Origin of the sequence: Bradyrhizobium sp. 87, assembly GCF_023073015.1 — a bacterium.
GTDB lineage: Bacteria > Pseudomonadota > Alphaproteobacteria > Rhizobiales > Xanthobacteraceae > Bradyrhizobium > Bradyrhizobium canariense_D.
The window spans coordinates 1-56,935 of record NZ_JADPIQ010000038.1; the positions used below are offsets into that span (position 1 = coordinate 1).

Genomic DNA, 56,935 nt, shown 5'->3' on the forward strand with positions numbered 1-56,935 from the left:
CTGCCTCGATGGATTGGTCTGGCTGGTGCGCGATGATGGCTGAGCAGAGCGCGGACAGCGGACAAAAACGGACAATGTCCGGTCTTGTCTGCTTGTCCGTTTCCGGACGGACACGGACACACCCCTATAGGGGTGTCCGTCTGTCCGGAGGACGTGGGGTCGGAAGAAGGAGAAGTTGACGGCCCGTGCCCCGCCATTGGGCGCCGCACATAGCGACGTCTCGGCATTGATTATCGCGCCGAAACTAATTTCAGGAGGGAAGCCAAATGCAAGAGTCTACCTGCACGAATGACGTGCGTCTCATCAGCCCCCGGAGCAGCGTATTATTGATCGCCTGATCGAGGCTTGTGTGACTGGTGAAGACTGCCGCACGTCTGACTACGGCCGCCGCCGTTGGATTGCAATCAGCCCTCGCGGTCTGGGCCTGCTTACGTGGCACGGACTTTGGCAGTACGCGGCACAATGCATCGCGCAATTGGATGCAGTGCATCCAGACGCGCAGGCTCGATTTCTCAATGTCTGGATGCGAGTGGGCTGGCGGGTCCGCAGCTTAATCGATGACGACCCCTTGTGCTTTGCGCTGTTGCGCAAGTTGCTCCCGCCTTATGACGGCGGGCAAGTGACCCTTTATCGTGGCCAGATCACGGCCGCGAGGCTTGAACCGTCGTGGACCCGCTCGCCGCACATAGCACTCAAGTTTGCGCTTTGGGGCGTCGAAAATGTTGATCCCATCAGGTTAGCGACGAAAGGGTTGCCCGTGGGCGGCCATAACGATGCTGTTGTGCTGAAGGCCACCGTACCTGCAAGCAGTGTTATTTGCGCGCCATGCCTGCTTGGGCAACCCGAAGGCGAATACGTCATCGATCCGCGATGGATCGAGTTCGAGACGGAGCCTGCGCGCGATGCAGCCATATGGATCAGGAAAGATTTGGAACGGCTCTTCCTCCGCACCTCATTGGTCCGGATTGGTCCCTCAGACATCCAGAGTGCACTAGGTTCTTCCTGACCACCCGCCAATGCGGGTCGGGCAGCAGCGCCCGGGTTGGCTAGGATGATTTTTTCTAGGGGAACCACAACAACAAGGCGTCGGAGACCAAAGGACCCGTGAAGAACCTGTTCTCGATCAACAAGGGCCGCCGATCTGCTCGAATGCGACCGGGCGACGCTGGTCCGCACCTTGCGCCAGGTGACGCCATGGCGGGCGGCGCTCGACGGCTGTGCATCTCAGGTGGCGGAGAAAATGGAATGTCAGAGTCCGCTTGGCAACCGCCGTTTCGGCCGCTTGGTGCGGCTCGTTGTCTCGACATCTGTCTCATTTGGGACAGATGTCGAGGCGCGAGCGCGGCGCAGCGGATCGAAAGCCGGTGACACCGGGGGGTGGACTCGAAACCGGCCTGCAAAGCCCCGAGAACCGCACCGGCTGGTCCTTATGCGATGGGACCAGATTCCCAAACGGGGGTTGCCCATCTTGACGCCATTTAGCCCGGGAGGTCCAAAAATGAGAGCCAACCTTTCATCCACGGCCGCCGCTCAGCGCATGCGCCGGTACCGCGACCGCCTTAAGCGCGGCAAGTGCATTGTGCCGGTTGAAGCCGACAAGGGCCAAGTTGCCGACCAACTCGTAGATTTAGGAGCCCTTGAGGAGTGGGATGCCGAAAGCTTGACCGCGATCGGAAACGCCATTTTGCAGCTCGCAGCGAGGAGGCAGTTCCGAGCGTGACGTTTGGGGCGTGACACGTAACGCCGTCGGCGAAACAGATCTGCTAATTTCTGGGTTGGTTTTGTGCGTTCTCACATTGAAAGGCACCGAATGGCAAAACATGGAGTTGTTTTCGCGGGGCCAACAGATGCCGATCTCTGGAGTTGTGAGATTAGCCTGGGCAGGGCGCTTGCCGTCGGACACACGAGCAACGTTGATTTTTATCGAGACAAGATCAACGCATTGAAAGCGGCAGGTCCGCGCCGGTCTGGCACGGGACGGAAATTCACCCGCGTTGAACTTATTGAGATGAAGATCGCGCAGGCGTTCATGGCATCGCACGGCGACAACACCCGATATCTCATCGGCGAGCGCGCGCACCAAATCGCCCTTGAATTGCGATCAGGAGGCTGAAGTTAGCCATGCACCCGCGACTTCCACCTTCCTTGATTTCTGACGACCATCGTCAAGGATACAAGGCGTTCTGCGAGGGGCAACTCCACGCCGTGCCCCACGAAGACCAGCGACGCATGTACGATCTCGACGTTCAGTTTCGCCGCGCGGCCATTGGGTACGTCGACTCCGTGATGCGCGAATTCTCGGACGGTTTGGCCGAAACGACGGATATCCCGCTCGCGTACACGTTTGGCCAGCACCTCCGATCGATGGGTATGTTTGCCGCGCTTTGGACGGAGATGCGAACGGCGATCGCCTTCAGTCGCGAAGAGCGGTTAAAGCTTGAGAAGCGCATCGCGGAATTGGAGCAGGCACCGCAGATTTCCTACAACGGGATATTCGCGCCGGACAAGCAGTACAAGCCAGGGGACCTCACGACATTTGGAGGCTCGCTCTGGCACTGCAACGTCGCCACAACAGGCGTGACACCGGGTGATGGCCGTGTTTGGACTTTGATCGTGAAGCGGGGGCGGAATGCAAGGAACTCAACATGACAACAATTGAAGCAGCCCTGGAGTTTGCACGCAGGGAATTCGATCGAGCAATTCGCAACGAGCAAGAGAAGTTTCGGAATTTTCAGACGATGTCGGGGACTGATCCCGCGCGCATCGAGATGATCCTCAAGGAGCATCTGGTGGAATGCGAAGCCCATCGCGAAAAGTCGCTTGTCGAAATCGAGCGAAGCATTCGTGTTGCTGTGCAGACACTGCACTGACGGGATGCGCTGGAGGCGCGGAGTGAACTGGACTGCGAAACTCCAGTGCGTCCGCTTCCGGGGGACTGAGAGACATTCGCCGGCCGTGGCGCTAGGGCAGCTTTTGACCCAAAGCGGACGGATGGACCGTGATCACTTCGAGTACGTCACCTCGATTTCTGTTCGCAAGGGAGCCAATGCCGACACGTCGTTCAACGGTGTGACGTTGATGGTGTAGAGCTCCTCTTTCAACGGAGGTAGCAGTGCGAGTTCGCGCCCAAGATAGTTCATCCCAACTGCCATGTGGGCATCCGAGCTGCGGGTTTGATCAAAGACAACTCGCTCTTCTCGATCTGTGACGGTCACGCGAACCGTCGTCCGTAACTTGCCCGGCGGCAGTGCTTCGTTGCGTGGTAGCGCGATTGGACCTCCGACGAGGTCTTCGACGACGGTCCGCTCTGCTTTGCCGCCGAAGTAAACCAGCAAGTTTAGTCTGTGACCGTATTTGCGGACAACTCGGGCTTGGAAGCTAACAGGCGTTCCCTCCACCAGTCTGACCGGCACGGTAAATCGTGGGATGTCGTTATGTACTAACCTCATGAACTGGATTTGTGGCGGCTCGCCATACATCCAGCCCCAACAGACTTTCAAAACGACGGCTGCCAGAAAAAGGGTGGCCACTGACAAGGCCGTCTGGACCCATGATAGCTTCCGCATCTCGCGGTTGTGCCATTTCAACTCCTAACCTGGGGTAAAAAGGATAGGCTCTTCCGCTTCTGGCCATCTCTGACCTTCGCGCCGTCCCCGCGTTGGGCTGCTCTCGGCCGCATACCGGACATATGGCTAACGGGATAAGAAGCACCAAGCAGCTCACCGCGACAGCCGGTCTGCTCTGGATGACCTCCGGCAGGCCCGCGAACTGGCTCTGCTGTTCTGCAAGAGCTAGGAGGCCATCGAGACATTCATCGCGCATTGCGACATCGCCGCGTGCGACCTGCTGATGCCGTACGGCGACGTCGTCATGGTGCTGTCCACCGTGCTGCGGATCAAGCGCACGCTGGACGGCGCTGAGATCGACAAGTCCTCTGGGACCTTGAGAACCGCAAGGCGTGGCAGCCGAGCATCGGCGGCGTGCTGAGCGGCGCAAGGCCGAGGTGGCTGCCAGCCGCTTTCGGGCTGAATGTGATCACACCAATGTCTGAGACGCTGACGGCGCTAGCTAGAGCAAAGCGCATGATGCTGGCGCCGTAGGCCGATGCCTGCGGCTGCACACAATACGTTTTACCACCTTTCTCACTTTCGCGTCTTTTTGTATAAGCTGCCGGTGTTGAATTCCAGCAGGCGGCGCGCAATGTTTAAAGTTAATAAGAGCAAGAATTCTATCGAGCCTCTTAGGTCCGAGACATTCGCCGAGTTGGGGTTTCGAGAAAGGCAACACTTACAAGAATGGATCGCAAAGGAGCCTTCGTGCCTAGGCGAAGAGTTGCTGATCATTCAGAAAGAGTTCGGCGGGTTTACCGATACTAACGAGCGTCTGGACCTTCTCGCCATTGATAAGCAGGGCTCGCTCGTTCTGATCGAGAACAAGTTGGACGACACGGGCCGCGATGTAACGTGGCAAGCGCTTAAATATGCCTCCTACTGCTCAAGCCTCTCTAAAGAGAATATTAGATCAGTCTTCCAAGCGTATCTCGACCGGAGCAGTCCTGGAGAGGATGCGAAAGAGGTCCTGACCGAGTTTCTTGATGCTGATGAATACGATGAGATTACGGTCAACAAAGGATCTACCCAGCGCATCATTCTCATAGCAGCAAATTTCCGCAAGGAGGTCACATCGACAATTCTGTGGCTGCTGAACTTCAAGATGCGCCTCCAGTGTTTCCGAGTTACACCATGGCAATCAGGTGAAGACATATTCTTGGACGTCGATCAGATCATTCCGACCAAGGATGCCGAAGAGTACATGATCGGCCTTGCCGGTAAGTCACTGGATGAGGTCGAGGCTACTGTCGGTGTCAAAGAGCGCAACAAAGCTAGGCGGCAATTTTGGACAGAATTGCTTAAGACTGCCGGATTAACGATACCGCGTTTTGTGAACATCTCGCCTAATGATGCCCACTACGTATCCGCCGGCTCCGGATTGGGTGGGGTGCCGTACAACTTCGTGATCGCTAGGTCGTTTGGGCGGGTAGAGCTTTATATTGATCACGGTGACAGAGAGCAGAACAAGGCGATATTTGACGAGCTTCACGCGCAAAAAGCCGCGATCGACAGTGCTTTCGGCGGGACCCTCGTATGGGAAAGACTAGATAAAAAGCGCGCATCGAGGATCAAGTGGGAAACCCCAGGCGATCCGTTCGATGCGGCGCAACGTCCTGCACTCATGTCTTTGATGATCGATGCGATGGGCCGCTTGGAGAGTGCTCTCGGACAGCCGCTCGCGCGAATTCAAGCGCGGCTCCGTGTTAAATCGGTATGAGACGAGTAGTTCAGCCGCCGACCGTGGTGCGGGCTGTCGAGTCAAAATAGGTCGCACCGCTCCATCGCCGGGTGACTACGGTTCTTCACCTTGACCCAGTACTTGCTCCGTCCGGCCTGGTAGGGCCGGTCGCGGCGTTTCGACACCAGTCCCTCAAGCCCAAGTTTGCAGGCAGCGCGAAACAGATCAGGCCCAAGCTCGCCGCCTTCGAAGGGATTGACGAAGACACCTTCAGGACGCCGTGCCAACAGGCGCTCCAAGCTCGCCTTCCGCATGGATAACGGGAGCATGCAGACATCGTCGCCGCCATCAGCGAGAATATCAAAAGCGCAGAATTGCACTTCGTGATCATGTTTGCGCGAGTGAAGCGCGTTGAAGTCGGAGACGCCATCGACGCCGAGCACGACCGCTTCGCCGTCCAGCACGAAGCTCTTCTGACGGACCTTGCGCGCGGCCTCGACTATCCACGGATAACGGCTGGCCCAATTGTAGCCGCCGCGCGTGATCAGGCGCACGCGGTCGCCCTCACGCTTGCACAAACTCTTTTTACAGACGGCCGGCCGTGGGAAGACTGGCCAACGGCATCCCATTTCCCGAAATGCACGGCAGCGGGCTTTGGGTTCCGCCAAGCCATTCCAAACGTTGGCTAATTGGGCGCGTTTCACCGAAACTGTTGCAGGCGGGTTACAGCATTACCCCGCGATCACATTATCATGACCAAAGACGGCAGACGTTTTTCGTCGTTATCGAACTTCGGGGAGATAGACATGAAGAAGGTTCTTTTGGCTGCAGCGAGTATTACGGTGCTGAGCCTATCGGTTCCAGCAAGTGCGGCGGATATGGCGGCCCGTCCTTACACGAAGGCACCAGTGGCGCCCGTCGTTGCCGTCTACAATTGGTCGGGCTTCTATGTCGGCGGTCACATCGGTTGGGGCTGGGGCGAGATCGACAACACTTCCGCCGCTCCAGGCACCGTGGCCTTTCCCACGGGCACCCCTTTCAACCGGACTAACTCTGACGGATTTCTTGGGGGTGTCCAGGGTGGCTTCAACTGGCAATACAACAGCCTAGTTCTCGGTATTGAGGGTGAGTACACCTGGAGCGACATCAGGGGCACTTCGACGACCACCAGCATCGTCGCTCCGGCCGTCGTCACCACGTCCACCGCACATACAGACGATATTGCGATGGTTACCGGTCGGGTCGGCTGGGCCGCGAACGAATGGCTGTTCTACGGAAAGGGCGGCTGGGCTTGGGGTCATGGCCATTCGAACGGGCTCGTAACGGTCGCCGGTGCTCCGTTCTCTAACACATCCACTTCGAACAATCGCGACGGTTGGGTTGTCGGCGCTGGCGTGGAATGGGGCTTTGCTCCCAATTGGTCTGCCAAGGTCGAGTACAATCATATCGACTTTGGTTCTGACATCATCACCGTCAACCAGACGGTTGGAGCAGCGACCTTCGTGGACTCTTCTACGAAAATCGATTTGGTCAAAGCAGGCGTGAATTATCGCTTCAATTGGGGCGGGCCGGGCGTCACCCGGTACTGAAATATCTGTTAGTCAACCCAGTCAACTATGGCCCGGCCGTAATGCGGTCGGGCCTTTTGTTTGCCAAAGTCGAAATGCCGAAGCGGCATATATCCGAGCCGCGACCGACAGGGTTACTTGCGCTGTGCGCAGTGACGGGAAAGTCCGGCACCATAATTCATCACCTAATCGCTTTCTCCGGGCGAAATCATACCGTCGTTGACAATTATGTAGAAACCTTCGACGAAGAGCCTTTACCGCTCGCGGTCGCCGACCAGCCTATCAGCGTCTAGTGAACGAGCACTCAGAGGTTCAGAGTCCGTTTGTGGCCCATCTGCGACCTCGGAGGCCATCCGGGCTTCGGCCGATGTTGGCGGTCAACCGGACATCGACGGCTACTTCTTCAACAGTATTCCCATCGTTCGCGCCATTCGCCTCACTGATCCTGCGTGACGGCCCAGCTCGGCTGCAATCTTCGATACGCCAGCGCCAGTCCGTGCCAGCTTCGACAATTGCTGGACCTCGCGGTCGGTCCATTGTTTGGGCTTCGGTGTTTTCATGGTGCTGTGCTCACCCGCACCAGTTAACCAACGAACCTAGTTGCCAACACTTAGGAAATTTACGGGTGGGCCTGCGCGCAGTCGGATCAAGCGGAGCCGGCAAGCGGTGAAGAGCGCGGATAGACGGGGACGTTCGCTTCGGGCTACACCGCTGAGCTGTCCCCAACCGTAGTTTGTAATCGTGGGGTGCCACTACACAGGGGGAGAGATTGCCAGGCAAGAAGAGGTCCAGCACCAAGTCACCGCGCGAACGCGCGATGGAAGAACTTGACCGAAGGGAGGAGCAGCTTTACCGCGCCATCGGCTACTTTATCTACTGGTTTTCCCAACTTGAGTTCACGATCAAGGCACGCCTCGCCAATGCTCTCAAGCTCGACGAGGAAAGCATGTTCGACATCATCATTGGTCCGTACGATTTTGCGATGCTCTGCACCGTGACGAAGCAGACCCTCATGAGAACCGCTCCCGAACCGACCAAAGGTAAGATAAAATCATTCTTCAACGCCTGCCATGCGCTCAATCAAAAAGCGCGCCTCGTCGTTGCTCACGGCACTTGGACATATGCAGGCGCGAGGCACGTGAGCCGCAGCACCCTCGCGGCCACGACCCATTTTGCCAAGGTCGAGGATCTTGAAGCCTTTGGGCAGGAGGCTCGGCGATTGATGATGCTTATGTACATCATCGAGGATGAAGAGAAGTGACTGCTGCCTGATGTGCAATCTGTATTCCATTACGACCAATCAAGCCGCCATCCTTGCGCTCTTCCGCGTCGTCAATCGCTATGTCGGCAACCTCGCAGCTATGCCGGGCGTGTTTCCCGAATACCCGGCGCCGGTGATCCGCAACACCGACACGGGCCGCGAGCTGACCATGATGCGCTGGGGCATGCCACCACCGCCACGCACGGGCGGCCCGCCCCGTCACCAACATCCGCAATACATCATCGCCGCATTGGCGCGGCTGGCTGAAGCCCGAGAACCGCTGTCTTGTGCCGTTCAACAGCTTCGCCGAATACGCACCCGAGCCGAACCCGGAGACGAAGAAAAAGGACGTGGTTTGGTTCGCAGTCAACGATGAGAGGCCGCTGTTCGCCTTCGCTGGCATCTGGACGACGTTCAACGGTGATCGCGGCACGAAGTCTAAGCCGGTGCCGGGACCGCATCAGGTGTATGGGTTTCTCACGACATCGCCCAATACGGTGGTTGAGCCTATCCATCCGAAGGCGATGCCCGTGATCCTGACGACTGATGAAGAGGGCGATGTCTGGATGCGTGCGCCTTGGGATGAGGCCAAGGCATTACAGCGCCCTCTGCCGGATGATGCACTCAAGATCGTCATGCGAGGGGCGGACAACGAGGACCGGATCGCGGCCCGGTCCCTGTCTCCGTGATCCGTTTCCCTGGGTAATCCAATCGAAGGGGTTGACCCGCGCTCCTCCTTTGCCGTTGATGCAACTGTTACGATATACTCCTAACGGGGCATGGGGAGCGCGGAATTGACGCCTGATGAGTTCGTCCGAAAATGGAAACACGTCGAACTAAAAGAAAGGGCGGCGGCTCACTCTCATTTCATTGACCTGTGTCGAATGCTCGACGAGCCAGCTCCTACGGATGTTGATCCGAAAGGCGATTGGTACGCCTTCGAGCGAGGTGCCACCAAGACGACCGGCGGCGAGGGTTGGGCCGATGTCTGGAAGCGCGATCATTTCGGTTGGGAGTACAAGGGCAAGCGAAAAGACCTAAGGGCCGCGTTCGCACAACTACAACAGTACGCCTTAGCTCTGGAAAATCCGCCGCTGCTGGTGGTTTGCGATATGGATCGCTTCGAAATCCATACGAACTGGACGAATAGCGTTTCAGCGGTTCACGAATTCGGCCTCGACGAGCTACGCGACGCCAATGTTCGGGACAAGCTCAAGTCGGTCTTTTCTGATCCTGAACGCCTCCGGCCCGGCAAGACCCGCCAGGCACTCACAGAAGAAGCGGCTGCCGAATTCGCCAAACTCGCCCAACGCCTACGTGACAGAGGCAATGCCGCTGAAACGGTGGCTCATTTCATAAATCGGCTGGTCTTCTGTATGTTTGCGGAGGACGTGGATTTGCTGCCAAACAAGATGTTCAAGCGGATGCTAGAACATGCAGCCTCCCGACCAGAAGAATTTCATGCACTTGCGAGCGACCTCTTTAAGGCGATGCAGTCCGGAGGACGGGTCGGCTTTGAGCATGTCGCATGGTTCAACGGCGGGCTGTTCAACGACGATACCGCGCTGCCACTGGACAAGGACGACATAGCACTAGCGCTCGCCGCGGCACACTTGGATTGGGCTGAAATTGATCCGTCCATTCTTGGCACGTTGTTTGAGCGCGGCCTTGATCCGGACAAGCGATCGCAATTGGGCGCTCATTATACTGATCGGGAAAAGATCATGATGATCGTCGATCCCGTTATCGTACGTCCTTGGCTCACCAAATGGGAATTGACGAAAGCCGAGATCGCTATTTCGCTCGAAAAATCGCACGCCACAAAAAACGCCAGCGTCCGTACCAAGGCCAGCGATCAGGCTGTGGCAACCTATCGAGCCTTCCTGAACGGCCTGCGCGCATTTCGGACACTGGACCCGGCGTGCGGGTCTGGTAATTTCCTATATTTGGCGCTGCTGGCGTTGAAGGACATCGAACATCGCATCAGCATCGAGGCTGAAGCGATGGGCCTTCAACGTGAATTCCCACAGGTCGGCCCTGCATCGGTAAAAGGAATTGAAATCAATCAATACGCGGCCGAACTAGCGCGCGTATCTGTCTGGATAGGCGAAATCCAATGGATGCGGCGCAACGGCTTCGGAGTTTCAGACCGTCCAATTCTGAAGCCGCTCGACAATATTGAATGTCGCGACGCCATTCTAAACAATGATGGCACGGAAGCCGTTTGGCCGGAGGCCGACGTAGTGATCGGCAATCCTCCATTTCTAGGAGGGAAACTTCTGCGGGCGCTGTTAGGCGATAAATATGTTGACCAGCTTTTCGCTGCATATGACGGTCGTGTACCGGCTGAAGCTGACTTGGTAACTTATTGGGTTGCCAAAGCGTGGGAGACCATCCTTTCCCGCAGGCTGAACCGCGCGGGCTTGGTTACAACAAATTCAATACGCGGCGGCGCAAATCGCAAGGTTCTGGAGCCAATTGCAGCGAAAGGCTTCATTTTCGATGCATGGGACGACGAAGCGTGGGTCGTGGACGGCGCTGCCGTCCGCGTTTCCGTGATCTGCTTTGTACTGGCTGGTGGTGCTGAGACTGCGCGCCTAAACGGCATTGCTGTGCCTCAAATTAACGCCGATCTGACCGGCACGGTCCTGGATTTAACGAAGGCAGTCCGACTTTCTGAAAACCGGAATGTGGCGTTCATGGGTGACACGAAAGGGGGCTCCTTCGATGTCGAAGGCGATCTTGCGCGGGAATGGTTAGCGTTGCCGTTAAATCCAAACGGTCGATTGAACGCCGAAGTGCTTCGACCTTGGATGAACGGGATGGACGTAACGCGCAGAGCCGCCGGAAAGTGGATCATCGATTTTGGTTGGAGCATGTCGGAGAGTGAAGCCGCATTGTTTGAGGCTCCTTTCGCGCACGTGTTCGCGAAAGTGAAGCCTGAACGTGACAAGAATAACCGTGAAGCCTACCGGCGAAACTGGTGGCGTCATGTAGAACCGCGACCAGGAATGTGGAAGGCGCTTCGTGACCTCAAGCGCTTCATCGTTACGCCAGAGGTTGCCAAGCATCGTATTTTTGCATGGATGCAGAAGCCCATCGTTCCCGATCACAAGCTGCAAGTAATCGCGCGCGATGATGATGTGACCTTCGGCATCCTTCAAAGCCGTTTCCATCAAACGTGGTCTATCGCAGTCGGTTCTTGGCATGGTGTGGGCAACGATCCTAGATATACAATCGGCACCTGCTTTGAGACTTTTCCGTTTCCAGACGGACTTACACCGACAGAGATCGCTGGCGCTGTTGGCGATGTGCGCGCCGATGCGATCGCGGCGGCGGCAAAGGGGCTAAACGAACTGCGCGAAAATTGGCTGAACCCTTTGGACCTCGTCCGGCGTGAACCGGAGATAGTTCCCGGTTTTCCCGATCGCCTTATTCCGATCAATAGCGCTGCATTGGCGCTTCTGAAGAAGCGTACTCTAACTAATCTGTATAACGAGCGTCCTACGTGGCTTGCCAATGCGCACGCCGATCTGGATGCCGCTGTAGCCTATGCGTACGGGTGGCCGGCGGATATTTCGGAAGAAGAAGCGCTTGCGCGGCTATTTGCGCTCAATCAGGAGCGAGCAGCACGAGGGGCTCTGATCTAACAGCCACGCTGCTGCGCCTATTGCGCCACCCGCTGTCCGATGTCTCTGAGCCAGCCAATAACCTCATCTGCCGGGTCACATTGAGCGAGACGGGCGCGAGACATCTTGGCAACCGCCGTTGTGTTGAGCAGCGTCTTTGCTCGGCTCGTTTTCTTCGCGCATTTGTCAGGGTTGTGGACCGGCCATGGCGTGCCTGCCGTAGCAGCATGCACGGCTTGCGCAACAATTGTGGGGACGTCATCAAAATCTGCGAACGGCGTCCTGATGGCGACAACGATACTTTGGCCTTGATACGCCTCTACAACCGCCTCATGGTGGAGGAAGTTTTCCATTTCCCGCTTACTTGTGATGATGGCCGAACAACCGTCACGCATGTTCACCTGGGCGGCAAACGCATCGTACTTCGCGGCCTGCGGCGGCGGGTTGTCGCGGTCATAGAGGTGGAACTCGGGCCTGTTTAGAGGGTGAAGTCGAGAGGTCCAAAGTGCGAGATTATTGCCTCCAAACGGGAAAAAGATAAGTTCACCCGAAATCTCAAGCGCATCAACATCAGGCACGTCCACTCCGTCGGCCCGCAGCACTTTGCTCATGCCCTTGAGGAAGGCGATGTCGTGCTTTCCTTCGACGCCCACGAACACCTTGACGGAATGATCGGGCAAAACGCCGAGAGATTGTGCGATCCGGGCGTTCGTGTCGGCCCCCCCGGTTACAATGGTCCGAGTGCCGTTCGGGTGGGTCTCAATAAAGCGTAGAGATGCGTCGGGCAGGCTCCGCGCAAGCATCGGTGTGTGAGTCGTCACGATCACCTGCCGCCCGGCGGTCGCAGACAGATCGGAGAGCGCAGACATCAACATACGTTGGTTCCGCGGATGCTGGCTCGTCTCTGGCTCTTCAATTGCATAGATGACCGACCCCTTCTGGCTCTCGACCGCAGCCTTCTCAGCCTTCGCTCGAAAGAAATTTAGAAGGACTAAGCGTTTGATGCCGCTTCCTCTCTTGTTAAGCGGGATGCCTTCGTCGCCGGTTATGCTCGTTTGGAACAAGCTGTCCCAATTCTTGGTCTTTATGACAGGATTAAGCGTTTCGGCTACAGACGCATCCATTTCCTTGATCTTCTGGACGGTCGCCTCCGCGATCCTTCGTACCTCCGCCTCGACATGGGCTTGTACTTTGAGCAAATCCTGTTCAACAGCTTTTAAGGCGTCGCGAATGGCTGCTTTTAGCGGGTCCTGCGCCTCAGCGTCTTGGTCGGTGCTGGCTCTATCAGATTTAAACAGAGCAAACGCTGGAAGGTATGATGCAAGAGCAGACCAAATCTGTTTTCCGCCTTCCTTCTCTAAAGAGACAAATGCCAAGTCTAACTCGTGCGCTTCCGCGCATTGCCAAATCGCTGCCCTGATTGGTGCGTTGGCTTGCTTATTCACGGTCGTGAGGTCGATCCCAAGCTCACCGGCGCGTGCGACTAGCTCTGCTTTTTTCAGTTGTAGTAGGTCGCTTACTCCGTTCGCCGTGGGGTGGAGCGCGAATGCCTCTACCGAAGTCAGCTTGGGGGACACGAGTGAGCCATCATACGTCTTACGGATTTCGAGGCGACCGTCCGCGTTGACAAGATACTCAGCTTCCAAACTGGTCTCGTAATCGGCGTCTAAGATGACCTTTTCCGGAAGATCGTCAAATTCGCAGGTGATCCGAACAGCCTTGCGGTCGCCCGAACAACAGGCGTCGTCCTTGTCAGGCTTCGCTTCATCGAAGAAAATCGCGAGGCTGTCCATGATGGTGGATTTCCCAACATCATTTCGACCTATGATCGCTGTGATGTCCTCGAACTCGACGCAAACTTCGTCTTTGAAGCAACGAAAATTCTCTAGTTTGAGCTTGGTCAGTTTCATGGAGCCCCCTGGTAAACCAGGGCGGCATGCTACATAGAGTAGCGAAGTTCTCCATAGCACGCGTGGGTGGCTCGCTGCGCCTAGGATGATCTCCACAGGAACGTGCAGCCGAACCCGCTGCCTTGGGTCTCTGAGATGGTTGGATCGTCGGTTCAGGTCCACCCGCCGACCCCATTTCGGCCGTCTCCAAGGCAGGGAAGGTCCGAGGCTAGGCCACGGATACCAAAAATTCCGCGGAAAACGGTCGGGGGGAACGTGGGTAGCGCTCTCCCGCTACCAAAAAATCAGGCACTTCCTGCTAACCTGCGATCCTCGGACTCTCTTGGTACCACATTAGTCCCACCAATTCGCAAGCTGGCGAGCATGAAGCTACGCGCTGCGGAGGGGAAGACGGCGGGGTACATTTAGCGGTTTAGCGCCCGGAGTCGAAGCGTGGCCGCTTCTCAGCGGGCAGAACCCTACGGCTGAGCCGTGCTGCAGCCGACGCGATTGTGCCAGAGCCGCGGAACACGGGGACAAACCTCAGCTCTGCCGATTGCGAATCCCTGCTGCGTGCTAACCGCTCGGAACGAGAAGACGGGCCAAAGGATTCGTCCGGGCAGGAGCAAGCTCGATGCTGATGACGAAGGAAAGACGGCCGGCGATCCGAACGCTGCGCGGCTGGGCGCTCAGCGTGCTGCAGGAGGCGGGCGCCATCCACGAATGCGAGGAGCACGGCTGGGCGAAGGACCGGGCCGACCCGCATGCACGCGAGCACGCATTGGATATAGCCAGGCAGGAGCCACCCGAGGGCTTATCTCCGGATCAGGCCGTCGGGCAAGTGCGCGAGGTTTTGCATTCGATCGGCGATACGTGCCCGGAGTGCCCGCCACGTCCCGATTAAGTCCCCTGCGCTGTCGCGCCGCTCGAATGGCGTGCGAGCCTCAAACGCCTTTGGCAAACTTGGACGACGTAAGGGATATCAGCGGACTATTGCCAAAAGGCCCTTCAAGCGAGCAAGTCTAGTGCGTTCTCGATCGCTGCGCCGGCTGCGGTGTTGTCGAAGATGCACCAGGTCTCACTAGATGACGACGCAGCACCGAGCCGCAGCTTCAGCGATCGCAGGAACGCCCCGTCGTACGCGGAGTAGTAAATGCGCGGCGCTCCATGCAATCGAAAATAGCGCAGACTAGGCCACCCGCCCGGCAGGTCCGCATCGGGCCCCCGCGCCGGATCCGCGGCGACACGGGCAATCCGACGTTCCCCGAGCCAGGCGCCGACCTCGGGCGTAAACCAGCTGACGTGACGCGGCTCGCACGCGAGAGCGGCTGAGGTCTTTTCCTGCAGCGCGCGGAACAGGAACTCCGCATCGGACTCAACGAACATTTTGCGAGGCGCAAACTGAACGAGCAAAACCCCGAGCTTCGCACCAAGTCCGGCGCTCTCTTCGATGAACCGATCGAGTTCACCCTGCGCAAGCTGTGACGAGTGAGTAACAGACTTCGGCACCTTTACCGAAAAGCGGAAATCATCTGGCGTCGCGTTCGCCCATTTCTCATAGGTCGAACGCCGGTGCGGCTTATGAAATGATGAGTTGATCTCGGTGGCGTTCAACACCCGCGCGTAGCGTTCAAGCTGGCTACCTACCCCGCCAACTCTTTCCTTGCAGACTCGCGGAACATTCCATCCCGCTGTGCCGAGCCGCAGCTCAGCCTTGACATGCGCGGCCTCTTCCATGTCAGTCCGAAACTGCCATCGGGTATCACCGGATGTTTCACAATCTCACGCCGACTTCCGCCGCGTCCCTGCTGTCGGCTTCTTCGCCGCCGCTTCCTTAGCCAGCTTCTTACCGGCGATCGGCATCAGCATCTCCTTCTGAGCCGCGGCAGCCTTCTTCGTCTTCTTGGCAGGCTTTTTCGGAGCCTCGGTCTTTGCTGCCGCCCCGCCGACGCTCTTGCGTAGCGCGTCCATCAGATCGACGACGTTCTCGCCTTTCGGCCGATCCTTCGGCACGATCGGCTTGCCGGTGCGCTTCTGGTTGATGAGCTCGATCAGCGCGCTTTCATAATGGTCCTCGAACTTCTCCGGCTCGAATGATCCCGCCTTCTGGTTCACGATGTGCCTGGCCAGATCGAGCATGTCCTTCGTCACTTTGACGTCCTGGATCTCGTCGAAGTATTCCTGCTCGCTACGAACCTCGTAGGGATACCGCAGCAAGGTGCCGACCAGACCCTTGTCCATCGGCTCGAGCGCAATGATGTGCTCTCGGTTGGTGAGCACCACGCGCCCGATCGCAACCTTGTTCATCTCGCGGATGGTCTCGCGGATGACCGCGAAGGCGTCGTGGCCGACTTTTCCGTCCGGACGGATGTAGTAGGGGCGAATTAGGTAGCGCGGATCGATCTCGGCCTTGTCTACGAACTCATCGATCTCGATGGTCCGCGTGGATTCCAGCGCGATCTCCTCAAGCTCCTCCTTGGTCACCTCGATGAACTGGTCCTTCTCGAGCTGGTAGCCCTTAACGATGTCCTCGTTGGGCACCTCGTCGCCGGTGTCGGCGTCGACTTTCAGGTACTTGATCCGATGACCGGTCTGACGGTTGAGCTGGTTGAAGGAGATCTTCTCGCTCTCCGACGTAGCTGGGTAGAGCGCCACGGGACAGGTGACCAACGAGAGACGCAAAAAGCCTTTCCAGTTCGCGCGGGGGGCCATGGTACGCAAAACTCCATAAGGGGACTTGGACTCAAGACGAACGGCGCGACACAGTTCCGACACCGCCCGCAGGTGTCCACCGCAAATTGATGCCAGATCCCGGTCAAGCGCCCGGAATAGATGGCGGGCAGTCTTAACCCAACGAACAAAATAAGAACGTGTATCGGTGACGCAATCCCTGGCACTCCGCGGTGATTAGACCTCTGTGGAAAACGGCCAATCCCTTGCTCTAGGGAAGCGGCAACCCAGCCCGTCGGGCAACACACCCTTCTCCCGTCAATCCCTCTCCGCAAAAATATTCCACTTTACCGAAATTCGGAAACGGCGTATGTGTCGCTCATCCCGGCTCATCCTTGAGGGGCGATCTCGTTGTCGTCTTGATTGCGAGCCGGGCTTGCGATGGACGCGGCAGCGTCGGTACGAGATGGTGCGGGCAGGGCGGGTAGACCCTGTGAGCCCGCAACCGCGTGCGGACGAGCGGCGCTGCTAGGCTTCGTCTCGCCTGTAAGTTTTCGGCTTCGTCGACAGGGCTGGAAAAACTGCGGCGAAATGGCGGGCCGTGCGTACGGCAAAACCGTGTGGTCCTGGCCGTCGTTGCTACGGTCAAGCTTTCGCGGAGGTGTGTGCGAGCCCAACCGGGCAGACAGCATCATCCAAATTCGCGAGGCGAGGGAGGCCAAAGAGAACTCGGCTCCCGGGAGAGCACGGCATAAGCCGTCCAACCATCGCGCAGGGAAGGCCGAGTGATTGGCTACACCTGTATGCTGCTGTGCGGTTTTCCTGCGTGTGCTTTTCGCGCAGCGGACCGCGGGTGCCAGCCGGCACCCGGCCTTCCCTGCGCCCTCTTGGATATGAGGGCGGAGTGACGAAGCAAAGCTCGGGCGAAACGCGCCGCGAGAACGAGAAATCATGTCCGCTGTTTGAATGCCTGGTCGCGTCATGTGCCGCGACGTCTCGGTGGCAGGCGCTCAGGATGAATTGCCGAAGCGGTGTTCTGGAAGTCCCTGTGCGATGCCATCGATGGCCAGAACATGACCCGCCTGGGGTTCGCGGCCCAGTTGCTCGCGATCAAGAAACTTTCTCGCCGTCGTCACGAACAGGGTCTTCAGATCGGCTCCGCCGAAGCATACGCAGGTCGGATTGGTCGCCGGCACCCGAATGACGGTATCGATCCGGCCGTCCGGCCGATAACGCACCACCCGGCCGCCGGAGAAGAATGCGGTCCACAGTCCGCCCGCAATGTCGATGCACGCGCCGTCGGGCCTCTCGCCGGAGGCGCTGTAATCCGCGAACAACCGTCTGTTGCTAATCACGCCGTTATCGAGATCGAAGTCGAATTGCCAGGTGCGGTATCGCCTCGTATCCGTGAAATAGAGCGTGCGATTGTCGGGTGAGAACGCAATTCCGTTCGTCACGATGACGTCGCCGAACATGCGCACCGTCCGGCCGTCCGCCTCCACCCGATACAGCGCTCCGTTCGGCCGATGCAGCTGGTTGTCCATGGTGCCGATCCATAGCCGGCCCCGCGCGTCGACGCGCCCGTCGTTCAGGCGATTGTCGGGGCCGCTTTCGACCTCGCAGAGCTGACCTGGAGGATCGTCATCGGACGCGCGGCGATAAAGCCCCAGATCCTGCGCGAGCAGGTGGGAGCCATCTGCCGTCAAGGCCTGACTGCCGAGGAAGTTGCACGCGTACGGAACAACCTGATGCGCGCCGGTCGCCGGATCGAAGGATTGATGCAGCCGCCGGTCGATGTCGACCCACCACAGCTTGCGGGAGCGGTCGCACCACAATGGCGTCTCGCCGAGGATGTCGCCTGCGGCGACCGCGGTCTCGACCCGATATGCGGGAATCATGTCAGGAGTCATCCCGAAATCCGATTGCAGCGACGAGCGCTGTCTCCGAACGACGTCAGGCCGCGGACGATCAATCCTCGTTCCAGGAGGCGAGGGCGTGCGCGACGCACCCGTTGATGTGATCGGTGAGCACGGTTTTGGCGCTTTTGATGTCGCGCTTGAGGGCGCATTCGAGCAGCGCCTTGTGCTGGTTGATCGTCTCTGCGCCGCGGTAGCGCAGCGCATAGCGGAAATATTTGTCGAACACGATCGCGTGGGTCTGCATCAGCTCGCGCGAACCGCAATTCGAGATGAGAGCCTGGTGGAATTCGCCGTCGTAGCGTTTGCGCAGCTCGGGATCGTCCCCCTCCTTGAGGACGGTGCGTTCGGTGGCCGCCAGCTTGTGATGCGCGGACACCACGCGGCCCTCCCACTCGACGTCGCCGGCACGAAACGACTCGGCCATTGCATGCTGCTCCAGCAGGATGCGCAGGCCGGCGAGTTCACGCAGGTTCTGGATGGATATCGGCGCCACCTCGAAGCCGCGCTGGCCCTCCGCGACCACGAATCCCTCCGAGGTCAGCCGATTGAGGATCTCGCGCAGCGTGGAGATGCTGACGCCGTAGTCCTCCTTCATGGCGTCGAGCTTGAGACGTCCGGACGGCGTCAGCACGCCGAAAATGATGTCGGATCGAATCCGCTGATAACCGCTGTCGCCCGCCGACAAAGGGCGCCCCTCGAGTGACGTCATGCTCTCCGATCCCGCAATATGCGCGCAACGCCCGTGGTGGGCGGCCGAACCATCACTGTTACCAGCAATATAGCAGACGCCTACCAACAGACGTAATCAAAAATATCAGATGAATTGCGATTTATCATTTGACCAAAAAATGTAGTTATGTTTTTTGATTGACCTGAGGGTGCAGAAAAGAATGGCTGAAGCCGCCGTCGTGCCCCGATCGAACAGGGAGGTCAAAATGAGCTTGTTGGTACGGGCGCTGTCTGCGACGGCGATCTGCGTGGCGCTGACGGTCGGTGCATCCGCTGAGGACATTCAGGAGCGCACGATCAGGTGGGGACACCTGAACAACACCGATCACCCCGTCAGCGCGGGGGTGCAGAAATTTGCGGAGATCCTGCTGGCGAAGAGCGGGGGCAAGATGAAGATTCGTGAGTTCGCGGCCTCGCAGCTCGGCAACGAGCTGCAGCAGCAATCCGCGCTACGCGGCGGCACGCAGGAAATGCTGTCGGCCTCGACGACGTCGCTCGCAACCGTCGTGCCGGAGTTCGGCCTCATCGACTTTCCATTCATCGTGAAGACCATCGAGCAGGCGGATGCTCTCGGCACCGGAAAATTCGGCACGTCGATGCTCGATACGTTGCCGTCGAAGGGATTGATCGGTCTGGGCTATTGGGGCCTCGGCTTCCGCAACGTCACCAACAGCACGCGGCCGATCACCAAGGTCGAGGATTTCAACGGCCTCAAGCTCCGCGTCATTCCGAACCCGGTCTATCTCGAGACCTTCGGATCCTTCAAGGCCAATCCCGTTCCGATGGCCTTCGGCGAACTCTATTCGGCGCTGGAGACCCGCACAGTCGACGGCGAGGAGAACCCCTTCACGGTCATTCTCTCCAACAAGTTCTACGAAGTGCAAAAATACGTTTCCGCCACCAATCACACCTTCACCCTGAACATCATCCTCGTGAGCAAGGCGTTTTGGGACAAGCTCTCGCCGACCGAGCAGCGCCTGATGCGCGAGGCGTACGAGGAAAGCCGAGGCTATCAAAAGGAGCAGACCCGCCTTCAGACTGAAAAAGCCCTCTCTGAATTGCAGGCGAAGGGCATGCAGTACAACACCGTCGCGCCGGAAGAGCTCGATCGGATGCGCAAGACGGCGCAGCCGGTCGTCGACAAGATTGCCGCCAATCTCAAGCCGGAGGCGGTCAAGCTGTTCAACGACGAGCTCGATCGCATCCGCAAGGACGTGAAATAGTCGACCTCGTCAGCATGCAAGAGGCAGAGCCGGCCAGTGGGCCGGCTCTGAACCCGACTTTGCCCGGACGGCACGCATGGCGCGAATTCTCGACCTCTATTGCACCCTGCTGAAGGGCATCATCGCCGCATTTCTTGCGGTGATGGTGGTGCTGGTTTTCGGCAACGTTGTCCTGCGCTACGGCTTCAACTCCGGTATTGCGATTTCCGAGGAGCTGTCGCGCTGGCTCCTGGTCTGGCTGACTTTCCTCGGTGCGGTCGTGGCAATGCGTGAGCACGCCCATCTCGGCGTCGATAGCCTTGTGCGGATGCTGCCGGCTTACGGCAAACGCATCTGCTTCATCGTCAGCTACGTCCTGATGCTGTTCGCCGACTGGCTTCTGCTCTCGGGAAGTTGGCGGCAGACGATCATCAATATCGACGACCGCGCGCCGGCGACCGGCCTCTCGCTCGGCATCTTCTATGGCGTCGGCGTGATCTTCGGCGTTTCGGCCGGAGTGATCCTTCTCTACGACCTGTTCCGCGTCATTTCCGGACAGGCCAGCGAAGCCGACATGGTAGCCGTCAGGGAATCGGAGGAGCACTGATGCTGTCTCCTCGTATCGTGCCGCCCGGCGCTCACATCCTGAAAATCACCGGGATCATGCCATGACGATTGCCGTCTTCACCCTCTCGCTGCTCGGCGCCATGGCGCTGGGCATGCCGATCGCCTTTGCGCTGATCGTCTGCGGCGTGGCCCTGATGAGCACGATCGACATGTTCGACGCGCAGATCGTGGCGCAGAACGTCATCAACGGCGCGGACAGCTTTCCGCTCATGGCCATTCCCTTCTTCATGCTCGCCGGCGAGGTCATGAACAAGGGTGGTTTGGCCAAGCGAATCGTCAACGTTGCGCTCGTCGCGGTCGGCCATTTTCGCGGCGGCCTTGGTTACGTCACGATCCTCGCGTCCTGCATCCTTGCGTCGCTCTCGGGCTCCGCGGCAGCCGATGCCGCGGCACTGGCTGCCCTGCTGGTGCCGATGATGGTGGCGGCGGGCCACAAGAAATCCTATGCGGCGGGTCTGGTCGCGGCCGGCGGCATCATCGCGCCCGTGATTCCGCCCAGCATCGGATTCGTCATTTTCGGTGTCGCCGCGGGCGTGTCGATCTCGAAACTGTTTCTGGCCGGGATCGTCCCCGGGCTGTTGCTCGGGGCGGGGCTCTGCCTGGCCTGGTGGTGGGTGGTCCGCCAGGAGAACCTGACGCCCCCGCCAAGAGCATCGCTCTCGGAAATGGTGAAAGCGGTGGTCGACGGCTTCTGGGCGTTGATGCTGCCGGTCATCATCGTGGTCGGCCTGCGTTTCGGCATCTTCACGCCGACGGAAGCCGCAGTGGTCGTCGCCGTCTATTCGCTGTTCGTTGCGACCTGCATCTATCGGGAATTGAAGCTGTCGCAGCTTTACGAGGTGTTCGTCTCCTCGGCCTTGACGACGAGCATCGTCATGTTTCTCGTGGCAGCCGCGCTGGTGTCGTCCTGGCTCATCACCGTGTCCGAGATTTCGGCACAGATCGTCACCCTGCTCAAGCCTTTCATGGGCAACAACACGCTCCTGATGCTGGCGATCATGGTCGTGGTGGTGATCGTGGGGACGGCTCTCGACATGACGCCGACCATCCTCATCCTCACGCCGATCCTGATGCCGATCGTCAAGGCGGCGGGCATCGATCCCGTCTACTTTGGTGTCCTCTTCATCATCAATAATGCGATCGGCCTCATCACGCCACCGGTCGGTATCGTGCTGAACGTGGTTTGCGGCGTCTCCAGGATCAGCATGGAGGACATCATCAAGGGCGTCTGGCCCTTCTTGATTGCGCAACTGATCGTCCTGTTCGCGATGGTGCTATTCCCGGGGCTGGTGACGATCCCGGCCAAGTGGTTCAGCGGCTAGACGCGTCGGCAACAAAAGAAGGACAAGCCAAAATGGCCGCAAGGATCATGATCCTCAACGGACCCAATCTCAATTTCCTCGGCATCCGCGAGCCCCACATCTACGGCTCGACGACGCTCGGGGAGATCGAGGCGAGCTGCAAGGCGCTGGCCGACCAGCTCGGGGTTTCGATGTCGTTCCATCAATCGAACATGGAGGGCGAACTCGTCAGCCTGATCCAGTCCGCCCATGGCAACGCGGACGCCATCATCATGAACCCCGCGGCCTATTCATTCACCTCGATCGCGCTGATCGATGCGCTGAAGATTTTCGAGGGTGTAAAGATCGAGGTGCATATCTCGAACATCCACGCGCGGGACGAGCTGCACCGCCACTCGATCACGTCGAGCGCCTCCACGGCAGTCATTTGCGGCCTGGGTCCCTATGGTTATCTCGCCGCGATGCTCGCGGCGGTCCAACGGCTAGGGCAATTGCCTGCGACCATCGCGCCAGCTCTGCACGGGCTTGCGGCCGGCGGCAAGGCGTAGGCATGGAGGGCGGGATGCGCGGCACGGGATTTCTCGCCATCTGGAGCGACGTCGAGGCTCACGACCTGACCGACTACCGGCACTGGCTGACGCGTGAGCACACGACCGAGCGCGTGACGACGAAGGGCTTCCTGGCATCGCGTGTCTTCCGCGCGGCAAGGGACGACATCAACCGCTTCTTCATTCTGTACGAGCTGGGGACGCCGGAGGTCCTCGACGGCGAGGCTTATCTGGCGCGCCTCAACGCACCGACGCCGTGGTCCCGGCGCATCATGCCGAAGCTTGGCAATTTCATGCGGGGCGGCGGCGTCATGATTGCGCGGGGAGGGCGGGGCGAGGGCGCATCGATCGTGCCGCTGCGGATCGAGACGTTGCCGAAGGATCCCCAGGGTCTGGCTCAGGCGCTCGTTGCGTGCGACGGGGTTGCCGCGGTGCAGATCGGCGCGACCGACGAGGCGCGGACATCGGTGCGGACGACCGAGAAGGGCATGCGGAAGAACGAGGGCTTTTTTGCCGGGCTTTTGCTGATCGAGGCGCTCGACGTCGCGTCGTTGCAGGGCGCCTTGCGGAAAGCCGCGGAAATTGCCCCCGACGTCATGGCCGGGGCGAGCGAGCCGGAAGTTTATCAAAGCATGTTTGCGCTCGAGGCCCGTATCGCAGATTTCGGCTGATGACAACGTTCTCGCTCGCCGCGGTGACTTGCTCGAGCTTGCGCCGCCTGCTGCCCGACGTCAGATTCGTCTGGATTGCTGGCTGACGTGGCATCCCGATACCTGAGGAACGCTCCGCGTCAGGAGTGCACCGCTCCATCCCGAGGCCTGTAAAGGCGGCGAGAGCGGGCTTCGTTCGAGCTCGCGTGTTCGCCGCTCCGGGCTAGGAACTCTTGCGCACCATCGAGGCTTGACTCAGCGGGCCAGCGTCGCCGCCGATTTGCTGGCCTGCACGGCCCCGCCTCCAAGCCCCCATACCCCCCAGGGTGGGGCCGTGTCTCTTCGCAGGAGATGCAATGCCGGAGCCGACCGATCACGACATCAGAGAACGCGCGCACCGCTTGTGGGAACAGGCGGGCAAGCCGGAAGGCCGCGAGGACGAGTTCTGGCACGCGGCCGAGCAGGAGTTGCGCAACGAGGACAAGTCGAACCCGATGCGGACGCCGGATACGCTGTGACCAACAAGGGCTGCCCATTCTGCCACGGTCTGGGATGGGTCTGCGTAAACCATCCGCTCCGCGCCTGGAGCGAGGAATTGGGCGGCTGCCGCTGTGGTGAGGGCATGCCCTGCACCTGCAACACGACGGAAGATCCCGAAACAAGAGTGGTGATCGTCGAAGCTGACACGACCTGGCATTGAAGGCGGAACAGAAGCCTTCCAGCAGGAATTGAGGTTGTGAGCAGCACGGGCTGCGACGCAGGCCGGTGGCTACGGCGGGGTTTGCGGTGGATGAGCAGCAAAAGATAGAGCACCAGATCGAACTCGCAACGCGAGCGGCTGCGCTCGTTAAAGACGAAACCACCGTCCAGCGATTCAGGAGTTTCGCCGAGGAGCTGAAGCAAAAGCTCCTTCGCATGATGCGGCGCGGCAAGGTACGAGCGCGCGCGTACGAGCTCTGGGAGCAGGCCGGTCGCCCGGCCGATCGCGATGTGGAGTTCTGGGTCGAAGCGGAACGGCAGATCGAAGAAGAGCGCGATCAGCGGAAGCTTTCGGACTCCTCAGACAAACGATAGTAGCTGGCGCTGCCGGTAGCCACATCGGCAGCGAACAAGCTCGGCCGCGCGTTCCTGGACAGAGAAAAAGCCGCCGAGCTCTTCACCCTGGCGGCTTCAAAAGTTCGTAGCTGTTGGTCGCCTCTCCAGCCTCATGCGTACCGCCGTTACCTTGTTTGCGGCCATGCAGGATCAATCTACGCGACGGCGCTCGATTCTGCTGTGACCTGAAGCACACATTGGAAGGACGATGTGTCGGGAAGCCTGGGAGGGCACCGACTTTGATGGGACGGCCCCGTCATTGGCCTATGCGCCGGCCGCGACACCGAGGCGGCCTATGCCTGGAAGCTTCAGCGCGGGGCGGCGGATGTCGAGGCCGAGCACCGCGCCGAGGAAATTGATCTCGACCCCTTCGACCCAGCCGATGGTCATGCCGAGATAGCCCGACAGCGAGGCGTAGAGCCCGGTGCCGGACGCCGTGATGCCGGCCCAGCGTCCGCTGTAGGGAAAGTCCTTGCCGATAGCGGTCGGCGGCAGCACGGCACGCAGCTCGGGAACAGCATCCAGCGCCGCCTGCACGAAGGTGTTGGAATTCGGTCCCGGCCAGGCGCTGTAGTCGCCATAGGCGCGGAACTTGTAATTCTCGATGACGGCACGGATCTTCGGAATCAGCGCTTCGGCCCGCGCGCCATCGACGGCGACCACCGTTTCCGGGAGGGCTCCGAACCAGCGGCCGTCGGGCGGAAAGCCGTTGCTGCGAACAGGGTCGCCCCAGGCCGTGTAGTCGTATCGGCTATAGGTTGTGGCGCCCTTCTCCTTGACGACGATCCAGGTGTGGACGGCAAAAATACTGCGCCAGCGCACGGTGCGCGCGGCGAACACTCGGATCAGCGCATCCGGATTGGCCGATGCGGGCGGCAGCAGGCCGGCGCTGGAGCGATCCGCCGTCTGCCAATTGCCGCGGCCGTCGCCGCGCAAATAATAGCGGCCGGCCGACACGCCGATCGGCAGGAAGATCAGCAGCAGGAACAGAATCAAGGATTTCCTCAAGGGCAAACGGCGATCAGGCGGGACGATGCCACCAATATAGTTCGCAAGGCACGCCGCGCCAGCGCTCTCCTGCTCTTGCATTCGGGTGGTGCGGCCATATGTTGCGTCCATGAGGAAGTTGTCGCTCGTCGAGGACCAGGCCATCCAAGCGCGAATCGCGTACATCGCGGGCGCCGAGATTTTCGATCGCCTCTTCGCCGGCATCCGGTTCGACGAAATCGACGGCAATCTGCTGTTTGCCATTGCCAGCGACGAAGACTGCGCGGCCGAGATCGAGGACGAGTTCTCGCACCAGCTCGCTGTGGTCGCCACGCACATCCTCGCGCAGAGCGTGGACGTGGTCGTCGTGCTGCCGAAGGTTCTGCAATAGCCGCCTGCCCGTTAGCCTTTTGCCCGTTCAGGCCGCTTGCCTTTGCCCCCTGTCTCTGCTTTTCAACGCAATTGCAAAATTGTAATGACGTCAGTGGGCGCTCAAGCCCGAGGCGCGTTATCGACGGAGCTCGACGGGAGGGCTCGTCGTCGCTCGCCTCTATTTGCGAAACAAAGTTGGATACACATTGGCGCCCACCAGCAAAGCCCGGGCCACGACCGGCGCGATAAAGACAAAAAGCAAGAGCTCGACAAGCGTAGGCTCGATAAGCAAGAGCGCGAAGAGCACGAGTTCGAAAAGCAAGAGGTCGAAAAGTACCAGCTCGACAAGCAAGCGCCCGGACAAGAGCGCCTCGCGTTCCGCGGTCGCCTCCTCATCGCCGCTCGGCATGCTGGCGCTGCATCTGCTCGAGCAGTGGGAGAAGTCCGGCCGCGACGGCCTCGTCTTCCTCTGCGACGACGAGAGTAGGGCGGAGCGGCTGGGCGGCGTGATCCACGCCCTCGATCCCTCGGTCGACGTGCTGGTGTTTCCGCGCCTGAACACGCTGCCCTTCGACGGCCTCGAGCCCTCCCGCGAGATCGCGGGCCGGCGCAGCTCGGTGCTGCGGCGTCTCGCCAAGACAAAGAAGCCCGTCTTCCTGGTGTCCACCGCGGAAGCCATCATGGAACGGCTGCCGCTGCCGGCGAGCTGGTCGCGATCGAGCCTCACGCTGAAGGTGGGCGCGCCCTATTCCGAGACCGAGCTGGAGACGCGGCTGGAAGCTCTCGGCTACGATCTCGACGAAGAGGCGGAGTATCCGGGCGGTGTCCTGTTCCATGGCAAGACGTTCGAAGTGTTTCCCGCCGGCGCACTCGCTCCCTTCCGGATCGAGCATTCCGGCGACACGATCCGCAAGATCGTCGCGGTTGATCCTATCGAGCACGAGGTCGTCTACGAGACCCCGGAATTGATCATAGATCCCATGTCCGAGCGGATCGCTCTGGGAGCTACGCGCGGACAGCGGGCGACACTGCCTGATTATTGCAGCCGCGCGCGATGGATCGCGGATGCCGGGGTATCGGCTCACGCCGAGAGCTGGCTGGGCACGATCGAGGACGCTGCCGGCCGCAGGGATGCGGAACGCGAATATCTGGGGCAGGCGGACTGGAAGCAGCTGAAGAAGCGCATCAGCGTGCTGCCGCGCAAGACGGCCTTCATCTCGACGCCGGAGTTCTCGAAGCTGGCCTCGCCTCGCAAGGCGCTTCGCGCCTTCGTCGCCGACATGCAGCGCGGCGGATCGCGGCTGCTGTTCGTCGCGGCCGTCGAGGACGACCTTCGCGCGATGGAGCGCATGAGCGGCATCAAGGCGGAGCGCCTGGCCGATTGGAGCGAGGTGACGAAGGCACGGAGCCGCGAAGGCGCGCTGCTGGCCGATTTCGACGCGGGGTTCATTGGCGCCGGCCGCAAGCCGCTCGTCGTCGTGACCGCGTCCGACGTGCTCGGCAGCCGAGCCCATCATCCGCAGCCGATGGCGCGCGCCTGGAATCCGGCTTTCGATCATCCCGACGTGCCGGAAAAGGGCGCCGCTATCGTCCATCTGCAACGCGGGCTCGCCGTGCTCGATGGCTTGCAGACCCTGGATATGGGCAAGGGATCGCGACGCGAGATGATCAGGCTCAAATTCGCGGGCGACAATGCCGTGCTCGTACCGCCCTCCGATCTTGCCGTGATCTGGCCTTATGCCGGCGAGCCCGGCAAGCTGACGCTGGACAAGGCGGACGGTAGCAGCTGGTGGGCGCGGCGCACCGAGGCGGAAGCGGAAATCCAGGTCGCCGCCAAGGCGCTCGCCAAACACATCAGCCAGCGCCTCCGCCGTCGTGCACCGAAACTGGTGCCGCCGGGGCCGGCTTACGAAAAATTCGTCGCGCGGTTCCCCTATTTCACGACAGTGGACCAGGCCGAGGCGATTCAAGACGTCCTCGACGATCTTGCGGCGGGCCATCCCATGGACAGGGTGATCTGCGGTGACGTCGGCTTCGGCAAGACCGAGGTCGCGCTGCGGGCGGCGGCCGCAGTGGCGCTGTCCGGCAAGCAGGTGGCGATCGCGGCGCCGACGACCGTGCTGGCGCGGCAGCATGTCGAAACCTTCCGCAAGCGATTCGGCCCTCTCGGCATCGAGGTGGGAAGCCTGTCGCGGGCCAGTTCAGGCCCGGAGACGCGAGAGACCAAGGAGGGGTTGCGGCGCGGCACGCTGAAAGTCGTGGTCGGCACGCAGGCGCTTGCGGCAAAGGACGTGAAGTTCGCCGAACTCGGCCTCGTCATCATCGACGAAGAGCAGCATTTCGGGGCGGCCGAGAAGGCGAAGCTTTCAGGCCTCGCCAAGGGGGCCCATTCGCTGTGGATGAGCGCCACGCCGATCCCGCGCACGCTCGCGGCGGGTCTTGCCGGCTTCAGGGACCTCAGCGTGATCGCCTCGCCGCCGGTTCATCGCCTTCCCATCGTGACCAGGATCGCGCCGCTGTCCGATGCTGCCATTGCCGCAGCGCTGCTCCGTGAGCGCAGGCGGCACGGTCAGAGCTTCCTGATCTGCCCACGCATCCAGGATCTGGAGCCGATGCTGGCGCGGGTGCAATCGGTGGCGCCGGAGCTGCGCATCGTCTGTCTTCACGGCAGACTGCCCGTGGACGAGATCGACGATCGCATGATGAGTTTCGTCGATGGCGAGGCGGATGTGCTGCTGGCGACCAATATCGTGGAAAGCGGTCTCGATATTCCGCGCGCGAACACCATCGTGGTGTGCTGGCCCGAAAAGTTCGGGCTTGCGCAGCTGCATCAGCTCAGGGGACGGGTGGGACGCGGCGGCACGCGCGCTTTTGCTCATCTGCTGACGGAATCGACCTCGGAGCAGTCCGAGAAGCGCCTGGCGGTACTGGAGGAGTTCAGCAAGCCCGGGGCCGGCTTTGCGATCAGCGAGCGCGACCTCGACCTCAGGGGCGCCGGCGATCTGTTCTCGGAACAGCAGTCCGGGCATGTCCAGGTGTTCGGACCGGTGCTCTACAGTCATCTGCTGAAGCGCGCGTCCGAGCGAGGCAGCGATACCGGGGCCGATCTGTGGGTGCCCGATCTCAATATGCCGCTCGCCGACATGCTGCCTGAAGGCTACGTGCAATCCGAGGCGGTCCGGCTCGAGATCTATGGGCGCGCTGCCAGGTGCCGGAGCGACGACGATCTGGAAGATCTGGAAGAGGAGATCTCGCGTCGTTTCGGCAGGCTGCCGCCGGAGGCCCGCGACTTCTTCGCCTCCGCCAGGCTGCGGATCGATTGCAAGCGGCGCGGTATCGTCAGGCTCGATGTCGGGCCCGAGGCCGTCGCCGCGACGTTCCTGTCGGGGCGACTACGGAAATCGAGGGCGAAGTCGCAGACGGGGGCGCTGCAGCGCGACGGCGACCGCGTTGTTCACGCCGGCCGCCGCGACCAGGATCCGTTCAGCCGGGTCGAGGAGTTTCTCGACCTGCTGGACGGCTAGGGATCATTCGGTCTGCTCGACTGCCGCCGGCATTTTCGCCACCGACATCAGAGAGCGAGCCACCTGGTTGAGAAGCTGATCGGCGTTCTCCTCCTCGGCGAGCGATTTCGACAGCAGGGCGACAATGGCACTGTGGCGAAGCTGCTGGGCGAGGTTGCGCGCCGTGGTGTAGCCCGCGATCTCGTAATGCTCGACGCGCTGCGCTGCGCCGATCAGGGCGAGGTCGGCCGCCGCGTCCTCCTTGTCCTCGCCCTCGGCCATGATCTCCTGGCCTTCCTCGACGAGGCCCATCATGCCCTTGCAGGGCTTGGCGCGGGCGGATTTGCCGAGCATTTCGAAGCATTCGTTGATGCGCTCGACCTGCGCTTCGGTCTCGGCGAGGTGCTGCTCGAACAGCTCGCGCAACTGATCGAAGCGGGCGGCCTCCGCCATCTTGGGAAGCGCCTTGGTCAATTGCTTCTCGGCATGCAGGATATCGCGCAGCTCGTTGATGAGCAGATCGCCGAGACCCGCTTCGTCCGCGGGCGGCGAGCTCTCGGTGACGATGGCCGAGGCCGGACCCGGTTCGCCCGCCTGGATCGCCGGCGACTCCGTGAACACCCAGTCGCCGCCCTCGTTCCACGGGCCGCGCGTGTCGATCTCGCCATGGTCGCCGGCGCCGGTGGAATCGTTGAAGAACTGGTCCACGAGGCCGGGCGTCGGCGCGATGCGGCCGATGCTGAACGCTGGCTTGCCCATGCTCTCGAGCGCGAGCGCGAACGCCTTCATGTGCGTGATCTCGCGGGTCATCAGGAACTGCAGCGCGTCCTTGCTGCCGGCGTCGTCGCAGAAATTGATCAGCCGCTCGTAGACGATCTTGGCCCGCGCCTCCGCGGCGATGTTGCTGCGCAGATCGACGTCAAGCTCGCCGGTGATCTTCAGATAGTCGGCGGTCCAGGCATTGCCCTGGGAGTTGAAGAGATTGACGCCGCCGCCGCCGGCGATGGCGATGAGGGGATCGGCTTCGGCCGCCTGGCGGTCGAACTTCGACGGCTTGAGATGCATCCGCGCCAGCGTGCCGACCACTTCCAGATGGCTGAGCTCTTCGGTGCCGATGTCCATCAGCAGGTCCTTGCGATCGGGATCCTCGCAGTTCAACCCCTGGATCGAGTACTGCATCGCGGCGGCGAGCTCGCCATTGGCGCCGCCGAACTGCTCCAGCAGCATGTTGCCGAAGCGGGGATCCGGCTCGTCGACGCGAACGGTGAACATCAGCTTCTTGACGTGGTGATACATGGTGGGGACTCTCGTATTGGGAGGACAGGAAAGAGGATGTCTTCCGAACGGGCGGCTTTAGCGTTCGTTCCTCGCGAAACGACCTGCGCCGATGATATCGGGCGCAGGTCGTTCGAAGTCGATCGGCAGGATCGTGGGCGTATTCGCTTAGCGCTGGTCCGGACGCTTGGCGGGCGGCCCATTCTTGTTGCCTGGCGCGCCCTGAATATTCGACGGGTCCTGCGACTGCACGGCGGTGTTGCCAGTGGAGCTCGTCGAACTCGATCCAACGGTCTCACCAGGCTTTGCGGCCGGCCCGTTCTTGTTGCCGGGCTGCCCGGCAATGCCGGCACCCGAATTCTGCGCGCTCGGCGCGGACGAAACGTCAGGCTTGCTGGCCTGCGCCCAGGCTGCTCCAGGCAGCGCGAGAGCGGCGAGGATAACGGCACCTGTGAACTTCATCTCGGTGTTCTCCGACTGATGCCCCATCTACTCGAACGCCGATAACCTGCGTGCGTTCCCTGTCGTCATCAACTCGAAAGCGTCGGCTCACCGTGTCACGACCAACTACCCCGGCAGCGGCGCCTCCACGACGTCCAGCAGCGCGCCGAGGCCCTGGCGCAGGCGGCGCGTGGCGATGGCTTCGGTGGCGAGACCGAACACCACGAGGGATCGCCCCGTCATCGCATAAACGTGCCCGAACTCGAATGCGGGCATTTGCCCCTCCGGTTGATTGGTGTCGATCAACCCGATCCAGCTGCGTCCCTCGGCGACTGCGGGCAAGGTGAAATTCACGACGTCGTAATGGGCGTTGTAGATCAGCAGCATGGTTGCGTCCGAGCCGCGGCGCTTGATCCCGGTCTCCTGGGCGCGGCCGTCGAGCAGCAGGCCGAAACATTTGGCGTTACCGTCCTGCCACTGGTCCGTCGTCATTTCCTCCCCGGACGGCGCGAGCCACGTCACGTCCTTCACGTCCAGCTCTTCATTGTGGGAGCCGACCAGGAAGCGGCTGCGGTAAAGAATCGGAAATGCCTTGCGCGTGGCGATCAGCTTGCGCGTGAATTCGCGCAGGCTGCGGCCATTTGCGGTGATGCGGAGCCAGTCGAGCCATGTGGTCTCGTTGTCCTGGGCGTACGCGTTGTTGTTGCCGTGTTGGGTGTGTCCGAATTCGTCGCCGGCAAGCAGCATAGGCGTGCCGTGCGACAACAACATGGTCGCCAGCAGATTGCGCTTCTGGCGCTCGCGCAGCGCCGTGATGTCCGGATCGTCCGTCGGTCCCTCGGCGCCGCAATTCCAGGAATGATTGTCGCTGTGGCCGTCGCGATTATCCTCACCATTGGCTTCGTTGTGCTTGTCGTTGTACGAGACGAGGTCATTGAGATTGAAGCCGTCATGGGCTGTGACGAAGTTGACGCTGGCCCATGGCCGGCGGCCGCGCTTGTTGAAGAGATCGCCGGATCCGGACACGCGCTTGGCGAAGTCCGCGATCGATCCCTCGTCGCCCTTCCAGAAGGCGCGCACGGTGTCCCTGAACTTGTCGTTCCACTCCGCCCATCCCGGCGGAAACTGACCGACCTGATAGCCGCCCGGACCGATGTCCCAGGGCTCGGCGATCAGCTTGACGCTGGAAAGCACGGGGTCCTGCCGGCAGGCATCGAGGAAGCCGCCGCCTTCATCGAACCCGTAAGGTTCGCGCGCCAGGATGGTGGCGAGATCGAAGCGGAAACCGTCGACCCGCATCTCGGTCGCCCAGTAGCGCAGGGAATCCGCGACCAGTTGCAGCACGCGTGGATGCGACAGGTTCACCGTGTTCCCGGTACCGGTGTCGTTGATGTAGTAGCGCTGCTGGTCCGGCAGCAGGCGGTAATAGCTGGCGTTGTCGATGCCCTTGAACGAGAGGGTTGGGCCGAGCTCGTTTCCTTCAGCGGTGTGATTGTAGACGACGTCGAGGATGACCTCGACGCCATGGGCGTGGAACTGGTTGACCATGGCCTTGAATTCGTTCGCGAACGGCGTCCTGAGGTAACGCGGCTCCGGCGCGAAGAAGGCAAGGGAGTTGTAGCCCCAGTAATTGCGCAAGCCTTTCTCGACCAGATAGCTGTCGTCAACGAAGGCATGGATCGGCAACAATTCTGCACTGGTAATGCCAAGCGAGCGCAGGTAGGCCGGAACTTCCGAGTGCGCGAGACCGGAGAACGTGCCGCGGTCTGCGTCGGGCACCAGCGGATGCAACTGGGTAAACCCCTTGACGTGCATCTCGTAGACGATCGTCCGCTCCCACGGCACTTCCGGCTTGCGCGCGGCGCCCCAGGTGAAGGCCGGGTCGATGACACGGCATTTCTGCATCAAGGGCGCGCTGTCGCGTTCGTCGTAGGAGAGATCCTTGTCGGCATGGTCGAGCTGGTAGCCGAACAGCTCCGGTCCCCAGCGCAACCGGCCGACCAGCTGCTTGGCGTAGGGATCGAGCACGAGCTTGTTGGGATTGAAGCGGTGTCCAGCGTCGGGTTCGTAGGGGCCATGGACGCGGTAGCCGTAGACGGTGCCGGGGCGGGCCGAGGGCAAATAGCCGTGCCAGACTTCGTCGGTATATTCGGGGAGTTCGATCCGCTCCAGTTCGGTTTCGCCGCTGTCGTCGAACAGGCAGAGTTCGACCTTGGTGGCATGGGCTGAAAACAGCGCGAAATTGACGCCGAGCCCGTCCCAGGTGGCGCCGAGCGGAAACGGCTTGCCCTCGCTGATGCGGGAGCGGCGCAGGCTCGAGGCCGCCCGCGTCAGGGTGTCGTCTGAATGTACCGTTTGATCCATCGCTGCCCCCGAATAGCCCCTCAAGAATTTGGTGAGGTTGCCGTCACTTCCGCGTCGCCTGCTCGCCGACGGTCGCAGAAGTAATCACCGCGACAGGGGGCACATCGTCCGGCTTCGGCAGCGTGGTTGCCCTTTGCAGCGCCGCCTCCTTGCTGATAGCCGCAATCGAGTTGCCAATCCGCTCGACGATGCTGGTCAGCTCTGCGTCGGATAGTCCGAGACGCTTTCTGACGAGGCGCACCTGAGTACGGTCGGCGAGGTCGAGCTTGTTGCGGATCGGCTGTGGCTTCGAGCGGCGCATGACGAAAACTCCCGTGTGGAGTTGCAACCGTCGCCCCGGCGATTCCGTTCCCTGTTTGCAACAGTGATCTTCCCCAACCCATCGTCGCCGCACCTCGGCCCAAAAGTGCACACAACGCACATGGCGCATCGGTGTGGCGCCGGCCTAAGGAACGAATGCCCACATCTCGGCTTCTCCCGTTGAGCATGCTCAAGCGATCGTAAAATCGAGCCTCGCGAAGCGTGCCGTAACTTCCAGCCATGCACGCAAAGGCGGCCAGGTTTGAGTCACAGTTTGGGAATGGCTGGGCCAGCGCGACACCACGGCCCTCGATGCCTCGACCACGGGGTCTGCTTCAATCTGTGGGCGCCGACGGCGCAATCGGTCGAATTGCTCGAAGCCGGCCGGCCGCCACTCCGGATGATGCGCGACCACGATCGCTGGTACCAGGCGTTGAGTCCCACCGCGCATGTCGGCACGCGCTATCAGTTCAGGATCAACGAAGACCTGGTCGTTCCCGATCCCGCCTCGTTCTTCCAGCCGGACGACGTCGGGGCCCCGAGCGAGGTGGTGGACACTGCGGCGTTCCGGGACTCGGTGCTCTATCCCGGCCGCCCTTGGGCGGAGGCCGTGATCTACGAGTTGCACGTCGGCACCTTCAGTGAGGAGGGCACCTATGCCGGCGTCGAGAAGAAGTTGCCCTATCTGCGCGATCTCGGCATTACCGCAATCGAGCTGATGCCGCTCAATGATGTCCCCGGCCGGCACAATTGGGGCTATGACGGCGTGCTGCTGAATGCGCCGAATGCGCGCTACGGCAGGCCGGAAGACCTCAAGCGGCTGTTACGCGCGGCGCATGCCCTCGACATCATGGTCTATCTCGATGTTGTCTATAACCATTTCGGACCGCAGCTGAACTATCTGCACCTCTATGCGGAAAGTTTCTTTACCGCGCGCCACAGCACCGGCTGGGGCCCTGCCGTCAACCTCGAGGGACACGACGGCGCGTTCGTGCGCGAGTTCCTGATCGAGAACGCGTTGATGTGGCTGCGCGACTACGGGTTCGACGGCTTGCGGCTCGACGCCGTTCACGCCCTGAAGGACGATTCCGACCGCCATTTCCTGATCGAGCTTGCCGAGACGGTTCGCAGTCAGCTGCCGGACCGGCGCGTGCATCTGATGCTGGAGAACGAGGCCAATCAGGCCCGCCTGCTCGACCGTGCTCAGGGGCGAACCCGGCTCTATGACGCGCAATGGGGCGATGATTTTCACAACGCGCTCCACGTCCTGTTGTCGGGCGAGGACGAAGGCTATTATCGCGCGTTCGCAGACAGGCCGCTTGAACATCTCGCGCGAGCGCTCACCGAGGGCTTTGCCTACCAGGGCGAAATCTTTCCGCTGCATGACGAACCGCGCGGCGAGCCGAGCGCGCATCTGCCGCCTGATGCCACCATCTTCTTCGCCCAGAACCACGACCAGATCGGCAACCGCGCGCTCGGGGAGCGGCTTTCCGCGCTGGTCGGTCCGGAGAAGCTGGACCAGGCCATGGCACTGGTTCTCTTGAACCCGCATATTCCCCTGTTGTTCATGGGTGAGGAAGCCGCGGCCGAGACGCCATTCCTGTTTTTCGCAGACTGGTCCGGCGAAGCTGCCGAGCTGACGCGGGAAGGGCGGCGCAAGGAGTTCGCGCACTTCAAGGCGTTCTCGACGCCCGGCATGCGCGCCAGGATTCCGGATCCGTGCGATGAAAAAACCTTCGGGGCATCGAAGCTCGACTGGGCCGGCATCGACCGCTCTCCCGCCAGCGCCAGGTTTCGCGGCCTCACAGCCCGATTGCTGAAGATAAGGCGCGAGAAGATCGTTCCGCTGATCAAACGGGGTTTCGTTTCGGCTCATTGCAGGTTGCTGGGGGAGAACCAGCGTAAGGGCGGCCTGGATGCCCGTTGGCGGACGCAGAAGGGAGACATCTTGCAGATTCTTGCCAATTTCGCCGACCACGAACTGCCCATGCCGGCGCTGGTCGCGGGCGAGAGCCTATGGCGATTGGGCGCCGCCGACGCGCCAGAGCTGTTGCCGAGCGACATCATCGTGCGGCTTGGCCACGAGGCGTGATGGAACCGCGAGGAACGCTTCCGAAAGCTTTCCGTTAGCGGAGTAAATCCCTGGAGCCACTCCATGACCGAATATCCAAAGCCGCCTTATCCGTCCCAGCAGCAATCGATGCCCGGTTCGACCCGCGCGATGAATCCACGACCGGATCACGGCGAAGAGAGTTACAAGGGCTCCGGGCGACTGTCCGGAAAGAAGGCAATCATCACCGGTGGCGACAGTGGCATCGGCCGCGCGGTCGCGATCGCCTATGCCCGGGAAGGTGCCGACATCGTCATCGCCTATTTGAACGAGGACGAGGATGCCGCTGAGGTCAAGACGCTGGTGGAGCGCGAGGGACGCAAGGTCGTCCTGATCCCCGGCGACATCCGCAATCCCGATCATTGTCGCGCGATCATCCAGCGCACCGTCGAGGCGTTCGGCGCAATAGACATCCTCGTCAACAACGCGGCGCATCAGGACACGTTCAAGGAGATCGCTGAGATCAGCGACGAGGAATGGCAGCGGACGTTCGAGACCAACATTCACGCCATGTTCTATCTCACCAAGGCTGCGGTCCCCCACATGCGCCCGGGAGCGGCGATCATCAACACCGCGTCGGTGAACTCCGACATGCCGAATCCAACCCTGCTGGCCTATGCCACGACCAAGGGCGCCATTCAGAACTTTACCGGCGGCCTTGCGCAGATGCTGGCGGCAAAGGGCATTCGGGTCAATGCGGTCGCTCCGGGTCCGATCTGGACGCCGCTGATTCCGTCGACGATGCCGGAGGACAAAGTCAAGAACTTCGGCAAGCAAGTGCCGATGCAACGGGCCGGCCAACCGGCCGAACTTGCGACCGCCTATGTCATGCTCGCCGATCCACTCTCGAGCTACACGTCGGGAGCGACCCTGGCGGTCACCGGCGGCAAGCCGTTCATCTGACCGAACCTGCAACGAGAACGTGGCAGCCCCGCGGGTGGGGCCGCCACGTCTAGTACGTCTTCACCAGCACGCCTTGACCAGCAGGTCTCGATCAAGCCGCGCTGGACGCCTTGGCATTGACGCCCTTGCGAAGCGCCACGGTGTTCAGCTTGGTGTTGGCGGCCTTCTCTTCGTTCAGGTTCGTCGTGAGGAAGCGCACGATGTCGTCGTGCCCGAGTTCCTCCGCCCATGCGATCAGCGTGCCGTAGCGGCACATCTCATAATGCTCGACGGCCTGTGCGTTGGCCACGATCGCGGCATCGAGCACGGCCTTGTCCTCGATTTCGCCCGCGGTCTCATCGGCCTCCTTGATGAGGCCGTCGATGGCGGGACAGTGTGTCCCGCTGGGCTCCTTGCCGAGCTTCGCGAATGCCTTGCCGAGCCTGTCGACCTGCTTGTTGGTCTCCTCCAGATGGGCTTTCAAGCCGGCGGCAAGGTCCCTGTTTGTCGCCTTCTCGATCATCTTCGGCAGAGCCTTGAGGATCTGCTGTTCCGCGTAATAGATATCCTGCAGGCCGTGCAGCAGCAGGTCTTCCATCGATTTGATGTCCTTGGTGAAGAATCCCATAAACGACGTCTCCTTTGACAATGATGGAACTGGAACGCTGCACAGCCCTAGCTGTTCCATTCCCGTGATCAGATCAGGAGAGCCGAATGAGCGATGCTGCGGATCATCTTGCGGGCTTGCTCGGACGAGCGGCCATGGACGTGTGGGGTGACATGCCTCGCGACATCCAGGAAGCGCTGTTCGAGACCGCCATGAAGGGGCGTCCTGCGGAGCGGGAAGAGCTCGCGCGACTGCTGCACGAGCGGCATCCCCGTACGCTTCATCCGGCACGGCCTGGCTGAGCCGCGGCAGGAACGATTGTGTCAGAAGCCGATTTGTAAAATGGGCGAGGCGCGGTGAATGGGATTGACGAAGCCCGTGAGCCGTAGCTCGCCCAGGATCAAATCGGTGAGTCGATCGGCGTGACTGAAATGATGATCGGAAAATGGTACGACCCGATCTCCCAGCGATGGATCGTGCCTCGCGAGGAACGTCCGGTGGCGGACTATTCGCAGTCCAACCCGGAGAAGGGGCCGGAAAGCAGCGCATCGCGCGAGGCGCAGCGGATCTGGGACCTGTTGGTCGATTGCTGCGCGCGCGGTTGATGTCCGAGCCGCACCATCATTCGCTTCTACTTGGCAATTCAGAGAGTGATGACATAGACCGCGAAGGCAATGATGAGCGCCAGGCTTACGACGGCGGTGCTGATCAATATCTTGCCCATGGCGCGTCCGTGCTGTCTCGCCGCGTCAATGTAACAGCCGCCATTTTCGTTCCGGAGCGGCAGGTGAAGGTGGCTCCCACTGTTCACATGTGAACAAAGGGTGTCGGCACCAATGGCGTGAACTATATCATTTGATACAGACATGGCTGCGCTCGCACTTATCATCGGCAATCCGGAAAGGCACCGCATGGTGCCATGAGATGGAGACCCGATCGTGCTCAGGCGGCGTCGCGTTCAGCAAACCACCACTCTGCAAGAACGGCTTGCGGAGTTCACCAGGACCATCCGTGAAAAGGCCGAGGCGTTGCCCGACGGCAAGGAGCGGGATGAGCTGATGAAACGGCTCAGAAGCGCCGACGCGGCGTCAAACCTCGACCGTCAATTCGCCGGCAGGGATTGAGCTGGTGGTCTGCCGAGGCGGAGTTTGCGCGTTCAGCCTCTCCGGCGTCAGCTGCGATACCAACTCGCCAGATTCCAGGTCGTGACGTCCCATCCCGACATGTCGACCATGAGGTTGTTGACCCCTGCGTTGACGATGTTGCGGGATAGAAGCGGCAGGAACACGTTGGCCTCGCAAAACGTTTCGTCGACCTTGATCAGCAGCGCGGCCCGCCTGACCGGATCAAGCTCGTTCTGCGCAGACTTGTAGGCCTTGTCGGCCTCGGGATCGGACCAGCGCGAGACGTTGCGGCCGAGCCATTTGTTTTCCTTGTTGGAGATCTCCCAGGAGACGCACTGGTTCAGGAAGCGCTCCGGGTCGGGCTGCGGCTGCGTGGTGTTGTACATCTCCATGTCGGCATAGAACTTAGAGTAGGTGTCGGGGTTGCCGACGTCGGACGAGAAGAACACCGATGCCGTGACCGCCTTGATTTCGATCTCGATCCCGGCCTTCTGGCAGGCCTGCTTGATGATGGCCTGCGTCTTCTGACGCGGCGCATTGGTCGAGGTCTGGAAGACGAATTTGAGCTTCTTGCCGTCTTTCTCGCGGATGCCGTCCGCGGCCTTGGCCCAGCCGGCCTCGTCGAGGATCTTGTTCGCCTTGTCGACGTCGAACTCGTATTTCAGCTTCGGCGACTTGAACTGTTTGGGCGCGTTGACGAAGCTCGCGGTGGCGACGCCGCCGCGCCCGTAAATGAATTTCTGAATCGACTCGCGGTCGATCAGCAGATTGATCGCGCGGCGAACGGCGGGATCGGACAGCGTCGGGTGCTTGGTCTTGGGGCTTGAGCGCTCGCCGTCCACCTCGGTCCAGGGGTCCGTCGTGTTGAGGATGATGAATTCGACGTTGCCTGATGGCGTGACGTCGAGCTTGCCCTTGCCGCTGGCCTCCATGCGTTTGAGGACCTCCTCCTCCACCTGCATGTTCCAGGCATAGTCGTATTCGCCGGTCTGCAGCACGGCGCGAGCCGCGGACACCGCATCGCCACCGCCCTTGATCTCGAGCGTGTCGAAATGCGGCTGGTTCTTGACGTGATAGTCGGGATTGCGTTCGGCCCGGATCAGGTCACCCGGCTTGAACTCGACGAATTTGTAGGGACCAGTGCCGACCGGCTTCAGATTGCCGGGCGCTTCGCGCGACTTCGCGCCGACATAGTCGCCGAAATGATGTTTCGGCAGGATCGGACCGACCGAGCCGACGAAGGGATCGGCCCAGAACGGCGTCGGCGCCTTGAACAGCACCTTGACGGTGTGGTCGTCGATCTTCTCGACCGTGATGTCTTTGTAAGACCCCGTAGTGTACGCCGCCGTGGCGAGATCCGAGGCGTATTGCCAGGTGAACACGACGTCGTCGGCGGTGAAGGGCTTGCCGTCATGCCATCTCACGCCCTGCTTCAGTTTCCAGGTCACGCTCAGGCCGTCCGGCGAAAGGCCGCCGTTCTGCTTGGACGGAGCCTCGGCCGCGAGGCAGGGGACGAGGTTGCCGTCCTTGTCCCAGCCGGCGAGGGGCTCGAAGAAGACGCGCGAGGCGATCTGGTCCTTGGTCCCGAGCGCGAAATGCGGATTGAGCAGTGTAGGGGCCTGCCAGAGCAGGATTTTGAGTGGGCCGCCGCCGCCGGCCTTGGTCGGCTTGTAGGGCAGGGTGGCGTCCGCCATCGCCACGTCGTTCCAGACCAGGATCTGGCTCGCGACAGGCGCCGCGATCCCGATCGCAGCCATCGTCTGCATGAACGAGCGTCGCGACAGGGTGCCCTGCTGCACCTCAGTGATGGACTTGCGGATTTCGTTCTCGTTCATCGGATGATCCCCCACTTCAAGGACAAGTCGTCACCGGCCAAGGCCCATCATGTTTGATCATGGGCGAGGCGGCAATGCCACCAAGGTCAGAAAACCCTGCGGCGAAATGACGAATGTGCGGGGAGAGGTCTGACGCCCGGATGGAGCCGAGCGCAACCAGGATAAGTCCAGCCGCGCTGGCGGCGCCCCGGATTGCGCATCGCTCCATCGGGCTACGGGCAACGATCCGTGGGTTTTGTCGTGACGCGTCTCACGCTTGCGCAGATGCATTCGTTCCCCGCATGCCGTCGAACGGAGAAGCGTCGTCCGCGTCAATCGGTCAATATGGATTTACATTTCATTGATTTCGCGCCGCGGAGAAGCGAATACGGTTCCAATCATTGCCGAGTCATGGAGACCAAGATGTCGTTCTGTTCCACCCTGATCCTTGCGACCGTGCTCGCCGTCTGGTCGGCCGCCGCTTCAGGCGAGACCATCAAGATCGGCGTGACGCCGGGGCCGCACGCCCAGATCTTCGAGGCGGTGAAGCCGATCGCCGCCAAGCAGGGTCTCGACATCCAGCTCATCGAATTCTCCGACTACGTCGTGCCGAACGCAGCGCTCGATGCCGGTGAGATCCAGGCCAATTCGTTCCAGAACCAACCATATTTGGACAATCAGAAGGCGGACCGTGGCTACAAGATCGAAGCCGTCGGCCTGACCGTGAATTTCCCGATCGGCGTCTATTCCAAGAAGCACAAGGCCTTCGCCGATATCCCCGAGGGCGGCAAGGTCTCGATCCCGAACGATCCGACCAATGGCGGCCGCGTGTTGCTGCTGCTGCGCGACCAGGGCGCGATCAAGCTGAAGGACGGCACGGGTTTCAAGCCGACGGTGCTCGATATCACCGAGAATCCCAAGAAGCTGAAGTTCATCGAGGTCGACGCGGCGCAGGCGCCGCGCGCGCTCGACGACGTCGACGCCGCCGCGATCAACACCAATTATGCAACCCAGGCTGGCCTCGATCCCGTCAAGGATCCGATCCTGCGCGAGGACCCGAAGGGTCCCTACGTCAATCTCATCGCCGTTCGCACGGTCGACAAGGACAAGCCCTGGGTCAAGATCCTGGTGGACAGCTATCACACGGCGGAGGTCAAGGAGTTCATCCTGACCAAGTTCAAGGGCGCGGTTCTGCCGAGCTGGTAGGCAGTCTGCCCAGCCAAAGTTCAGCTCAGGGCGATCCCGGCGGGCGGGCTTGCGTACTAGCCCTGCGCAATGCCCGCTTGTCTGGAGCTGCGGCAACCGACATCATCGGGACCTATCCTCGTCCGACAGGGGTCGTATGAAACGCTTAGCAAACCTGAAACGCCTGGGGTTTTTCACACGGCTTCTCGACGAGGCCCCGCCGGCCGACCGATATCGCTTCGCGGCCGAGCAGATCGTGCGCGCCGAGACGGCGGGCCTCGATTCCGCGTGGATCGCGCAGCACCATTTCCACGAGCGCGAGGGCGGCCTGCCGTCCCCCTTCACCTTCCTCGGTTATGTCGCAGCCCAGACCTCGCGCATCAGGCTCGGCACCGGCATCGTCACCTTGCCGCTGGAGAACGCGGTGCGGGTGGCGGAGGATGCCGCGGTGCTCGATCTGCTCTGCAACGGTCGCTTCGAGCTCGGTGTCGGCACCGGCGGCAATCCCTCGGCCTTTGCCGCCTTCGGCCTCGACAGCGCCCAGCGCAACGAGATCTTTGCGCGCAATCTGGACGTCGTCCGCACCGCGTTGGTCGGCAAGCCGCTCGAAGGTGGTGACACGCTCTATCCGCAGCGGCCGCAATTGGACGACAGGATCTGGCAGGCGACGTTCTCTGTCGCGGGCGGCGCGCGTGCCGGCAAGGCAGGCGATGGCCTGTTGCTGTCGCGCACCCAGCCTCGAACCAAGGAGGCGCCGAAGGCAACGCTCGCCGAGATTCAGAATCCGGTGATCGATGCCTATCTCGAGGCGCTGCCGCCGGGACGGGAGCCCCGCATCATGGCCTCGCGCACCGTCTTCGTTGCCGACGACCGGACTGAGGCGATGCGTCTTTCCGATATCGGCCTGCGACGCGCGCTCCCGCAATTCCTCAAGGGCGGCCACGCCAAGCCAGGCGAAACGCTCGAGGAGATGATCGTGGCGTTCGACACCCATGTCGGCGCGGCCGACGACGTCATCGCTTCGCTCCGCGCCGACGCCACGCTGGAGCGGGTGACCGATCTCGTCTTCCAGGCGCATTCGGTCGATGCCCCGCATCCCCACATTCTGCGCTCGATCGAGCTGGTCGCGGAGAAGGTCGCGCCGGCGCTGGGCTGGGCGCGGACGGCGCCCGACGTGGCGCTGGCGGGATAGTCGGAATGAACGGAATCGCGTTGCACGAGGCTGCAAGAGGCTGAATGATGGCTACGAAAGATATCATCGACACGCTCGCCGGGATCGAACCGGGTTCGGCTCTGGACGGCATTCGGGCCAAGCGCATCCAGGCGCGCGACAATGCGCAGAAGAGCTATCTCTCGCTGTTGGAGCCGATCGACGCCGGCGATGTCTCGCTGGTGGAGCGCGCCGCGGTCGCGCTCTTCGTGATCGGCCTTCACCGCGAGCCCACGATGGCCGGCTTCTATCGGGCGAAGTTAGCTGCGACCGCCGATGGCGCGCGCCTGGTCGAAGCTGTCGATGTCGAAATCGCGCGGGGCGAGACCTCGGGCCCCTACGGTGCCTTTCCAGCCGGCCCCCTGTCTGTCGAAAACAAGGCCGGCCTGATCTATCGCGTCGGCGCGGAGCGCAAGCCCGATCTCGGAGACCGGCTCGCCGCAGCGTTCGAGCATGCGCATCTGCTGGTGTTCCGCCCGCGCGATGCGGCTGCAGCCGACATGAAGGCGCTGCTCGCCGCCGGCTGGTCGAACACCGGCATCGTCACGTTTTCCCAGCTCGTTGCGTTCCTATCGTTCCAGGTGCGCGTCGTCACGGGACTGCGCGTGCTCGGTGCCTCGCTCGGGCGCACCACGAACGCCGCGGCCGGCGCGTAAGGAGGCTGCATCATGAGCGCTGCAAACAATGCCAATCCGCCCGTCGTCTTCACCCAGGACGAACTGGGCTGGGTGTCCTGGATCGACCCGCTGCTCGAAGCCGAGCTGACCGAGCGGCATTTCGCGGGCCTCGTCGATCGCTCCCGTTCCAAGTCCGAGTATTTCCGCCTGCTGGTGCGCGACCCCGAGGTGCTGGAAGCCCGCACCAAGACGGACAAGGACATCTTCTACAACGTCGCCGACGGCCTGCCGCGCGCCGAGCGCGAGCTCGCGGCGGCTGCGACCTCGCGCTACAACGGCTGCATCTACTGCGCCTCCGTGCATGCGCGTTTCGCCAGCACTTATTCCAAGCGCCGCGACGATGTGCAGCGCCTGCTCGACGAGGGCGTCGGCGCCGATCTCGGCGAGCGCTGGAATGCGGTCGTCAAGGCCTCGGTGGCGTTGGCTGCGACGCCGATCGCGTTCAGCGCCGACAATATCGATGAGCTGCGCCGCGCCGGTCTCGACGATGCCGAGATCGTCGACGTCATCAACGGCGCGTCGTTCTTCAACTGGGCGAACCGGCTGATGCTGTCGCTTGGCGAGCCCTCGAAATAGCCAATCTCACCGGCATGAAAATTGCTAGTTGTTTCAACGCCTGACAGGATGGAGCCGTCCATGAGCAACATCGATCGTCGTACCCTGGTCAAGGGCTCGCTTGCCGCCATGATGGCGGGGGCAGCCTTCTCGCGCGCCGCGCTTGCGCAATCGTCCGAACCGATTTTGCTGGGCGTCAGTGGTCCGTTGACCGGGCCGAACGCACAATATGGCACGCAGTGGAAGCAGGGCTTTGATCTCGCGCTCGACGAGATCCAGGCCGCGGGCGGCATCAACGGTCGCAAGCTCGCCTATAGTTTCGAGGACAGCCAGAGCGACCCGCGCCAGTCGGTGGCGATCGCCCAGAAGTTCGTCTCCGATCCCAGGATTGTCATGGAGCTCGGCGACTTCTCCAGCCCCGCCTCGATGGCGGCCTCGCCGATCTATCAGCGCGGCGGGCTGGTGCAGTTCGGATTCACAAATTCGCATCCGGATTTCACCAAGGGCGGCGACTTCATGTGGAGCACCTCGGTCAGCCAGGCTGACGAGCAGCCGCTGCTGGCGGCCTATGCCGTCAAGCGCCTCGGCCTGAAGAAGCTCGCCGTGCTGCACCTCAACACCGATTGGGGCCGTACCAGCCGCGACTATTTCGTTAAGGCCGCGAAGGAGCACGGCGCCGAAATCGCCGTCACCGAAGGCTACATCGCGGAGGAGCGCGACTTCCGCTCCACGCTGGTGCGTGTCCGCGACGCCAATCCCGACGGGCTGATCCTGATCTCCTATTATTCCGACGGTGCGCTGATCGCGCGCCAGGCGCGCCAGGTCGGGCTGAAGCAGGTGATCTGCGCCGCGAGCTCGGTCTACTCGCCGAAATTCCTGGAGCTCGGCGGCGAGGCCGTCGAGGACGTCCATGTCGGCACGCGCTACTTCCCGGAAGACCCGCGCCCCGAGGTGCAGACGTTCATCGCCGGCTTCAAGAAGAAATACAACGGGGTGGAGCCCGACGCGTTCAATGCCTACGCCTATGACGCGATGAACATGGCCGCCGCCGTGGTGAGGATCGGCGGCGCCGACCGTCGCGCCATTCGCGACGCCTTCACGAAAGTAAAGGACGTCTCGAGCGTGATCTTCGGCAAGGCGACGTTCGACGTCGAGAGTCGGCGCGTCAAGGGCGCCATGAACGCCGAGCTCGTCGTGCGCAAGGGCCAGTTCGCGCTCTGGGACGGCAAGCCGACCTGAGGGGATTTTCTGCGTGTCTTCCTGGCTCGACTACACGATCAACGGGCTGATCGTCGGTAACGTCTACGCCCTCGTTGCGGTCGGGCTCGCGCTGATCTTCGGCGTCAGCCGGCTGATCAACTTTGCGCAAGGGTCGATCTACCTCGTCGGCGCCTATATCGGCTGGGTCGCGGTCGTGCAGCTGCATACGCCACTGCCGCTCACCATCATCCTGGTCGCGGTGGCGGCGGCGCTGGTCGGCTTGATCATCGAGCGGTTCGGCCTGCGCCCGCTGCAGAACTCGGTGCGCATCGCACCGCTGCTGGCGACCATCGGCATCAGCTTCGTGCTCGATCAGCTCGTGATGCTGACTTTTTCGCCCAATCCGCGCGCATTGCCGAGCCAGTTGCCGGATGTCCGCTTCCAGATCGGCGGCGGCACGATCGGCCCGCTCGATCTGCTCATCGCCGGTGTCGGCCTCACCAGCGCGTTGCTGCTGTTCGTGTTCCTGCGCTACAGCAAGCTCGGCTGGGCCGTGCGTGCCACCGCGCAGGACCGCGACGCCGCGATGCAGATGGGCGTCGACGTCAACCGCGTCAATCAGGCCGTGTTCGGCATTGCGGCTGCGCTCGGCGGCGTCTCCGGCCTGCTGGTCGGCATGTACTACAACCAGATCGACACCGCGATGAGCCTGCAGGCGACGCTCAAGGGCGTCGTCGCCGAAGTCGTCGGCGGCGCCGGCAATGTGCCGGGCGCGGTGATCGGCAGCCTGCTGCTCGGACTCGTCGAGAGCTACGGCGTTGCCGTGTTTGGCACCAGCTACCGCAACCTGTTCGCGTTCCTGCTGCTAGTCGTGGTGCTCGTGCTGCGCCCGAACGGTCTGTTCGCCAGCGCGCGGCAGGCGCCGCCCGAGCCGCTCACCGGCACTTTCATCGCGCCGAGCCGCCCGGTCTGGATTCCGCGCTGGGCTCTGCTGATCGCTGCCGTCGTCTTCGCGATCCTGCCGCTGTTGCCCGTGTCGTTCTACGTGCTCCAGACCCTGATCAACGCTTGGCTGCTCGGCATGCTCGCGCTGAGCCTCACCCTGGTTGCAGGCACGATTGGTCAGGTCTCGCTGGGACACGCCGCGCTGCTCGCGATCGGCGCCTACACCTCCGCGCTGCTGTCGCTCACGTTCGCTGTCCCGGTCGGCCTTGCCATCATCGGCGGCGGCCTGATGAGTGCGGCGCTGGGCACGGCGCTGATCTCGCCGTCGTTCCGGCTGCGCGGACATTATGTGTCGATCGCGACGCTCGCGATCGGCGAGATCGTCTCGCTGGTGATCCTGAACTGGGAGAGCGTCACGCGCGGGCCGATCGGCATCTCCGGCATCCCGCCGCTGTCGCTGTTTGGCTATGAGCTGGTCAGCCCGATTTCGATCTACTGGTTCAGCTTCATCGTGATGATCGTGCTGGCGTTGCTGCAGGGACGCCTGCTCGGCTCGCATCTCGGCCGCAGCTTTCGCGCCATCCGCGACGACGACATCGCCGCGCGGGCCTATGGCCTCAGCCTGAATCGCTACAAATCGCTGGCCTTCATCTTCGGCGGCTTTGCCGCGGGGGTCAGCGGCGGCATCGCCGCGCATCTCTATTCCTATATCAACCACGAGACCTTCAACACGCAGCAATCCATCCTGGCGCTGACCGTCGTCATCCTCGGCGGTCTCGGCAATGTCGTCGGGGCGATTCTCGGGGCGGTCGCGCTGGTCGGCCTGCCGGAAGTGTTCCGCATCGCGGCGGAGTATCGCATCCTGATCTACGGCATCGTGCTGCTGCTGCTGGTGCGGTTCAGGCCGCAGGGCCTTTTGGGGACGGTGTGATGATGGACGCACACACGGCGATGCTGTCCCTGCGCGGGCTCACGCGGCGCTTCGGCGGCCTCACCGCCGTCGACGCCATCGATCTCGATCTCGCCAAAGGCGAGCTGATCAGCATCATCGGCCCGAACGGGGCGGGCAAGACAACGCTGTTCAATCTCGTGACCGGGCTTGACCTTCCGGACGCCGGGACGGTTCGCTTCGAAGGTCAGGACATCACAGGTTTCTCGCCGGAACGCCTGGCGGCCGGAGGCATCGCGCGGACGTTCCAGCTCGGCCGCGTCTTCGGCAATCTCAGCGTGATGGACAACGTCCTGATCGGTGCGCATACGCGCTTGCGCGCGGTGAAACCGGCAGTGCCGGTGATCGGCCCGCTGCTGGAATTGGGTCTGGCGCTGCTGCGCCCCGCTAGCGTCAAGGCGGAGGAAGAGCGGCTGCGCGAGGAGGTGAAGGTCATTCTCGCGCGCTTCGGCGAGCGGTTGCTGCCGCGTATCGATCAGCCGGCCTACAGCCTCTCTTACGCCAACCGCCGCCGCGTCGAGATCGCGCGCGCGCTCGCCTTGAAGCCGCGCCTGCTGCTGCTGGACGAGCCGACCGCCGGCATGAATCCGACCGAGACCACGGAGATGCAGGGGCTCGTCGCCGAGCTGAAAGCCGAAGGGCTGACGATCTTGCTGATCGAGCACAAGCTCGAAATGGTGATGCGCCTCTCCGATCGCGTCATCGTCATGGACGAGGGCAAGAAAATCGCGGAAGGCCCGGGCGAAGCGGTGCGCGGTGATCCCAAGGTGATCGAGGCCTATCTCGGCCACGGCCTGACGACGAAGCAGGAGAGCGCGGCATGACGAACCCGCCTCCCGATGCGCTGCTCGCGATCACCGACGTCAATACCTTCTATGGTCAGGCCCAGGTGCATTTCGACCTGTCGATATCAGTTCCGCGCGGCCACATCGTCTGCCTGCTCGGCGGCAATGCCAGCGGCAAATCGACCACGATGAAGATCATTCTAGGCCTCGTGAAGCCGCGCTCGGGCGACGTGACGTTCGACGGCACTTCGCTACTGGGACTTACCACGCCGCAGATCGTCCGCCGCAGCATCGCCTCGGTGCCGGAGGCACGGCGGCTGTTCGCCGACATGAGCGTCCGCGAGAACATTTTGATGGGCGCCTTCGTGCGCGACGACCGCGAGGCGATCGCGCAGGATCTCGACAAGATGCTCACGCTGTTCCCGAAGCTCGGCCAACGGCTGTCGCAGCGCGCCGGCTCGCTCTCCGGCGGCGAGCAGCAGATGGTCGCGATGGCGCGCGCGCTGATGAGCCGTCCCAGGATGATCGTGATGGACGAGCCGACCATGGGCCTGTCGCCGCTTTACGTCGACCGCGTGCTGGAACTGATCCGTACCATCAACCAGGAGGGCGTCTCGGTCTTCATGGTCGAGCAGAACGCCAGCCTCGCGCTCGAGATCGCGCACGAGGCCTATGTGCTCCAGACCGGCAAGATCGTTCTCTCCGGCTCCGCCCGCGCGCTGAAGGACGATCCCCGCATCCGCGATGCCTATCTCGGCGGCTCCGAGGCGGCGTAGCGCCATCTCGGCCTGCATGGTTCGAGACGCCCGCCCTTGGCGGGCGCCTCACCGTGAGGGTCTGGCGATCTCGCGGCGAAGCGAGACCTCATCCTAAAGGAGCCCGCGCAGCGGGCGTCCCGAAGGACGCCGCAAGCACTGCTGCAGAACCGTGCCGCCCCTCCGGGATTGCACTGGTCAGTATGACCACCTTATGAAAAGATCATACCGCTCGTGCGATGGGTCGTGCAGCGGACGGAATGATTGGCGTGACGAAATTATCTTTGCGGGCGGTCGACCCCGGAATGATGCTGCTGTTCGGCGGGTTGATCGCGGCCAACATCGGGGCGTGGGCTTGGGCGTTCGCGGCGTTCGGTGACCGGCCGACGGTGATGGCGACCGCGCTGCTTGCCTGGGTGTTCGGCCTGCGCCACGCCGTCGATGCCGACCACATCGCGGCCATCGACAACGTCGTGCGCAAGCTGATGCAGGCCGGCGATGCGCCGCGCAGCGTTGGTCTCTATTTCGCGCTTGGTCATTCCACCGTGGTTGTGGTCGCGACCATGCTGCTCGCGCTGGGCTTGGTGAGCCTTGGCGGCGACAGCCTGCTCAAGGACGTCGGCGGCTTCATCGGCACGTCGGTGTCGGCGCTGTTCCTGCTGGTGATCGCGGCCATCAACCTGGTCATCTTCGCCGGCCTGTGGCGGACGTTCCGGATCGCGCGCGCGCAAGGCATCCACGACGCCGCGCAGCTTGATGCGCTGCTCGCCAGCCGCGGATTGCTGGCGCGGCTGCTCGGCCCGATGTTCCGCCTGGTGACCAAGCCGGCGCATATGTACCCGCTCGGCTTCCTGTTCGGCCTCGGCTTCGACACCGCCACCGAGATCGGCCTGCTCAGCATCTCCGCCAGCGAATACGCGCTTGGTGCATCGCTGGCCGACGTCATGGTCTTTCCCGCGCTGTTCGCATCAGGCATGGCGCTGGTCGATACCGCCGATTCCGCGCTGATGGTCAGCGCTTATCGTTGGGCCTTCGTCGATCCCTTACGGAAGCTCTGGTACAACCTCACGATCACCGGTGCCTCGGTCGCGGTGGCGCTGTTCATCGGCGGCATTGAGGCGCTTGGCCTGATCGGGGATCGGCTCGGCCTGTCTGGCGGTGTGTGGACGCTGGTCGACGGCCTCAACGATTCACTCGCGAACGTCGGCTTCGCCGTGGTCGCGCTATTCGCGATTGCATGGCTGGTTTCGGTCATGCTCTATCGCAGGCTATTCGCGCTCGAGCGGCGGCGCACGCCCGATGTGCTGGTGGGCGTCGATGCTACCGAGACAGCGTGAGTCAATCGTGGGCTCAAGCCGAAGCTGCGCTCTCCGCCGGCAGGTCGTCGGCATTGGGATCGCCCGGCGCGGTGGCCCACGCCAATTCCACCAGCGTCACGAACCTGCGGCCGGCGCCGTCGAGCTGGCAGACGATCAGGCCCTGCTCTTCCATGTAGCCGAGCAGGCGCTGAGCCCGGCGCAGCGAATGCGAGCCGTAGGCGCGGGCGATCGCGGCGTCGCCGGGGCAGGGCCAGCCTTCTTTCGCCGCGCGCGCGATCATCATGAACACGCCTTGCATGTCGTCGGGCAGGATCGAGGCGCGCAGCGACACGTCCTGCCAAGCGTCGTCCTCGGCATGCTCGGCGCCGAGCCCGGCGCGTGCGCGTGTCAGCATGCGGCGGAATTCGGTGAGGTCGGGCACCGCCGAGCCGAGGCCCTCGATGCGGCAGCGGACCACGAACTCCTGGTACAGCACGCCCACCGCGCGGAAACCGGCATCGGGCGCGGCGAGCACGGCACGAAGGGTCCGATCCACGCGTTCGCGCCGTTCAGCGAGCTCTTCGGCACTAATCGGGACCTCGATTATTTCGGGGCCGATCTCCGGTGCGGCAGCCTTCGCGGCGCGGAGCTGCTCGAGCAGATCGGGCGCGGGCCGGCGCTGCGGCCGGCTGGCATCGGGCGGCGGCGCGGCCAGGATCACGGCGCGCATATTTTCGAGTGCGGCTTCGGGCATCGGCATCAGCCGCGGCGTGGAATTGCGCGGCTGGGTTTCGGTCGCGCCGATGTTCAAACGCAGCGGCCGGCGTGACAGCGCGGGGCCGAGCGCCATGAATTGTCCGCGTTCGAGATCGCGAAACGATTCGGCCTGCCGCCGCTCCATGCCGAGCAGGTCGGCGGCGCGCGCCATGTCGATGTCGAGGAAGGTGCGGCCCATCAGGAAGTTGGACGCTTCCGCCGCGACGTTCTTGGCGAGCTTCGCCAGCCGCTGGGTCGCGATGATCCCGGCAAGCCCGCGCTTGCGGCCGCGGCACATCAGATTGGTCATGGCGCCGAGCGAAAGCTTTCGCGCTTCGTCAGAGACTTCGCCCGCGACCGCAGGCGCAAACAGCTGCGCCTCGTCGACCACCACCAGCATCGGATACCAGTGGTCGCGGTCCACGTCGAACAGTCCGCCGAGGAAGGCTGCGGCGCGGCGCATCTGGTTCTCGGCATCGAGCCCTTCGAGGTTGAGCACGGTGGAGACGCGATGCAGCCGCGCGCGCTCGCCGGCAACCTGAAGGCCGCGTTCGGTGTGATCCTCGGCCTCGATCACGAGATGGCCGAAATGCTCCGCCAGGGAGACGAAATCGCCTTCGGGATCGATGATCGCCTGCTGCACCCAGGGTGCGCTCTGCTCCAGCAGCCGCCGCAGCAAATGCGATTTGCCGGAGCCCGAATTGCCCTGCACCAGGAGGCGGGTCGCCAGCAGTTCCTCGAGGTCCATGGCCGCCGCGGCGCCCGCCGTGGTCTGCCCCATCTCGATCGCAACCGTCATGCCCGACTCAAGTCCCATCATTCGCGGACAGGGGCTTATCAATCCGGCCACGGCGCGTCGAGCGCCATGGCGAGAATCATGCGTTGTTGCCCACGGCGGAGTTCAGGCGTGATTCGATTGCCGTAGAAGTGCGGGCCGATAGGGGGCTTGCGGATCGTCGTCCTGGGGTTATCGCTTGCGCGAGTTCCCCGCTGATGTACGAAACCGGCATTGCGCCGTGCGCTCGGCATGCGCCCAGTCAATGATGGATGCGCGAAGTCCGGCAAAGGGGATCGTGGCCCGTTACAGCGCGCCCGATCCGCCCTGCACGATCTTCTCGTTGAGCTTCAGGTCCACAGTCTCGACGGTGCGGTCGATCTCTGCATTGGGCGCGCCGAGCTGATGCGAGATCAGCTTGACCAGCAGGTCGACGCGCTCGATGAAGGGTGCGCCGCCGGCCACCGCGCGCGCGGCCGACGACGGCTTCAGCAGGCTCTCGGCAGCCTTGGCGTATTTCGCGAACGGCACCTGGTCCTGCGGATCGGCGCCGAGACGCCGGGCGATGTCGTCGACATGCTCATAGATGGTCTGCGAGCGCGCGAGATCACTGTGCACGGCGTCGCGGATCGACTGCGGCTCGTGCGGCGTGATGCAGCGGTAGTTGCCGGTCAGCAGCATCGACCATTTCGCCAGCGGCACGAACAGAGAATCGAACACCTTCAGCTTCACCGGCACGTCGTGGCCGTCGAGGGTCACCGCGTCGATGTCGGCTTCGAGCTCGCGCAGCACCTTGTTGTGCTTCTCGTCGGCGAACACGGATGCCTTGAAATTCGTGGGCAGACCGACGTGGAGCACGTTCGCAGCCTCTTCCGGCGGACGGAATGCCTGCGGGTCGGGCGAGCACAGGGTCACCAGCCCCGGCTCGAAGCGCTCCACACCTGCGCATTGGTGTAGGCCTCCTCGAGATCCATGTCTGCGAGCGAGGGGATCCGCTTCAAATAGGGCAGCGGCGGCATGTTCATGATCGAGAGGCACGGCAGCTTCGCCGCGGCGATCCTGACCATGAGAACGCGCACCGTGTGGTTGGTGTATTGCGGCTCCTGCATTGCAAGGCCGACCATGTCGTAACGGGACAGGTCCACATTGGCCGGCGTCACGGCGTCGAGCTTGCCGGGCAGGTCGCGCGAGAAGATGGCGCGGTGAACCGCCTCGTCACGCAACTTGATGCGCACCTCGGTCCCCTCGCGGTTGATCAGCTCCGCGGTCTTGGCGCGGCAGACCAGGGTCACGTTGTGCCCCGCCATCAGCAGCTTCGTGCCCAGCAGGGAGCCGTAGGAAGCCCCGAGAATCAGGATGTTACGCGCCATGTCTCGTCCCTTTGACAATTGGTGATTTTTGGGCCCCGGCCGTCAGCCGCGGGCGAGTTTGGCGGGCATGTAAGGCAAAGTGCGTGGGGATGGCAACTGGGATAATGGATACAAGGCGCGGATCAGCGGGCGGCCCGGCGTGTTGCTTGACGCCGAAAGCAAGACGACGCCAAACCGGCGGCGGTTGTGCAGGGTCGTTGAGTTGCTCAAATAACTGGCTTACCGAAGTAAGAAATGTTGCACATCTCGATCGCCCAGGCTCTCCCAGAACGCGATCATACCTCGTCACGTCTCGCGCGCCGGGTGCGGATGAGCGACTTCGAGGATTTTGTCGCGCCGGTTTTCCTGCGACATTGACTAGCGGAAAGTCCTTTGGCGAAGGCCGTCGGCATCGATCAGGCGGTAACCCGCCGCATTTTTATCGCTGGCGTGATTGGTGGCGCGCCGGATCGGCGTCATGAGGAATCATGATGGAAGCCGACACAGGTGATGCCTTCTCCCTCGTTAAATGAGCTCCAATTTTAGTCGTCCACCGCAACAAAAAACTGCAAACGCGGGACAGCAAAGAATGGCAGAGTGGTGCGGGGCCTAAACTGTGTATCAGCAACGGAGCTGAGACGTGACGATTGAGTTGGAGTCGGCGTGCGACTTGTTTTGCGACCGGTTCGTTCGGACTGTAGTCCGTCCGGTCCAGTGCCCCCGCCCGCGAAGGGAAAACGGAACGATCATCGGGACGGCAGACGCAAGCGCGATCACGCACGCGTGACATCGCATCGAGCAGACATGCAGGGCGTTGCGCTGACAGCGCTGCGCCGAGTCCAAGCAACCGCCGACGCGCCGTTCGGGGACGGACATGGAAGATGATCATTGGCCTCACGGCACGTGCGACGGCGCCGGTCGAAGCCTGGCGTGCTTGCGAAAACGTGCGTCTCATTTTTTTGAAAGCTTGTCCGTCGGGGAACTCGTGCGCGAGGCGCACAGGCATCGGTGGATTTCGGAGTGGTTGAGGATCTCAGGCGAGTACCGGATATTCGCCGAATCGGCACGCGTAACCAGTTCAGCTCAGATCGCGCGGGAAGCGTGGCTGTGCTCGCTGACGGCCCTTGAAGTCGCGAGGAACCTGTCTTGGCCCGGAGATCCCGGGGGTACCGACCTCGTAGACAAGGTCAGACTCTGCCTGAGGGGCTTCGAGGAGGACGCCGGTTCGGCGATCGAGCGTGTGGAGATCGACTGCTCTGATCAAGGCTCGCTTGCGGGCTACTTTCTGCCGGCGTTCCCCGATCGGTCTTTCGCACCCGCAGTTATCTGCGTCAGCGACGAGGACATCACCCTCGGCTCGATGATGAGCAGGCTGTTGCCGGCTTCAGGGCGACGGAACGTGTCACTCCTGTTCGTTGATGCCGGCGATTCATCCGGTTTTAGCCCCTTCAAGCCGGCGCATATTCTTCAATGCTGGCTGGATTACCTGGAAGCTCGTCCGGACGTCGATTCGCAGCAGATCGCGGTCTACGGCGAGGGGGCGGCCGCCAGTCACGCATCCCGTCTTGCCCTCGTGGATCGCAGAATGGCTGCCGCCGTGTGCGACGGCGGCATTGCGACGCCGGTCATGCGCCGGGCATCGCTGCGCTGGATGATCGGCGTCGAGCAGGCGGTCCGTGACGGGCCCTCGACGGGTTCGTTGCTGCCGTTGTGTCGGATACCTTGCCCGCTTCTGATGGTCGTCGGGAGCCGCTCAATGGTTTGGGAGGAGGATGCTCTCGAACTGCAAGCCGGCTATCGGCAGGCCGGAGCCGATTGCGCGACCGTCGTGCCGAACTGCATTCCGCACCCTCTGGGCGAGGTCGAGAATTTCATCGCGGTGGACGATTTCATTTTCGAATGGCTCGACAGCAAACTTGGAATTGCCCGCCAGCTGGATTCCGTGACCTACCTCTAAGGCGCCAAGAGATTGGGAAGGCGAGAAAAGATTGGGAAGGCGAGGAGAGATTGGGGATGAATCGAGGCGCGCGTTCCGCGCCTGACGTCAGGGAGTCAGGAAGCGTCGATGGCCAGCAACCGTGCGGCCAGCCGGGCATTCTTGGCAATCGTTGCGAGCGCGGCATTCAGGTCGGCCAAGGTCTTCTCGTCGAGCTCGTTGAACATGGTCGAGTTCAAGGCGAGCTTTCTCTTCGACAGTTTTTCAATCTCCGTCGTTGCTTTCGCCGTCAGCGACATCAGGACGTAGCGTGCGTCGTCTGCGGCCGGCCGTCGCGACAGGAAGCCGCCCTTTTCGAGACTCTTGGTCTGGTTGGTGACGAAGGCGGGGTGGACGCGCAGCTTGTTCGCGATGTCGATTCCCGCGACACCTCGCCCCTGGTCCAGTTCGGTGATGGCCATCAGGATCAGCCACTGCGGCTCGGTAATGCCCAGCAGTCCGGCCCAGCTGGTGTGGATGTCCTCCAGCTGGGAATGAATTTCGACGACGTTCCAGATGAAGTCCGTAATCGCCCTGTCGAGTTTCTTCTCGATCATGTGGCTCCCTCCCCGTTTATCCCTTGCCTATCCTTAATGGGATATCTTGGAAGCGTCTCGAAAATCGCGCGCCGACCAAAGGGGAGATACCGCGCGGAAGAAATCGTAGGCCCAATTATTACTTGCAAAGAACAATTAATTTCATTATCGATTATCGCACTCTATTTCGCTGCTCTTGACCGACGCGACGGACAGCGATGCGAGACCTCCAAGAAGCCCTCGGGATGCCCCCTGAGGGCTTTTCTGGCTTGTATGCAATGATATTCCGGGGTGATATCGCCGCTGTTGCCCTCAAGCCACATCGCGGCCCGAAGTGTCGATTCATCAAAGCAATAAATTGAGACCATTGTTTTTATAAACTATATGTGAAGCCGCGACGGAGGGGGCACCTCGCTGTCGTTTCAGTCCGAACCTTCGGTGCGGGCCTGAATTGAACGGAAATTGAGAGGGTAAAGCGGCGTCCACCGAGGACCCGAGCCCCCTGAACCGACCTGGAGGTTTACTAATGAAGTTGACGAAGACACTCTTTCTCGGCTCGGCTGCCGGCCTGATGGCCGCCTCCGGGGCGTTCGCTGCCGATCTTCCCGTGAAGGCCAAGGCGGTCGAATACGTGAAGATCTGCTCGCTGTACGGCGCCGGTTTCTACTACATCCCGGGCACCGACACCTGCATCAAGCTCGGTGGTTACCTGCGTGCCGATGCGAACCTCAATACCAATTCGGACTTCAACCCGAACCAGAGCGGTGTTGCCGGTGCACGCAACCGCCTGATGAACTACTACACCTTCCGCGCTCGTGAAGACCTCAACATCGACACCCGCACCGCGACCGAATACGGCGTGGTCCGCACGTTCTTCGACGGCGTCTTTACCTGGACGACCGGCAACTATTCGGGCACCGGTTCGGCAACGGGTGGCACCCAGTACAGCGGTACGCTCGGTCTCAACGCTGCGGGCACAGGCCTCGTCGGTTCGGGTAGCGGCAACGTCAACGGCACCGACGGCAATACCTCGGCCGGTGCGCTCGGCGTATACTACGCCTTCATCCAGTTCGCCGGCTTCACGATGGGTAAGGCCGTGTCGCAGTTCGACGCGCCCTGGACCAACTATCCCGGCAACATCACCGACAACCTCGTCGGCGGCAGCGGCACCGTTACTGGCGTCACCCAGTTCACATACACCGCCGACTTCGGCCAGGGCGTCACGGCATCGTTCTCCGCTGAAGATGCGACGGCCTACTATCAGGCCGGCAACCTCAACATGACCGGCGCGACCGCAGGTGGCATCATCGGCGGTTCGTACGGCACCAACGCCCTCGGCGGCTCGCGTTCGCCGAACCTCGTCGGTCAGGTGCGTGTCGATCAGGCCTGGGGTCTCTTCCAGGCGTCAGTGGCTGCGCATGACAACCATGTCGCCTATTACGGCGCGACCGAAGCCACCGGCCATCCCGACGACAAATGGGGTTGGGCTGTTCAGCTCGCTTTGTCGATCAAGAACATCCCGACCGGCGCGGGTGACACGATCAACATCCAGGGCGTCTACACCGACGGCGCGACCCGCTACAACTTCCAGAACCTGTCGGGCAGCAGCTACTCGCTGTTCGGTAGCTCGGGTGTTGCCTACCAGAGCGTTGGCTTCGCCAATGCTCCTGACACGGTGTACGTGACCGGTAGCTCGCAGGAAACCGTCAAGACCTGGGGCTTCCGTGGCGCTTACACCCACAACTGGGATCCCAACTGGAACTCCTCGCTGTACGGTGCTTACGCTCAGGCCCAGTTCGGCACGCTGGCCAAGACCACCATCTGCGGCG

Annotated in this window: 53 protein-coding genes and 2 pseudogenes (1 of these 55 cut by a window edge); 37 read left to right on the plus strand and 18 right to left on the minus strand. The window is 61.9% G+C overall.

The genetic code is table 11. The annotated features are described in order from the left end of the window. Positions 1 to 349 precede the first annotated feature (349 nt). The 4 genes from IVB50_RS09080 to IVB50_RS09095 all read left to right on the plus strand — a co-directional run bounded on the left by IVB50_RS09080 (position 350) and on the right by IVB50_RS09095 (position 2,870). Positions 350 to 1,006 carry a hypothetical protein gene (locus IVB50_RS09080; protein ID WP_247295639.1) on the plus strand — a complete coding sequence of 219 codons (657 nt, stop codon included), beginning with the start codon at positions 350 to 352 and terminating at the stop codon, positions 1,004 to 1,006. 804 nt (positions 1,007 to 1,810) lie between these two features. Beyond that, positions 1,811 to 2,113, plus strand: a complete 303-nt coding sequence (locus tag IVB50_RS09085; RefSeq protein WP_247295642.1) for a hypothetical protein — start codon at positions 1,811 to 1,813, stop codon at positions 2,111 to 2,113. Between the two features lie 116 nt (positions 2,114 to 2,229). Continuing rightward, entirely contained in the window at positions 2,230 to 2,649 is a 420-nt protein-coding gene (locus tag IVB50_RS09090) for a hypothetical protein (RefSeq protein ID WP_247295644.1), read from the plus strand. Then, positions 2,646 to 2,870 (plus strand): hypothetical protein, encoded by a 225-nt coding sequence (locus tag IVB50_RS09095; RefSeq protein WP_247295647.1) that lies wholly within the window; start codon positions 2,646 to 2,648, stop codon positions 2,868 to 2,870. The genes IVB50_RS09090 and IVB50_RS09095 overlap by 4 nt, the downstream gene beginning before the upstream one ends. 132 nt (positions 2,871 to 3,002) lie before the next feature. Here IVB50_RS09095 and IVB50_RS09100 read toward each other — a convergent pair whose 3' ends face one another. Then, complete coding sequence (locus tag IVB50_RS09100) at positions 3,003 to 3,536, minus strand: hypothetical protein (protein WP_247295649.1); 534 nt, start codon at positions 3,534 to 3,536, stop codon at positions 3,003 to 3,005. A gap of 313 nt (positions 3,537 to 3,849) precedes the next feature. Here IVB50_RS09100 and IVB50_RS09105 point away from each other — a divergent pair, with 313 nt between their 5' ends. Continuing rightward, the gene (locus IVB50_RS09105; RefSeq protein WP_247295651.1) at positions 3,850 to 3,987 is read left to right on the plus strand and encodes a hypothetical protein; all 138 of its coding nucleotides are present in this window, start codon (positions 3,850 to 3,852) and stop codon (positions 3,985 to 3,987) included. Positions 3,988 to 4,332: 345 nt separating this feature from the next. Then, a complete protein-coding gene (locus IVB50_RS09110; RefSeq protein WP_247295653.1) occupies positions 4,333 to 5,328 on the plus strand; it encodes a DUF4268 domain-containing protein in 996 nt (331 codons plus the stop codon). 41 nt (positions 5,329 to 5,369) lie between these two features. On the opposite strand, the gene IVB50_RS09115 is transcribed toward IVB50_RS09110, so the two are convergent. Next, on the minus strand, positions 5,370 to 5,918 hold the full coding sequence (locus IVB50_RS09115; protein WP_247295689.1) for a DNA ligase: 549 nt from the start codon (positions 5,916 to 5,918) through the stop codon (positions 5,370 to 5,372). Between the two features lie 177 nt (positions 5,919 to 6,095). On the opposite strand from IVB50_RS09115, the gene IVB50_RS09120 reads away from it, so the two are divergent. The 4 genes and pseudogenes from IVB50_RS09120 to IVB50_RS09135 all read left to right on the plus strand — a co-directional run bounded on the left by IVB50_RS09120 (position 6,096) and on the right by IVB50_RS09135 (position 11,768). Next, positions 6,096 to 6,878 (plus strand): outer membrane protein, encoded by a 783-nt coding sequence (locus IVB50_RS09120; RefSeq protein ID WP_247295655.1) that lies wholly within the window; start codon positions 6,096 to 6,098, stop codon positions 6,876 to 6,878. Positions 6,879 to 7,674: 796 nt separating this feature from the next. Next, positions 7,675 to 8,118 (plus strand): hypothetical protein, encoded by a 444-nt coding sequence (locus IVB50_RS09125; RefSeq protein WP_247295657.1) that lies wholly within the window; start codon positions 7,675 to 7,677, stop codon positions 8,116 to 8,118. Between the two features lie 10 nt (positions 8,119 to 8,128). Beyond that, positions 8,129 to 8,807: pseudogene (locus IVB50_RS09130) on the plus strand (SOS response-associated peptidase family protein). 105 nt (positions 8,808 to 8,912) lie between these two features. Next, positions 8,913 to 11,768, plus strand: a complete 2,856-nt coding sequence (locus tag IVB50_RS09135) for a class I SAM-dependent DNA methyltransferase (protein WP_247295658.1) — start codon at positions 8,913 to 8,915, stop codon at positions 11,766 to 11,768. A 17-nt stretch (positions 11,769 to 11,785) separates the two neighbouring features. Here the strand turns inward: IVB50_RS09135 and IVB50_RS09140 are convergent, their stop codons facing one another. Continuing rightward, positions 11,786 to 13,657 (minus strand): ATP-binding protein, encoded by a 1,872-nt coding sequence (locus IVB50_RS09140; protein WP_247295661.1) that lies wholly within the window; start codon positions 13,655 to 13,657, stop codon positions 11,786 to 11,788. A gap of 613 nt (positions 13,658 to 14,270) precedes the next feature. On the opposite strand from IVB50_RS09140, the gene IVB50_RS09145 reads away from it, so the two are divergent. After that, entirely contained in the window at positions 14,271 to 14,540 is a 270-nt protein-coding gene (locus IVB50_RS09145; protein WP_018453910.1) for a hypothetical protein, read from the plus strand. A gap of 104 nt (positions 14,541 to 14,644) precedes the next feature. Here IVB50_RS09145 and IVB50_RS09150 read toward each other — a convergent pair whose 3' ends face one another. The 4 genes from IVB50_RS09150 to IVB50_RS09165 form a co-directional block, all read right to left on the minus strand. Next, on the minus strand, positions 14,645 to 15,373 hold the full coding sequence (locus IVB50_RS09150) for a DUF72 domain-containing protein (RefSeq protein WP_085393961.1): 729 nt from the start codon (positions 15,371 to 15,373) through the stop codon (positions 14,645 to 14,647). 45 nt (positions 15,374 to 15,418) lie between these two features. Continuing rightward, positions 15,419 to 16,348, minus strand: a complete 930-nt coding sequence (locus IVB50_RS09155; RefSeq protein ID WP_018453912.1) for a Ku protein — start codon at positions 16,346 to 16,348, stop codon at positions 15,419 to 15,421. Between the two features lie 968 nt (positions 16,349 to 17,316). After that, complete coding sequence (locus tag IVB50_RS09160; RefSeq protein ID WP_085393960.1) at positions 17,317 to 18,216, minus strand: SMP-30/gluconolactonase/LRE family protein; 900 nt, start codon at positions 18,214 to 18,216, stop codon at positions 17,317 to 17,319. 58 nt (positions 18,217 to 18,274) lie between these two features. After that, complete coding sequence (locus IVB50_RS09165; protein WP_085348502.1) at positions 18,275 to 18,934, minus strand: FCD domain-containing protein; 660 nt, start codon at positions 18,932 to 18,934, stop codon at positions 18,275 to 18,277. Positions 18,935 to 19,160: 226 nt separating this feature from the next. Here IVB50_RS09165 and IVB50_RS09170 point away from each other — a divergent pair, with 226 nt between their 5' ends. From IVB50_RS09170 to IVB50_RS09200, 7 genes are all read left to right on the plus strand, one after another. Continuing rightward, entirely contained in the window at positions 19,161 to 20,177 is a 1,017-nt protein-coding gene (locus IVB50_RS09170) for a TRAP transporter substrate-binding protein (protein WP_018453915.1), read from the plus strand. A 76-nt stretch (positions 20,178 to 20,253) separates the two neighbouring features. After that, complete coding sequence (locus IVB50_RS09175) at positions 20,254 to 20,763, plus strand: TRAP transporter small permease (RefSeq protein ID WP_085393958.1); 510 nt, start codon at positions 20,254 to 20,256, stop codon at positions 20,761 to 20,763. Between the two features lie 61 nt (positions 20,764 to 20,824). After that, on the plus strand, positions 20,825 to 22,105 hold the full coding sequence (locus IVB50_RS09180) for a TRAP transporter large permease subunit (RefSeq protein WP_085383158.1): 1,281 nt from the start codon (positions 20,825 to 20,827) through the stop codon (positions 22,103 to 22,105). A 32-nt stretch (positions 22,106 to 22,137) separates the two neighbouring features. Beyond that, on the plus strand, positions 22,138 to 22,632 hold the full coding sequence (locus IVB50_RS09185; protein WP_026232626.1) for a type II 3-dehydroquinate dehydratase: 495 nt from the start codon (positions 22,138 to 22,140) through the stop codon (positions 22,630 to 22,632). 14 nt (positions 22,633 to 22,646) lie between these two features. Then, entirely contained in the window at positions 22,647 to 23,303 is a 657-nt protein-coding gene (locus tag IVB50_RS09190; protein ID WP_204512180.1) for a hypothetical protein, read from the plus strand. Positions 23,304 to 23,638: 335 nt separating this feature from the next. After that, positions 23,639 to 23,800 (plus strand): DUF2934 domain-containing protein, encoded by a 162-nt coding sequence (locus tag IVB50_RS09195; RefSeq protein ID WP_018453920.1) that lies wholly within the window; start codon positions 23,639 to 23,641, stop codon positions 23,798 to 23,800. A 268-nt stretch (positions 23,801 to 24,068) separates the two neighbouring features. Continuing rightward, a complete protein-coding gene (locus tag IVB50_RS09200) occupies positions 24,069 to 24,356 on the plus strand; it encodes a DUF2934 domain-containing protein (RefSeq protein WP_085394208.1) in 288 nt (95 codons plus the stop codon). A 285-nt stretch (positions 24,357 to 24,641) separates the two neighbouring features. Here IVB50_RS09200 and IVB50_RS09205 read toward each other — a convergent pair whose 3' ends face one another. Beyond that, entirely contained in the window at positions 24,642 to 25,373 is a 732-nt protein-coding gene (locus IVB50_RS09205; protein WP_018453922.1) for a DUF3750 domain-containing protein, read from the minus strand. A gap of 121 nt (positions 25,374 to 25,494) precedes the next feature. On the opposite strand from IVB50_RS09205, the gene IVB50_RS09210 reads away from it, so the two are divergent. Beyond that, entirely contained in the window at positions 25,495 to 25,755 is a 261-nt protein-coding gene (locus IVB50_RS09210; protein WP_007595982.1) for a hypothetical protein, read from the plus strand. 159 nt (positions 25,756 to 25,914) lie between these two features. Here the strand turns inward: IVB50_RS09210 and IVB50_RS09215 are convergent, their stop codons facing one another. Then, a complete protein-coding gene (locus IVB50_RS09215) occupies positions 25,915 to 26,145 on the minus strand; it encodes a hypothetical protein (RefSeq protein ID WP_018453923.1) in 231 nt (76 codons plus the stop codon). Between IVB50_RS09215 and IVB50_RS09220 the strand changes: the two genes are divergently transcribed. Then, positions 26,144 to 29,260 carry a DEAD/DEAH box helicase gene (locus IVB50_RS09220; protein ID WP_247295664.1) on the plus strand — a complete coding sequence of 1,039 codons (3,117 nt, stop codon included), beginning with the start codon at positions 26,144 to 26,146 and terminating at the stop codon, positions 29,258 to 29,260. The genes IVB50_RS09215 and IVB50_RS09220 overlap by 2 nt on opposite strands. A gap of 3 nt (positions 29,261 to 29,263) precedes the next feature. On the opposite strand, the gene IVB50_RS09225 is transcribed toward IVB50_RS09220, so the two are convergent. From IVB50_RS09225 to IVB50_RS09240, 4 genes are all read right to left on the minus strand, one after another. Further along, positions 29,264 to 30,535, minus strand: a complete 1,272-nt coding sequence (locus tag IVB50_RS09225; RefSeq protein WP_018453925.1) for a DUF892 family protein — start codon at positions 30,533 to 30,535, stop codon at positions 29,264 to 29,266. A gap of 147 nt (positions 30,536 to 30,682) precedes the next feature. After that, entirely contained in the window at positions 30,683 to 30,976 is a 294-nt protein-coding gene (locus tag IVB50_RS09230) for a hypothetical protein (RefSeq protein WP_026232628.1), read from the minus strand. Positions 30,977 to 31,081: 105 nt separating this feature from the next. Then, on the minus strand, positions 31,082 to 33,319 hold the full coding sequence (gene glgX / locus IVB50_RS09235) for a glycogen debranching protein GlgX (RefSeq protein ID WP_247295666.1): 2,238 nt from the start codon (positions 33,317 to 33,319) through the stop codon (positions 31,082 to 31,084). Positions 33,320 to 33,362: 43 nt separating this feature from the next. Then, the gene (locus IVB50_RS09240; protein WP_018453928.1) at positions 33,363 to 33,620 is read right to left on the minus strand and encodes a DUF3606 domain-containing protein; all 258 of its coding nucleotides are present in this window, start codon (positions 33,618 to 33,620) and stop codon (positions 33,363 to 33,365) included. A gap of 279 nt (positions 33,621 to 33,899) precedes the next feature. Between IVB50_RS09240 and treZ the strand changes: the two genes are divergently transcribed. Beyond that, a complete protein-coding gene (gene treZ / locus IVB50_RS09245) occupies positions 33,900 to 35,711 on the plus strand; it encodes a malto-oligosyltrehalose trehalohydrolase (RefSeq protein ID WP_247295668.1) in 1,812 nt (603 codons plus the stop codon). 63 nt (positions 35,712 to 35,774) lie between these two features. Further along, the gene (locus IVB50_RS09250; protein ID WP_018453930.1) at positions 35,775 to 36,632 is read left to right on the plus strand and encodes an SDR family oxidoreductase; all 858 of its coding nucleotides are present in this window, start codon (positions 35,775 to 35,777) and stop codon (positions 36,630 to 36,632) included. Positions 36,633 to 36,723: 91 nt separating this feature from the next. On the opposite strand, the gene IVB50_RS09255 is transcribed toward IVB50_RS09250, so the two are convergent. Further along, a complete protein-coding gene (locus IVB50_RS09255; RefSeq protein WP_018453931.1) occupies positions 36,724 to 37,239 on the minus strand; it encodes a ferritin-like domain-containing protein in 516 nt (171 codons plus the stop codon). 86 nt (positions 37,240 to 37,325) lie between these two features. On the opposite strand from IVB50_RS09255, the gene IVB50_RS09260 reads away from it, so the two are divergent. The 4 genes from IVB50_RS09260 to IVB50_RS09275 all read left to right on the plus strand — a co-directional run bounded on the left by IVB50_RS09260 (position 37,326) and on the right by IVB50_RS09275 (position 38,342). Then, positions 37,326 to 37,520 carry a hypothetical protein gene (locus tag IVB50_RS09260; RefSeq protein ID WP_247295670.1) on the plus strand — a complete coding sequence of 65 codons (195 nt, stop codon included), beginning with the start codon at positions 37,326 to 37,328 and terminating at the stop codon, positions 37,518 to 37,520. 120 nt (positions 37,521 to 37,640) lie between these two features. Beyond that, positions 37,641 to 37,823, plus strand: a complete 183-nt coding sequence (locus IVB50_RS09265; RefSeq protein WP_143273038.1) for a hypothetical protein — start codon at positions 37,641 to 37,643, stop codon at positions 37,821 to 37,823. Beyond that, entirely contained in the window at positions 37,823 to 38,035 is a 213-nt protein-coding gene (locus tag IVB50_RS09270; RefSeq protein WP_143273036.1) for a hypothetical protein, read from the plus strand. The genes IVB50_RS09265 and IVB50_RS09270 overlap by 1 nt, the downstream gene beginning before the upstream one ends. 121 nt (positions 38,036 to 38,156) lie before the next feature. Further along, positions 38,157 to 38,342: a hypothetical protein gene (locus IVB50_RS09275; RefSeq protein ID WP_018453934.1), complete on the plus strand. Its 186-nt coding sequence runs from the start codon at positions 38,157 to 38,159 to the stop codon at positions 38,340 to 38,342. A gap of 47 nt (positions 38,343 to 38,389) precedes the next feature. On the opposite strand, the gene IVB50_RS09280 is transcribed toward IVB50_RS09275, so the two are convergent. Continuing rightward, positions 38,390 to 40,177: a peptide ABC transporter substrate-binding protein gene (locus IVB50_RS09280; protein WP_085348497.1), complete on the minus strand. Its 1,788-nt coding sequence runs from the start codon at positions 40,175 to 40,177 to the stop codon at positions 38,390 to 38,392. A gap of 390 nt (positions 40,178 to 40,567) precedes the next feature. Here IVB50_RS09280 and IVB50_RS09285 point away from each other — a divergent pair, with 390 nt between their 5' ends. The 9 genes from IVB50_RS09285 (at position 40,568) to IVB50_RS09325 (ending at position 49,754) form a co-directional block, all read left to right on the plus strand. Beyond that, the gene (locus tag IVB50_RS09285; RefSeq protein WP_247295672.1) at positions 40,568 to 41,362 is read left to right on the plus strand and encodes a MetQ/NlpA family ABC transporter substrate-binding protein; all 795 of its coding nucleotides are present in this window, start codon (positions 40,568 to 40,570) and stop codon (positions 41,360 to 41,362) included. Positions 41,363 to 41,498: 136 nt separating this feature from the next. After that, positions 41,499 to 42,533, plus strand: coding sequence for a putative FMN-dependent luciferase-like monooxygenase (locus tag IVB50_RS09290; protein WP_247295674.1), 1,035 nt, complete (start codon positions 41,499 to 41,501; stop codon positions 42,531 to 42,533). Between the two features lie 47 nt (positions 42,534 to 42,580). Then, entirely contained in the window at positions 42,581 to 43,207 is a 627-nt protein-coding gene (locus IVB50_RS09295; protein WP_085383552.1) for a CMD domain protein, read from the plus strand. 12 nt (positions 43,208 to 43,219) lie between these two features. Further along, on the plus strand, positions 43,220 to 43,804 hold the full coding sequence (locus IVB50_RS09300) for an alkylhydroperoxidase domain protein (RefSeq protein WP_085383547.1): 585 nt from the start codon (positions 43,220 to 43,222) through the stop codon (positions 43,802 to 43,804). A gap of 60 nt (positions 43,805 to 43,864) precedes the next feature. Then, on the plus strand, positions 43,865 to 45,022 hold the full coding sequence (locus IVB50_RS09305) for an ABC transporter substrate-binding protein (RefSeq protein ID WP_247295676.1): 1,158 nt from the start codon (positions 43,865 to 43,867) through the stop codon (positions 45,020 to 45,022). 13 nt (positions 45,023 to 45,035) lie between these two features. After that, positions 45,036 to 46,859, plus strand: coding sequence for an ABC transporter permease (locus IVB50_RS09310; RefSeq protein ID WP_247295678.1), 1,824 nt, complete (start codon positions 45,036 to 45,038; stop codon positions 46,857 to 46,859). Further along, positions 46,859 to 47,701 carry an ABC transporter ATP-binding protein gene (locus IVB50_RS09315; RefSeq protein WP_018453942.1) on the plus strand — a complete coding sequence of 281 codons (843 nt, stop codon included), beginning with the start codon at positions 46,859 to 46,861 and terminating at the stop codon, positions 47,699 to 47,701. Before IVB50_RS09310 ends, IVB50_RS09315 begins: the two co-directional genes overlap by 1 nt. After that, the gene (locus IVB50_RS09320) at positions 47,698 to 48,438 is read left to right on the plus strand and encodes an ABC transporter ATP-binding protein (protein WP_018453943.1); all 741 of its coding nucleotides are present in this window, start codon (positions 47,698 to 47,700) and stop codon (positions 48,436 to 48,438) included. The genes IVB50_RS09315 and IVB50_RS09320 overlap by 4 nt, the downstream gene beginning before the upstream one ends. A gap of 284 nt (positions 48,439 to 48,722) precedes the next feature. After that, the gene (locus tag IVB50_RS09325; RefSeq protein WP_247295691.1) at positions 48,723 to 49,754 is read left to right on the plus strand and encodes a HoxN/HupN/NixA family nickel/cobalt transporter; all 1,032 of its coding nucleotides are present in this window, start codon (positions 48,723 to 48,725) and stop codon (positions 49,752 to 49,754) included. 13 nt (positions 49,755 to 49,767) lie between these two features. On the opposite strand, the gene IVB50_RS09330 is transcribed toward IVB50_RS09325, so the two are convergent. Together IVB50_RS09330 and IVB50_RS09335 are read right to left on the minus strand one after the other, a co-directional pair. Next, on the minus strand, positions 49,768 to 51,270 hold the full coding sequence (locus IVB50_RS09330) for an ATP-binding protein (protein WP_247295680.1): 1,503 nt from the start codon (positions 51,268 to 51,270) through the stop codon (positions 49,768 to 49,770). Between the two features lie 282 nt (positions 51,271 to 51,552). After that, a pseudogene (locus tag IVB50_RS09335) lies at positions 51,553 to 52,616 on the minus strand (2-dehydropantoate 2-reductase N-terminal domain-containing protein). An 853-nt stretch (positions 52,617 to 53,469) separates the two neighbouring features. On the opposite strand from IVB50_RS09335, the gene IVB50_RS09340 reads away from it, so the two are divergent. Further along, entirely contained in the window at positions 53,470 to 54,552 is a 1,083-nt protein-coding gene (locus tag IVB50_RS09340) for an alpha/beta hydrolase (protein ID WP_247295684.1), read from the plus strand. Between the two features lie 95 nt (positions 54,553 to 54,647). Here the strand turns inward: IVB50_RS09340 and IVB50_RS09345 are convergent, their stop codons facing one another. Then, complete coding sequence (locus IVB50_RS09345) at positions 54,648 to 55,127, minus strand: MarR family transcriptional regulator (RefSeq protein WP_018453949.1); 480 nt, start codon at positions 55,125 to 55,127, stop codon at positions 54,648 to 54,650. Positions 55,128 to 55,632: 505 nt separating this feature from the next. Here IVB50_RS09345 and IVB50_RS09350 point away from each other — a divergent pair. Then, positions 55,633 to 56,935, plus strand: the 5' portion of a protein-coding gene (locus IVB50_RS09350; protein ID WP_085357572.1) for a porin. It continues 272 nt past the right edge of the window; the window shows 1,303 of its 1,575 coding nt (coding positions 1-1,303); the start codon lies at positions 55,633 to 55,635; its stop codon lies beyond the right edge, outside the window.

Coding starts and splice junctions, on each gene's coding strand:
- IVB50_RS09285 (WP_247295672.1), top strand. CDS start 40,568: ATGGAGACCAAGATGTCGTTCTGTTCCACCCTGATCCTTGCGACCGTG.
- IVB50_RS09340 (WP_247295684.1), top strand. CDS start 53,470: ATGGAAGATGATCATTGGCCTCACGGCACGTGCGACGGCGCCGGTCGA.
- IVB50_RS09140 (WP_247295661.1), bottom strand. CDS start 13,657: ATGAAACTGACCAAGCTCAAACTAGAGAATTTTCGTTGCTTCAAAGAC.
- IVB50_RS09290 (WP_247295674.1), top strand. CDS start 41,499: ATGAAACGCTTAGCAAACCTGAAACGCCTGGGGTTTTTCACACGGCTT.
- IVB50_RS09220 (WP_247295664.1), top strand. CDS start 26,144: ATGCTGGCGCTGCATCTGCTCGAGCAGTGGGAGAAGTCCGGCCGCGAC.
- IVB50_RS09300 (WP_085383547.1), top strand. CDS start 43,220: ATGAGCGCTGCAAACAATGCCAATCCGCCCGTCGTCTTCACCCAGGAC.
- IVB50_RS09195 (WP_018453920.1), top strand. CDS start 23,639: ATGCCGGAGCCGACCGATCACGACATCAGAGAACGCGCGCACCGCTTG.
- IVB50_RS09345 (WP_018453949.1), bottom strand. CDS start 55,127: ATGATCGAGAAGAAACTCGACAGGGCGATTACGGACTTCATCTGGAAC.
- IVB50_RS09325 (WP_247295691.1), top strand. CDS start 48,723: ATGATGCTGCTGTTCGGCGGGTTGATCGCGGCCAACATCGGGGCGTGG.
- IVB50_RS09120 (WP_247295655.1), top strand. CDS start 6,096: ATGAAGAAGGTTCTTTTGGCTGCAGCGAGTATTACGGTGCTGAGCCTA.
- IVB50_RS09225 (WP_018453925.1), bottom strand. CDS start 30,535: ATGTATCACCACGTCAAGAAGCTGATGTTCACCGTTCGCGTCGACGAG.
- glgX (WP_247295666.1), bottom strand. CDS start 33,319: ATGGATCAAACGGTACATTCAGACGACACCCTGACGCGGGCGGCCTCG.
- IVB50_RS09330 (WP_247295680.1), bottom strand. CDS start 51,270: ATGACGGTTGCGATCGAGATGGGGCAGACCACGGCGGGCGCCGCGGCG.
- IVB50_RS09090 (WP_247295644.1), top strand. CDS start 2,230: ATGTACGATCTCGACGTTCAGTTTCGCCGCGCGGCCATTGGGTACGTC.
- IVB50_RS09170 (WP_018453915.1), top strand. CDS start 19,161: ATGAGCTTGTTGGTACGGGCGCTGTCTGCGACGGCGATCTGCGTGGCG.
- IVB50_RS09280 (WP_085348497.1), bottom strand. CDS start 40,177: ATGAACGAGAACGAAATCCGCAAGTCCATCACTGAGGTGCAGCAGGGC.
- IVB50_RS09155 (WP_018453912.1), bottom strand. CDS start 16,348: ATGGCCCCCCGCGCGAACTGGAAAGGCTTTTTGCGTCTCTCGTTGGTC.
- IVB50_RS09180 (WP_085383158.1), top strand. CDS start 20,825: ATGACGATTGCCGTCTTCACCCTCTCGCTGCTCGGCGCCATGGCGCTG.
- IVB50_RS09190 (WP_204512180.1), top strand. CDS start 22,647: ATGCGCGGCACGGGATTTCTCGCCATCTGGAGCGACGTCGAGGCTCAC.
- IVB50_RS09115 (WP_247295689.1), bottom strand. CDS start 5,918: ATGGGATGCCGTTGGCCAGTCTTCCCACGGCCGGCCGTCTGTAAAAAG.
- IVB50_RS09230 (WP_026232628.1), bottom strand. CDS start 30,976: ATGAAGTTCACAGGTGCCGTTATCCTCGCCGCTCTCGCGCTGCCTGGA.
- IVB50_RS09175 (WP_085393958.1), top strand. CDS start 20,254: ATGGCGCGAATTCTCGACCTCTATTGCACCCTGCTGAAGGGCATCATC.
- IVB50_RS09240 (WP_018453928.1), bottom strand. CDS start 33,620: ATGCGCCGCTCGAAGCCACAGCCGATCCGCAACAAGCTCGACCTCGCC.
- IVB50_RS09215 (WP_018453923.1), bottom strand. CDS start 26,145: ATGCCGAGCGGCGATGAGGAGGCGACCGCGGAACGCGAGGCGCTCTTG.
- IVB50_RS09250 (WP_018453930.1), top strand. CDS start 35,775: ATGACCGAATATCCAAAGCCGCCTTATCCGTCCCAGCAGCAATCGATG.
- IVB50_RS09105 (WP_247295651.1), top strand. CDS start 3,850: ATGCCGTACGGCGACGTCGTCATGGTGCTGTCCACCGTGCTGCGGATC.
- IVB50_RS09165 (WP_085348502.1), bottom strand. CDS start 18,934: ATGACGTCACTCGAGGGGCGCCCTTTGTCGGCGGGCGACAGCGGTTAT.
- IVB50_RS09095 (WP_247295647.1), top strand. CDS start 2,646: ATGACAACAATTGAAGCAGCCCTGGAGTTTGCACGCAGGGAATTCGAT.
- IVB50_RS09160 (WP_085393960.1), bottom strand. CDS start 18,216: ATGACTCCTGACATGATTCCCGCATATCGGGTCGAGACCGCGGTCGCC.
- IVB50_RS09145 (WP_018453910.1), top strand. CDS start 14,271: ATGCTGATGACGAAGGAAAGACGGCCGGCGATCCGAACGCTGCGCGGC.
- IVB50_RS09255 (WP_018453931.1), bottom strand. CDS start 37,239: ATGGGATTCTTCACCAAGGACATCAAATCGATGGAAGACCTGCTGCTG.
- IVB50_RS09315 (WP_018453942.1), top strand. CDS start 46,859: ATGATGGACGCACACACGGCGATGCTGTCCCTGCGCGGGCTCACGCGG.
- treZ (WP_247295668.1), top strand. CDS start 33,900: ATGGCTGGGCCAGCGCGACACCACGGCCCTCGATGCCTCGACCACGGG.
- IVB50_RS09305 (WP_247295676.1), top strand. CDS start 43,865: ATGAGCAACATCGATCGTCGTACCCTGGTCAAGGGCTCGCTTGCCGCC.
- IVB50_RS09210 (WP_007595982.1), top strand. CDS start 25,495: ATGAGGAAGTTGTCGCTCGTCGAGGACCAGGCCATCCAAGCGCGAATC.
- IVB50_RS09125 (WP_247295657.1), top strand. CDS start 7,675: ATGGAAGAACTTGACCGAAGGGAGGAGCAGCTTTACCGCGCCATCGGC.
- IVB50_RS09185 (WP_026232626.1), top strand. CDS start 22,138: ATGGCCGCAAGGATCATGATCCTCAACGGACCCAATCTCAATTTCCTC.
- IVB50_RS09260 (WP_247295670.1), top strand. CDS start 37,326: ATGAGCGATGCTGCGGATCATCTTGCGGGCTTGCTCGGACGAGCGGCC.
- IVB50_RS09150 (WP_085393961.1), bottom strand. CDS start 15,373: ATGGAAGAGGCCGCGCATGTCAAGGCTGAGCTGCGGCTCGGCACAGCG.
- IVB50_RS09320 (WP_018453943.1), top strand. CDS start 47,698: ATGACGAACCCGCCTCCCGATGCGCTGCTCGCGATCACCGACGTCAAT.
- IVB50_RS09295 (WP_085383552.1), top strand. CDS start 42,581: ATGGCTACGAAAGATATCATCGACACGCTCGCCGGGATCGAACCGGGT.
- IVB50_RS09085 (WP_247295642.1), top strand. CDS start 1,811: ATGGCAAAACATGGAGTTGTTTTCGCGGGGCCAACAGATGCCGATCTC.
- IVB50_RS09270 (WP_143273036.1), top strand. CDS start 37,823: ATGTCCGAGCCGCACCATCATTCGCTTCTACTTGGCAATTCAGAGAGT.